Source organism: Myroides sp. C4067, assembly GCF_038039665.1.
GTDB lineage: Bacteria > Bacteroidota > Bacteroidia > Flavobacteriales > Flavobacteriaceae > Flavobacterium > Flavobacterium odoratimimum.
The window spans coordinates 1-57671 of record NZ_JBBPHJ010000022.1; the positions used below are offsets into that span (position 1 = coordinate 1).

The 57671-nt window shown below is 32.4% G+C and carries 51 protein-coding genes, 1 tRNA gene and 1 pseudogene (1 of these 53 running past the window's edge); 25 read left to right on the forward strand and 28 right to left on the reverse strand.

Features of this window, described 5'->3' with window-relative positions:
* Positions 1-3 precede the first annotated feature (3 nt).
* Positions 4-77 (forward strand) — tRNA-His (locus tag AABL87_RS13795).
* Positions 78-120: 43 nt separating this feature from the next.
* Here AABL87_RS13795 and AABL87_RS13800 read toward each other — a convergent pair.
* Entirely contained in the window at positions 121-1296 is a 1176-nt protein-coding gene (locus tag AABL87_RS13800) for an aspartyl protease family protein (RefSeq protein ID WP_286430398.1), read from the reverse strand.
* A 188-nt stretch (positions 1297-1484) separates the two neighbouring features.
* Here AABL87_RS13800 and pncA point away from each other — a divergent pair, with 188 nt between their 5' ends.
* The 3 genes from pncA to AABL87_RS13815 all read left to right on the forward strand — a co-directional run bounded on the left by pncA (position 1485) and on the right by AABL87_RS13815 (position 3313).
* Complete coding sequence (gene pncA, locus AABL87_RS13805) at positions 1485-2096, forward strand: bifunctional nicotinamidase/pyrazinamidase (protein ID WP_286430397.1); 612 nt, start codon at positions 1485-1487, stop codon at positions 2094-2096.
* A 3-nt stretch (positions 2097-2099) separates the two neighbouring features.
* Positions 2100-2642 (forward strand): hypothetical protein, encoded by a 543-nt coding sequence (locus tag AABL87_RS13810; RefSeq protein WP_341277502.1) that lies wholly within the window; start codon positions 2100-2102, stop codon positions 2640-2642.
* 89 nt (positions 2643-2731) lie between these two features.
* Positions 2732-3313 (forward strand): outer membrane beta-barrel protein, encoded by a 582-nt coding sequence (locus AABL87_RS13815; protein WP_006261216.1) that lies wholly within the window; start codon positions 2732-2734, stop codon positions 3311-3313.
* 63 nt (positions 3314-3376) lie between these two features.
* On the opposite strand, the gene AABL87_RS13820 is transcribed toward AABL87_RS13815, so the two are convergent.
* Entirely contained in the window at positions 3377-4135 is a 759-nt protein-coding gene (locus tag AABL87_RS13820) for a lysophospholipid acyltransferase family protein (protein ID WP_341277516.1), read from the reverse strand.
* 826 nt (positions 4136-4961) lie between these two features.
* On the opposite strand from AABL87_RS13820, the gene AABL87_RS13825 reads away from it, so the two are divergent.
* Together AABL87_RS13825 and AABL87_RS13830 are read left to right on the forward strand one after the other, a co-directional pair.
* Positions 4962-5621, forward strand: a complete 660-nt coding sequence (locus tag AABL87_RS13825) for a hypothetical protein (RefSeq protein WP_016649396.1) — start codon at positions 4962-4964, stop codon at positions 5619-5621.
* 115 nt (positions 5622-5736) lie between these two features.
* Entirely contained in the window at positions 5737-7029 is a 1293-nt protein-coding gene (locus AABL87_RS13830; RefSeq protein ID WP_016649395.1) for a hypothetical protein, read from the forward strand.
* A gap of 49 nt (positions 7030-7078) precedes the next feature.
* Here the strand turns inward: AABL87_RS13830 and AABL87_RS13835 are convergent, their stop codons facing one another.
* The 7 genes from AABL87_RS13835 to AABL87_RS13865 form a co-directional block, all read right to left on the reverse strand.
* Complete coding sequence (locus AABL87_RS13835) at positions 7079-8458, reverse strand: di-heme oxidoreductase family protein (RefSeq protein WP_341277503.1); 1380 nt, start codon at positions 8456-8458, stop codon at positions 7079-7081.
* Between the two features lie 75 nt (positions 8459-8533).
* Positions 8534-9616, reverse strand: coding sequence for an imelysin family protein (locus AABL87_RS13840; RefSeq protein ID WP_341277504.1), 1083 nt, complete (start codon positions 9614-9616; stop codon positions 8534-8536).
* Between the two features lie 22 nt (positions 9617-9638).
* Positions 9639-10973 (reverse strand): hypothetical protein, encoded by a 1335-nt coding sequence (locus AABL87_RS13845; RefSeq protein ID WP_006261222.1) that lies wholly within the window; start codon positions 10971-10973, stop codon positions 9639-9641.
* A 314-nt stretch (positions 10974-11287) separates the two neighbouring features.
* Complete coding sequence (locus AABL87_RS13850; protein ID WP_341277505.1) at positions 11288-12307, reverse strand: threonine aldolase family protein; 1020 nt, start codon at positions 12305-12307, stop codon at positions 11288-11290.
* Positions 12308-12389: 82 nt separating this feature from the next.
* Entirely contained in the window at positions 12390-13205 is an 816-nt protein-coding gene (locus AABL87_RS13855) for a helix-turn-helix domain-containing protein (protein ID WP_341277506.1), read from the reverse strand.
* Positions 13206-13297: 92 nt separating this feature from the next.
* Positions 13298-13960 (reverse strand): thiamine diphosphokinase, encoded by a 663-nt coding sequence (locus tag AABL87_RS13860; RefSeq protein ID WP_073144204.1) that lies wholly within the window; start codon positions 13958-13960, stop codon positions 13298-13300.
* Between the two features lie 240 nt (positions 13961-14200).
* Positions 14201-16540 carry an outer membrane beta-barrel family protein gene (locus AABL87_RS13865; RefSeq protein WP_071307384.1) on the reverse strand — a complete coding sequence of 780 codons (2340 nt, stop codon included), beginning with the start codon at positions 16538-16540 and terminating at the stop codon, positions 14201-14203.
* Between the two features lie 420 nt (positions 16541-16960).
* Here AABL87_RS13865 and AABL87_RS13870 point away from each other — a divergent pair, with 420 nt between their 5' ends.
* The 11 genes from AABL87_RS13870 (at position 16961) to ygiD (ending at position 26406) form a co-directional block, all read left to right on the forward strand.
* The gene (locus AABL87_RS13870) at positions 16961-17269 is read left to right on the forward strand and encodes a rhodanese-like domain-containing protein (protein ID WP_006261228.1); all 309 of its coding nucleotides are present in this window, start codon (positions 16961-16963) and stop codon (positions 17267-17269) included.
* Between the two features lie 358 nt (positions 17270-17627).
* A complete protein-coding gene (locus AABL87_RS13875) occupies positions 17628-18506 on the forward strand; it encodes a diacylglycerol/lipid kinase family protein (RefSeq protein WP_006261229.1) in 879 nt (292 codons plus the stop codon).
* Between the two features lie 113 nt (positions 18507-18619).
* Positions 18620-20023 (forward strand): dihydrolipoyl dehydrogenase, encoded by a 1404-nt coding sequence (gene lpdA, locus AABL87_RS13880; RefSeq protein WP_006258839.1) that lies wholly within the window; start codon positions 18620-18622, stop codon positions 20021-20023.
* Positions 20024-20168: 145 nt separating this feature from the next.
* Positions 20169-20744 carry a hypothetical protein gene (locus tag AABL87_RS13885; RefSeq protein ID WP_006258838.1) on the forward strand — a complete coding sequence of 192 codons (576 nt, stop codon included), beginning with the start codon at positions 20169-20171 and terminating at the stop codon, positions 20742-20744.
* Positions 20745-20865: 121 nt separating this feature from the next.
* Complete coding sequence (locus AABL87_RS13890) at positions 20866-21267, forward strand: hypothetical protein (protein ID WP_341277507.1); 402 nt, start codon at positions 20866-20868, stop codon at positions 21265-21267.
* A complete protein-coding gene (locus AABL87_RS13895) occupies positions 21267-21818 on the forward strand; it encodes a DNA-3-methyladenine glycosylase I (RefSeq protein WP_341277508.1) in 552 nt (183 codons plus the stop codon). Before AABL87_RS13890 ends, AABL87_RS13895 begins: the two co-directional genes overlap by 1 nt.
* Positions 21819-21930: 112 nt before the next feature.
* Positions 21931-22725 (forward strand): HipA family kinase, encoded by a 795-nt coding sequence (locus tag AABL87_RS13900; protein ID WP_341277509.1) that lies wholly within the window; start codon positions 21931-21933, stop codon positions 22723-22725.
* Positions 22712-23086, forward strand: a complete 375-nt coding sequence (locus AABL87_RS13905) for a DUF3037 domain-containing protein (RefSeq protein ID WP_006258834.1) — start codon at positions 22712-22714, stop codon at positions 23084-23086. The genes AABL87_RS13900 and AABL87_RS13905 overlap by 14 nt, the downstream gene beginning before the upstream one ends.
* A gap of 1 nt (position 23087) precedes the next feature.
* Complete coding sequence (locus AABL87_RS13910) at positions 23088-24869, forward strand: TrkH family potassium uptake protein (RefSeq protein WP_006261233.1); 1782 nt, start codon at positions 23088-23090, stop codon at positions 24867-24869.
* A gap of 8 nt (positions 24870-24877) precedes the next feature.
* A complete protein-coding gene (locus tag AABL87_RS13915) occupies positions 24878-25561 on the forward strand; it encodes a potassium channel family protein (RefSeq protein WP_006261234.1) in 684 nt (227 codons plus the stop codon).
* A gap of 17 nt (positions 25562-25578) precedes the next feature.
* On the forward strand, positions 25579-26406 hold the full coding sequence (gene ygiD, locus AABL87_RS13920; protein WP_006261235.1) for a 4,5-DOPA-extradiol-dioxygenase: 828 nt from the start codon (positions 25579-25581) through the stop codon (positions 26404-26406).
* A 3-nt stretch (positions 26407-26409) separates the two neighbouring features.
* Here the strand turns inward: ygiD and AABL87_RS13925 are convergent, their stop codons facing one another.
* From AABL87_RS13925 to AABL87_RS13940, 4 genes are all read right to left on the reverse strand, one after another.
* Positions 26410-27168 (reverse strand): GNAT family N-acetyltransferase, encoded by a 759-nt coding sequence (locus tag AABL87_RS13925; protein ID WP_232234283.1) that lies wholly within the window; start codon positions 27166-27168, stop codon positions 26410-26412.
* An 85-nt stretch (positions 27169-27253) separates the two neighbouring features.
* On the reverse strand, positions 27254-28297 hold the full coding sequence (locus AABL87_RS13930) for an NAD(P)H-dependent flavin oxidoreductase (protein WP_006265325.1): 1044 nt from the start codon (positions 28295-28297) through the stop codon (positions 27254-27256).
* Positions 28298-28308: 11 nt separating this feature from the next.
* Positions 28309-29454 (reverse strand): serine hydrolase domain-containing protein, encoded by a 1146-nt coding sequence (locus AABL87_RS13935; RefSeq protein WP_006258828.1) that lies wholly within the window; start codon positions 29452-29454, stop codon positions 28309-28311.
* A 99-nt stretch (positions 29455-29553) separates the two neighbouring features.
* The gene (locus tag AABL87_RS13940; RefSeq protein ID WP_039329583.1) at positions 29554-30669 is read right to left on the reverse strand and encodes a C1 family peptidase; all 1116 of its coding nucleotides are present in this window, start codon (positions 30667-30669) and stop codon (positions 29554-29556) included.
* A gap of 71 nt (positions 30670-30740) precedes the next feature.
* Between AABL87_RS13940 and AABL87_RS13945 the strand changes: the two genes are divergently transcribed.
* The 5 genes from AABL87_RS13945 to AABL87_RS13965 all read left to right on the forward strand — a co-directional run bounded on the left by AABL87_RS13945 (position 30741) and on the right by AABL87_RS13965 (position 35413).
* Positions 30741-31580 (forward strand): 1,4-dihydroxy-2-naphthoyl-CoA synthase, encoded by an 840-nt coding sequence (locus AABL87_RS13945; protein ID WP_006258825.1) that lies wholly within the window; start codon positions 30741-30743, stop codon positions 31578-31580.
* A 749-nt stretch (positions 31581-32329) separates the two neighbouring features.
* Entirely contained in the window at positions 32330-32632 is a 303-nt protein-coding gene (locus AABL87_RS13950; protein ID WP_341277510.1) for a hypothetical protein, read from the forward strand.
* Between the two features lie 125 nt (positions 32633-32757).
* Positions 32758-33669, forward strand: a complete 912-nt coding sequence (menA, locus tag AABL87_RS13955; RefSeq protein WP_016649377.1) for a 1,4-dihydroxy-2-naphthoate octaprenyltransferase — start codon at positions 32758-32760, stop codon at positions 33667-33669.
* Between the two features lie 11 nt (positions 33670-33680).
* Positions 33681-34367: a metal-dependent hydrolase gene (locus AABL87_RS13960; RefSeq protein ID WP_006263612.1), complete on the forward strand. Its 687-nt coding sequence runs from the start codon at positions 33681-33683 to the stop codon at positions 34365-34367.
* Between the two features lie 2 nt (positions 34368-34369).
* Positions 34370-35413, forward strand: coding sequence for an o-succinylbenzoate synthase (locus AABL87_RS13965; protein ID WP_006263613.1), 1044 nt, complete (start codon positions 34370-34372; stop codon positions 35411-35413).
* Positions 35414-35472: 59 nt separating this feature from the next.
* Here the strand turns inward: AABL87_RS13965 and AABL87_RS13970 are convergent, their stop codons facing one another.
* On the reverse strand, positions 35473-36342 hold the full coding sequence (locus AABL87_RS13970) for a helix-turn-helix domain-containing protein (RefSeq protein WP_341277511.1): 870 nt from the start codon (positions 36340-36342) through the stop codon (positions 35473-35475).
* A 238-nt stretch (positions 36343-36580) separates the two neighbouring features.
* Here AABL87_RS13970 and AABL87_RS13975 point away from each other — a divergent pair, with 238 nt between their 5' ends.
* Complete coding sequence (locus AABL87_RS13975) at positions 36581-37447, forward strand: EamA/RhaT family transporter (protein ID WP_326367519.1); 867 nt, start codon at positions 36581-36583, stop codon at positions 37445-37447.
* A 36-nt stretch (positions 37448-37483) separates the two neighbouring features.
* Here AABL87_RS13975 and AABL87_RS13980 read toward each other — a convergent pair whose 3' ends face one another.
* The 9 genes and pseudogenes from AABL87_RS13980 to aroB form a co-directional block, all read right to left on the reverse strand.
* Entirely contained in the window at positions 37484-38392 is a 909-nt protein-coding gene (locus tag AABL87_RS13980; protein ID WP_006265330.1) for a phospholipase A, read from the reverse strand.
* Positions 38393-38403: 11 nt separating this feature from the next.
* Positions 38404-41046 (reverse strand): DNA gyrase/topoisomerase IV subunit A, encoded by a 2643-nt coding sequence (locus tag AABL87_RS13985; RefSeq protein WP_341277512.1) that lies wholly within the window; start codon positions 41044-41046, stop codon positions 38404-38406.
* Positions 41047-41050: 4 nt separating this feature from the next.
* Positions 41051-42901, reverse strand: a complete 1851-nt coding sequence (locus AABL87_RS13990; protein WP_006258812.1) for a DNA topoisomerase IV subunit B — start codon at positions 42899-42901, stop codon at positions 41051-41053.
* Positions 42902-42977: 76 nt separating this feature from the next.
* Positions 42978-43898 (reverse strand): YihY/virulence factor BrkB family protein, encoded by a 921-nt coding sequence (locus tag AABL87_RS13995; RefSeq protein ID WP_006265333.1) that lies wholly within the window; start codon positions 43896-43898, stop codon positions 42978-42980.
* 228 nt (positions 43899-44126) lie between these two features.
* Positions 44127-45221, reverse strand: a complete 1095-nt coding sequence (gene ychF / locus AABL87_RS14000; RefSeq protein ID WP_006265334.1) for a redox-regulated ATPase YchF — start codon at positions 45219-45221, stop codon at positions 44127-44129.
* 280 nt (positions 45222-45501) lie between these two features.
* A pseudogene (locus AABL87_RS14005) lies at positions 45502-45795 on the reverse strand (hypothetical protein); the annotation flags it as partial.
* A 94-nt stretch (positions 45796-45889) separates the two neighbouring features.
* Positions 45890-46864 (reverse strand): deoxyhypusine synthase family protein, encoded by a 975-nt coding sequence (locus AABL87_RS14010; RefSeq protein WP_016649372.1) that lies wholly within the window; start codon positions 46862-46864, stop codon positions 45890-45892.
* Between the two features lie 39 nt (positions 46865-46903).
* Positions 46904-48301 (reverse strand): decarboxylase, encoded by a 1398-nt coding sequence (locus AABL87_RS14015; RefSeq protein ID WP_006258807.1) that lies wholly within the window; start codon positions 48299-48301, stop codon positions 46904-46906.
* A 374-nt stretch (positions 48302-48675) separates the two neighbouring features.
* Positions 48676-49743: a 3-dehydroquinate synthase gene (gene aroB / locus AABL87_RS14020; RefSeq protein WP_016649371.1), complete on the reverse strand. Its 1068-nt coding sequence runs from the start codon at positions 49741-49743 to the stop codon at positions 48676-48678.
* Positions 49744-50107: 364 nt separating this feature from the next.
* Here aroB and AABL87_RS14025 point away from each other — a divergent pair, with 364 nt between their 5' ends.
* Positions 50108-50338: a hypothetical protein gene (locus tag AABL87_RS14025; protein ID WP_006263616.1), complete on the forward strand. Its 231-nt coding sequence runs from the start codon at positions 50108-50110 to the stop codon at positions 50336-50338.
* Positions 50328-50654, forward strand: a complete 327-nt coding sequence (locus tag AABL87_RS14030; protein WP_006258804.1) for a type II toxin-antitoxin system RelE family toxin — start codon at positions 50328-50330, stop codon at positions 50652-50654. The genes AABL87_RS14025 and AABL87_RS14030 overlap by 11 nt, the downstream gene beginning before the upstream one ends.
* Positions 50655-50667: 13 nt before the next feature.
* On the opposite strand, the gene AABL87_RS14035 is transcribed toward AABL87_RS14030, so the two are convergent.
* The 5 genes from AABL87_RS14035 to AABL87_RS14055 form a co-directional block, all read right to left on the reverse strand.
* The gene (locus tag AABL87_RS14035) at positions 50668-51099 is read right to left on the reverse strand and encodes an arginase family protein (RefSeq protein ID WP_341277517.1); all 432 of its coding nucleotides are present in this window, start codon (positions 51097-51099) and stop codon (positions 50668-50670) included.
* Positions 51100-51968: 869 nt separating this feature from the next.
* A complete protein-coding gene (locus AABL87_RS14040; protein WP_341277513.1) occupies positions 51969-53927 on the reverse strand; it encodes an OmpA family protein in 1959 nt (652 codons plus the stop codon).
* Positions 53928-53956: 29 nt separating this feature from the next.
* Positions 53957-54889 carry a PorP/SprF family type IX secretion system membrane protein gene (locus AABL87_RS14045; RefSeq protein ID WP_006258801.1) on the reverse strand — a complete coding sequence of 311 codons (933 nt, stop codon included), beginning with the start codon at positions 54887-54889 and terminating at the stop codon, positions 53957-53959.
* Positions 54890-54897: 8 nt separating this feature from the next.
* Positions 54898-56190, reverse strand: coding sequence for a gliding motility-associated C-terminal domain-containing protein (locus AABL87_RS14050; protein WP_006265338.1), 1293 nt, complete (start codon positions 56188-56190; stop codon positions 54898-54900).
* Between the two features lie 16 nt (positions 56191-56206).
* Positions 56207-57671, reverse strand: the 3' portion of a protein-coding gene (locus AABL87_RS14055; protein ID WP_341277514.1) for a hypothetical protein. It continues 1127 nt past the right edge of the window; 1465 of the gene's 2592 nt are visible here — the last part of the coding sequence; its start codon lies off the right edge, out of view; its stop codon occupies positions 56207-56209.

Below are 57671 nucleotides of genomic sequence, written 5' to 3' on the forward strand. Positions count from 1 at the left end.
ATGGTAGCTATAGCTCAGCTGGTTAGAGCGTCGGATTGTGGTTCCGAAGGTCGTGGGTTCGAAACCCATTAGTTACCCTAAAAAAAAGGCATTCAATTTATTGAATGCCTTTTTTAGTTTTTAAATACTCAAGATTGTTTCTTTATTTAATTCAATAAAATTACCTTTTGTATTCACTTCTATTTTTACTTTATCTGTCTTAAATGCATTGCGTTGTACTTCTTTAAGTTCCTCTTTAGACATAGCGCTTATCTCTCTATCATTTACTGATAATATTTTATCATCTATTTTTAGGTTATTCTTTCTAATAGCTGGACTGTCCCAAACAAAAGAAATAACTAGTTCATTATTCTTTAGTTTAGTTTTAATCCCTATATGCTCATAAGTTAGAGAAAAGCTTTTATTGTAAGGTTTAAAGTAAAAGTGATTCTTATATAAGATGGTGCGATAATACTGAAGCCATTTAGCCCCTAAGTTACTAGTATCATCTACATCTACAGCAGTTAGAAATACAGGAATTTCATAATTACCAACTTTCATCTCTAAAGGAGCAATGTATGTTTTACCTATACTTGGACCAAAAGCACTATAACTAATCACCCCCTCACCAGTAAGTGCTTTAGAAAATACTTTTTTATCATTCAGGGTGTTAAATACATCTTCGCTTAGGTAAAAGAAATCATTATAACCTGTATCAAAGAAAATATTCTTTTCTTTTAGACCATTAAAATAAGTCATTTTTAGGGTAGGTGTACCTGAGTCTTCTTTTTTTACTTTAATTCTATTAAATAAATTTATATCTTTTTTATTTAAAGTATTAGAGAGTGTTATTCTATTGTTTTCAAGATCAAAGTCCCAACAACTTTTACTTATCATATTGCCACCTATCAGACCATCTACACCTAATGATTTAAATGCATCCATATCACTTTGAACTGCAGTAAAGTTTTTATATTCTAATTTTCCGATTTTAATGCTTGGAATACTTACATACTTAACTTTAGATACATTGTTAGAAGCATCATGTAATTCATCTTCATATATAAACTTAAAATCTCCTTTTACATTAAAAGTAATTGATGTCGGGGCACCAGTATCTACAATGAACTTATAGGTTTTGCCTTCAATAATTACATCCACATAGATATGATCATCTTTTAGTGTGTAATTTAAAGTTTCATAATAAGTACTAGGGGTTATAATTCCTTTTTTAAAAATTCCTTTTTGTGCAAATAAGTTAAAAGAGAACAATAAGACTAATACAGTTGTTATGTTTGTTTTGTTGTTAAAAAACATATTTTATTATGTGTTGAGAGTTAATTTTATTTGATTACAAATATAAAGTTATTAAATAAAATAAATATATCTGTTTAGTATACTTTTTACTAATAGAAAAGAATACTAAGTAATATGTATAATCACTATCTCTCATGCTACTCTTTTAGTATTTTTGTTCTAGAACACATATATTTATAAATCTCGATATGAAAGCATTATTAGTAGTAGACTTACAATATGATTTTTTGCCAGGGGGTAGCTTAGCTGTAGAAGATGGTGATAAGATTATCCCTGTTATTAATACAATCCAAAAGCAATTTGATTTAATCATAGCAACTCAAGATTGGCATCCTAATAACCATAAGAGTTTTGCTAGTCAACATCCTGGTCATAATCTATTTGATCTAATAAATCTCAATGGAATCCCACAAGTACTATGGCCAGAGCACTGTATACAAGGAACTAGAGGAGCGGAGTTTACCACTGAATGGGACACAACTAAAGTAGCCGCTATTTTTAGAAAAGGAATGAATGTAGAAGTTGACTCCTATAGTGGTTTTTACGACAATGATCACCAGCATAGCACGGGACTATTAGGTTTTTTAAAAGACAAAGAAGTAAAAGAACTATATGTATGTGGCTTAGCGGCAGAATTCTGTGTTTATTTTAGTGCAAAAGATGCCCAAGAAGCTGGAATCAAGACGTTCTTTTTGGATTTTGCTACTAAACCTATTACAGCAGAAGGTTTAGTGAACGCAAAAAAAGAAATGGAAACCTTAGGTATTACTATCCTAAAAAATCAAGAAGAGTTAGATTAAACAATGAAAAAATACAGTAGATTCAACTTTTTTAAACACACCTATTGCGAATGGCAAGAAATACCTATGTCATTTATCGAAGGGAGAAAACCTGATTACAAAAGCAAGACGGGGAGTATGTATTATTATGATGAGAAAGGGGTGGCGAGGTATGCAAACCACTGGGGTAGAGCAGCTAACTGTAGATGGAAGATCACATCTGATGAGTATAAGAATAGTGTATATACATTAGCCTATGCTACCTGGGATAGCTTCTTTCCTAACAATGAACAAGAACCTTTGTATGCTATAATTCTAGATTTAGAAAAAAAATATGTGACTTTTAAGCATAAAGGTTGTCTTAATGATACAAACCATGTGTTGAGAAGTGCTTCTGAGACTGCAAAGAGGATTACGAAGATCAAAGAGATACTAGAAACAGATGGATGGTATAAGTATCTAGACTTTATTAATATTGAAGAAGCTAGAACATTCTTGATAAATGGTTTAGTGAATTCAAATATTGAATTCCTTAAACTAAAACAAGAATTATTGAAAAAACAGTAATAAATACGTTTAAATTTATTAATTTAGCTTTTATTAAAACAAATACTAATTAGTCTAGTAAAAGGATTACAAATTAAACAGTAAAAATTATGAAAAAGATTACTTTATTGGTAGCATTATTAGTAGCTGGAATTACAACTGCTAATGCTCAAATCAACGTAGAAACTCCAAAATTATCAGAAAAAGTAGGTACTACACCTATTAAAAAAGGAAACTGGATGGTAGGAGCTTCTGTAGGATCAACAGGCTATAGCTTTGAAGACAAAAGTTTTAATCTTAATATTAATCCAAGTGCAGGATATTTTATTTCTGATGGATTTGCAGTTGGTTTAGAAGTTGGAGCTGGTGTAACAACACATAAGAAACCAGTAAAAGATGACTGGAATTATAAAGTTATGCCATTTGCGCGTTACTACTTCCCAGAAGGAGCAAGCGCTACAGGTAGATTCTTTGGACAAGGAGCAATTGGTATATCAGGTACAGAAAATGCAACAAGTAAAACATCTTTTGCTTTTGATATAAAAGGAGGTTATTCTCACTTCGTATCTCGTAATGTCGCTTTAGAGGCTACTGTAGGATACAACTATAGTAAATCTAATGTTGCTGATTCAAAAGCACAAAATGGTATTGGTTTAGCAGTAGGATTCCAAATTTTCTTAGGAAAAAACTAATCATTTAAGGTGATTAAAATGAATAAAGAAAGCCTGAGCATTGCTCTGGCTTTTTTGTATATACTATTTCCATCGTTTATGAGACCACAGCCATAAAGTAGGGTTTTTCTGAATACTTCTCTCTAATTCTTTAGTAAAATGAGTTGAAATAAAACCTTGTTCTGTCTGTGTAGCTTCTTTGCAAATAGTACTTATAGATAATTGCCATTTCTTATTGCCAAAAGGTGTTATTTCTCCATATAATACATAGGCATTGAGCTTTCTAGCTATTTGTTCTGCACCTGTATAGATATTAGTCTGTTGGTTTAGGAATGAGAGTTTTATTCCCTTGTTTTTACCAGGAAACTGATCCGCAATAAATACAGTCATAGTATTAGTATCTTTCTCTTTAAGTAATATGCGTAGAGCATGTTGTGAAGGAATAAGACGGATACCATATTTTTGTCTACGATTTTTGATTCTATTATTCCAAAATTTGTTCTTTAAAGGCTTATATAGCGCTTGTACTTGTATGTTAGTAGAGAGTGGGAGTTGCTTTATTAATTCCCAATTTCCATAATGACCAAGTATTAATATTATATTTTTATTTTCTTTTTTAATCTCTTCTAAATTGTCTTTTGTTCCTTGTGTTAGATATAGTAATTGTCTCTTAAAAAATAGCGTTTCAACTAGTACACGACTAAGGTTTCTATAAAATTGTTTATGATAGTGTGCCACCTCTTGATAAGAAGCATTTGGGAAAGCCCTTGTTATATTTTGAAGGGATACGCTGACTCTGTAATGAAACACCTTGCTTAAGAAAAACCCAATAGAATTATAAATATATTACATAACTGTTTTTTAGAAGAGCAAATATAATTGCTCTCTTTTATGCCATTAAAAGTCTTTGACCATTGGTGATACTGATGTGATTAATGGTTATTTTTCCATCGTACTTCTTTAAGTATAAAAGTAGTAAAGGTTAATTCTGATCGCTATATAAAGAAATTAAAATCCAAAGACCATCATATAAGTATACTATTTTATTGTTGTTGCCTAATGTAATTCACTTCGTAAAGTATCTATTGAAACACTTGGTTTATCAGGAAAAATCAAAGGATTCCAATTAGAACATATTTCTTTTACTGATTACATGGCAAAACTACGATCGAAAAGAACAAGTTTTTAGAATAGCTTCCACTTCTTTCCAAAAACTTCTCTTTATTTCCAAAAAGTTCCACTTTTTTCCTATAATTAATTTTTAATTAACTGATTTTCAACAACAAAAGATATTGGTGCTATGCGTTTCTTCGGAACCTCGTCGGAATAATTCAGTGTTTCTTCGGAAGGAAGGCCAGTTTTCCGAAGAACTCCAAAAGACTCTCTAATCAACGCCCGAAGAAAACCCTGTTTAATGTTTAGTTTTAGTAGTGCTAATCAGTTTCTTTTGTACAAATATTAAAAGATAAAACAAGTCTCTCTGTTTTGACAGCCTTTTAGGTTTAGTATGAAATAAAAAAGTATTATCGGACACTAATGATATTTTTTATACTAACTCTAAATACAATACTACATTTTTTTTAACCAAAATATAATGTTAATTTCGGTATCCTTTATTAAAAGTCCTTACTACACATTATTAGAATATTAATTAAAAATCAGATTAAAAATGAAAAAAATTAGTGTAATCATCATGATGATAGCATTATCTATTTCTTCTTGTAGTAGTGATAATGGAAGTGTAGAAGCAGGTCCTGGAGAAACAGATCCTATAGAAGAAGTCCCTAGTTCTAAAAACTCTTATGGTTCTTTCTCTGTAAATATGAGAATAGATAATAAGAACGTAACTTATAAATATTGGAATTACCTACCTCGTCATAGAGAAGGCAAGAGTTATAATGATACTTTTATAACAATGACTGATACTGACTTTTTTCCATCAAAAGATGATGCTAAGTATGGCGATTTTCCAGGAGGTCTTTTGACGATTAATATTAATAAACCTGAGCCAGGACTATATACAGTAGTAAGGCCTAGAACTTTTGTTTTAGCCAATGGTAAGTTTCCTATTGGTCATGATAGATTAGCTACCGTAGCAATTAGAATAGGAGCTAATAAGAAAAACTATCAAGATGCTAAATATGAGTACATCGGTGATGATTATCTTGTAGACGCTGTAGAAGTAACTCAAGATGAAAAAGGAGTGTTACACTATACAATTAAAAAAGCTATTCCTGTTTCATTTATAGGAGGTGAGCACGGTGAAGGAAATATCGCTGCTCCAAAAGTAGTGACTATCACAGTTGATAATGGGCATTATAAAAAATAAATAGTTTAGTTATACAAAAGGATATTAGATAATATCCTTTTGTATTTTATATAAATATTTCTTAGCAAATCAGATAATTTGATATATTCGTTTCTAAACACCTTTAACTAGAAATATGAAACGAAAACTAATTGCGTTCTCTCTTTTTTTACTTACCCAAAGTATCTTCAGTCAGAATGAACAGCGTATGTTAGAGCAAGCGAATGTTTGTTTTGATGAATTTAAGCATGCAGCAGAACAGCACAAATCTCTATGGAATATTGATTTATATGGACCCATACTATTAATAGATTCTGAGACAAGAACTATTTATGCTAATGAGGAGGATAAAGAAAATAAATTAAAACCTGAAGGAGGAGTATATATTGGTACCTTACCTAAAAATATTAATATAGCTAATACAGCTATTGAATGGGAAGGCAAGCGATGGGCTATGATTATGTTACCCCTATCTGATAATGTACAAAATAGAATTAACCTATTGGGGCATGAGTCTTTTCATCGTGTTCAACCAACATTAGGTTTTAAATTAAATAACACAGATAACAACCATTTAGATCAAAAAGAGGGGAGAGTATATCTCCGCTTAGAATTAGAGGCTTTAAAACAAGCTATTCAAGCTCATTCTCTAAAAGAAAGAAACAAACACCTTACAGCAGCTCTATCTTTTAGAAAATATAGGCAGAGTCTTTACAATGAATCGTCTACAACAGAAAATAATTTAGAATTAAACGAGGGAATTGCAGAGTTTACAGGATTAATAGTTAGTAATCGTACAAAAAAAGAAACAGTAGACTATGTCTCAAAAGGGATAGATGATTTCTTTAAAAATTCTACCTATATAAGGTCATTCGCCTATCACACTATTCCTGTCTATGGCTATCTGCTTTCACAACAGGATAAAGAGTGGAATAAGAAGATTAATACAACTACTAATCTTACTGATTACTTTATCAAGGTTTGGAATATCCAAATTCCCAGCAATCTAGAAGGCATTGTTAATCAATTAAAAAGTAAATATAATGGAGCTTTCATTATAGAACAAGAAGTAGAAAGAGAGAATAAGGTTAAAAAGATAATAGCGGCGTATAAAGCTCAATTCGTAGAAAATCCTCATTTTGAAATCAAATTTGAAAAGATGAATATTTCTTTTAATCCCTCTAATCTTGTAGCATTAGAAGATAAGGGAACAGTGTATCCAACTATGAGAATAAGTGATAAATGGGGTATTCTTACTGTAGAAAAAGGAGCTCTGATGAGTCCTAATTGGGATCGACTATCTATAACTAACCCTACTAAGGTAGAAGAGAATAAAGTATTCGGAGATGGATGGATATTGGAATTAACTGAACACTATAAGGTAGAACAGAATAAAGATGATTTAAATTATAGATTAGTAAAAAAATAATACATAAAAAGCTCCTTTATAGGAGCTTTTAGTAAACCATATTATATAACTAGAGTGAATTTAAAAAGGCTAGTAAGTCCTCTCTATCTTTCTTATTTAACTGTTTAAATTTATCTTTAGAAGATTGAGCTTCACCACCATGCCAAAGTATTGCTTCTGTAAGGTTTTGAGCTCTGCCATCGTGTAGAAATTGGGTGTGGCCATTTACTAAATACTGAAAACCAATTCCCCATAAAGGTCTTGTTTTCCATTCTTGACCATTAGCTAAGAAGTCTGGACGTCCATCTGCTAGGCCTTCTCCCATATCGTGTAAAAGCATATCTGTGTAGGGATAAAAAGTTTGATTAGCTAATGCTTTAACAGGGCTATTACCAGTCTTTTGTTTTGGTTTATGGCATTTTGCACAGTCAATAGTTTCGAAAATTTGAGCTCCTTTTCGAACTTCTGGATTATCGTGAAAGCGAGAGGCAGGAACGGCTAAGGTTTGAGTATAAAAAGTAACTGCATCAGCCACATCATTAGATATCTCTAGACCGCTATTTAGGCCATCACTACCATTGCTTTGCCCGAAACCTGTTTCTTGTGGGAATATATAATTAGTTATTCCCATATCATTATTAAAAGCCGCTGTACATTGTTCTAGCAATGAAGCTGTATTCGCTTTCCATCCAAAGCGCCCAAGTTTTCGTTGTTTAGTTACTGCATCGAATACATAATTAGCTTTTCCAAATATCCCATCTTTATTACTATCATTGATATCTACATCCGCTAAAATATCTTGCTCAGGTATCGCTTCTAATAATCCCAATCCAAAAACAGGAGAACCAATACGAGGTGAGATCAATATATTACTAGGTACAGGAATGTAGGAATCTTTTAAGCTATAATGTGGTTTGCGCAGTATTACTTTGGTTCCATCAGCTAATACTTCAGTAATATCAGAATAAGTAACATTAAACTTAGCTTCTGGTTTTACGCCAAAGACTGCTTGATTTTGCACTTGCAAACCAAAACCAGGGACAGGGACAGGACCTCCATTCTCTGCTATGCCAGGCAAACTTATACGAAAAAAGAAACCACTTCGTTCATTTAAATCAGATGGAAAGGGAGCTCTTCCATCCTTAGGATGACAAGAGATACACGATGAGTTATTAAATATAGGACCTAAGCCTCCATTGATAGGATTAGGAGGAGTGACATATACAAATTCGAAAATCTGATCTCCTTTAAGATGTAGTGCTAGATCTGGAGCAGATAAGTTAGGAGCAGGAGTACCATACGCATTACTTGTATTGATAAAAACGGTAGTTTCTCCACCTGCTAATCTTCTTTCATTTAATAGAGGAAGTTCTTCATAGTCTGAGGAATCATTACTAGAGCAGGAGGTGAATAGTACTATGAGCAAAAGTGGGAGAGAAGAATATTTCATAACTAGATATTTTAATGAGGTAAGAGCCTATTTATATATAAAATAGACTCTTACCTTACGTTTTTTTGATATAATCTATAATGAATTTATAAAGGGTTTAAGTTTAGACTTTAATAACTTAGTAAGTTCATTAACACTGTTCTGAGCTTTGATTACCTGAGGTCTATTTTTATAAATAGCTTGTGTGAAGGTACCAGGTATAGCCTCTATATCTTTAATAGCTGTTGTAATTGCAGCTTTCACTTCATTATCTAAAGCTTTATTTTTTTCTGCTACTAGAGTTGATAATCCTTTTACTTGTTTATTATACTTTCCTAAGTAAACATTTTCAATTCCTTTAATATTATCAATAAAATCTTGTTTAGAATTATTACTGAAGCGAGATTCTTCTTTTTCAGGGAAAGGAGAACTTCCTTCAGGGTTTAAGGGGTCTTCTATTTTACCAGTTGCTACTTCATCTGATATAGTGATTAGTCCTTCTACTATTTCTTCTAATGCTGCTATTCTTGACGGGTATTTTTTAGATCCCATTCCTGCAGTATTAAAGACTGCGGCATAGTTTCCACCATCTGATTTCCATTCATTATATAGAAACTTAGTATTGTTCTGTAAATCTTCAGAGGCAGCTTTAAGATATTCTTTTTGTCTAGCTGTAATTTGTTCAGCTTTTTTAGCACCATCTTCTCCCCATAATAAAAACTCTATTAGGTGAAAACCTCTTGCTTCATTATTAGAACTAATCAAAGATGGAGTTATTTTTTGATTACTTTTTAGAATATTATTCATCGCTTCTACATCTACAGGCCAAGTATCCATAGCAGGATCAATACCATTAGTTTCAACAGGTCCATAAAGAAAACCTTCAGATAATTCCCATGGTATACGAGTGTCTACCCATGCTTTTTTTGCAAGTTCTAAGTTTTGTTGAGTTGATGTTGTGTTAAAGGTACTAATTGCTTTATCTAACGCTATAGCTTTATTATTTAATTCTTTATAAGTCTCGATAATTATATTACCCGTAAGGTCAGTAATGACAGCTGTATGTAGTTTGTCTTTACTATCATCTATAGTGGGACTATCATCATTGTTACTACAGTTAGTCATCATAAAAGACATCGTGATAAGTCCTAATGTTAAAATTTTGTTTTTCATTTTCATTGTGTTATTTGTGTTAATTAAATTAAAAAGTAAATCCTATTCCAGCAGTAAAGGTGTTTTCTCGCTGTTTTTCACCTGTGTTTAATGAAGTAATAGGGTCAAAGTGATCAGAACCTAATCTTCTAGAAGAGTAATGCGCTTTTAGAACTACCTGAGGATGTACAAACCAGTTGATACCTCCAGTTATAACACTTCTTTCCCATCTAGGTTTACGTACTACTGCACCTTCTGTTTTATACATTGTATCGTAGTACTCATAGCGCATAAAAGGATATAATTGTTGCTTTGTTTTGAAGTTTAGGAAGTGTAAAACTTCATATCCAATATCACCAGAGAAACCAATCATTGACTTCCCGACAGGGGTTCTTTTAACACCTAGATTATTAGATAGATTAGCATTTTTTCTACTTACAATATTTGAGTTTTCAATATTTCCATATAAGAATACAGAACTAAACTTTAGGTAGTTTTCATCATAACTTACATGCCCTTCAAAAATGGTCACATAAGCAGAAACATCCATATCTTTTTTAGGTCTATTAGCTGCGGCATCATTGACATAAGCAGCAACTCCAGCAAAGGTATTTTTGTTTTTTCCAAATTTATAGTCTAGACGAGCTGTATAAGCTAAACTATTACCCACAGCCATTTCAAAACGAGTTTGATGTCCTCTTTTTACCCAGTTACGAGAACTAAATCCTGTAGCGTCTAGTCCATTTGTAACTGATACTTCATAACGAAGACGATCCTTGAGAAAAGTACCATAGAACTGAATACCATTTTCATACCAACCTAATGGCAGTATTTCGTTTTCCATTTCTTGGCGATGTGTCGTAAAGTAATTAGTGGGTCTGTCTAGATTCTGAGCTAAGTTGAAGTGAAGTTTCATTCGACCTACACGAACATTAAAATAGGGGCGAACTTTAAAGTCTATAAATATTTGTTCTAACTTAACTTCTCCACCTGACTCAATTTCTTTTTCATATTCTCCAAATTCTTCTTGAGTATCTAGTTCAATAGTAGAACCTGTACCACCATGTTCAAATTCAATTTCTGTCTTTAAGCTAATCCAATCATTAAAATGATAACCTAAATACAGATTTAATCTTTCAGCATCAAATTTGTTTTTAATTTGAGGATCAGTATCATATTTACCGTAGTTATAATAGTTAATAGCACCATAGCCACTAAGTGTAAAATTATCCCAACTAAACAACCTTTTTTTATCTTCTTTTAATTCTTTAATAATCTCTTTTTTTAATTCATCCTTTAAGATTTGCCTCTGGATAGAATCATTTTCTTGAGCGTAGGTAAGGGAGCTAGTAAATAGCAGGCAAGCAAGTAGTTTTGTCTTCATTTTATATCTTATAAAGTGAATATTCGTGTTTATTTTTCTTCAAATATATACTTATTTAGATTTATTAAATATTATATATTAATATTTGTTAACGTAATTTTAAAAGTTTTTAGTAATAATTATCTATTTTATCCTATTAATGGTATTAATCAATTATTAAAGTAATAATGTGTTAAATAATTAACCACACTATTTTGAATTATTCTTTTTACTTCTAAAAAAGAAAGGTACTTATGGAAGAGAATTGAATAAAAAAAGCCTCATAGTGAATAAACACTATGAGGCTTTTTCCTAATTAAGTTATTTAAGAAGGATTACTTTATCTTCTCTATAAATTGATTGACCATCTCTTCATCTGTAGCCCATGAAGTGATTAGTCTAATAGCAGCATATTCTTGATCTATTGCTTTCCATACATAGAAATCATAATCTTTATTCAACTCTTCTATCAGTGCTAAAGGAAGAATAGGGAATAACTGATTCGTAGTAGAATCTCCTAAGAAATGATATCCTTTTGCTTTAAATTCTTCTGTTAGTTTGGTAGCCATTCTATTAGCGTGGCTGGCTAAGTCAAAATATAGATTATCTGTAAATAAAGTTTCAAATTGTAATCCTAATAATCTTCCCTTAGCTAGTAAGGCACCTTTCTGTTTTAAATTATAATCAAAGTAAGTGGCTAATTCAGTATTATTAAACACAATAGCCTCACCTAATAACCCGCCATTTTTAGTTGCTCCTATATAGAATACATCAGTTAGATCAGCGATATCTTTTAAGGTAAGGTCGTTATTATCAGCTGTCAATGCGTGTCCTAATCTAGCTCCATCTATAAAAAGGTATAACCCTAATTGTTTACAAATAGAAGAGATGGCAGTTAGTTCTTCCTTAGTATAGATAGTCCCTAGCTCTGTAGAATTAGAAATATACACCATCTTAGGCTCTACTACATGAGGTCTTAATCCATATTCACCTACTGTAAGTTCTATATCTTGAGCCGTTAGTTTACCATTAGCAGTGGCTACTGGGATTACTTTATGTCCTGTAGCTTCTATGGCTCCTGTCTCATTCGCAAAGATATGCCCTGTCTGAGGTGCAATGACTGCTTGATGTGTACGTAGGATAGAAGAAATAACTAATAAGTTCGCTTGAGTTCCTCCAGATACGAAGTAGATCTGCGCTTGAGGATTCTCTATTTTAGCTTGAATTAATTCTTTTGCTCTTAGAGTATAGTCATCATCACCGTATCCAGCTTGTTGGATTAGATTAGTCTCTATTATTCTATTTAGTATATTAGGGTGCATGCCTTCTGCATAATCATTTTTAAAACTGTACATAATCACTTAGTATTAATTGATACACAAAAATACAGTAGAAATAAATAAAAAAATAGAATGTTCTAAACCTACTAGAATACACTTAACCTCTGTGTCGATTTTTAAACACAGCAGGAGTCACACCATATTTTAATTTAAAGATGCGTATAAAATGACTCTCATCAGAGAAGCCACATTGATAAGCTACTTCAGCTTGACTAATAGGGTGGTATAACAATAAATCGATTGCTTTCTTTAGTTTTTGCTCTCTTAAGTATTCTCCAAAACTCATTTTAAAATAAACAGGAAACTTCCTCGATAAATAAACAGGATGCAATTGTAATTCGGTAGCAAGGTAATTTAAGCTTAATACTTCCCATCGCTCTTCATTGACTAGTTCTATCAATTTATTAACCCATAGCGGTTTATGAATATATAGGTCCTGAGCTTGAAGACGTGTAATCTGACCAAAAGTCTGTAATAATAAGCCATCTATAGCAAGATTAGTAGCCTGATCAGCTAATTGAGATTCTATATGTATTTTATGAAATAGCGTTTGAAGACTAGGATCCTTTAAGAGTAAGTCTCCTTCTATAAGGCTAGGAGACAAATCGTATTTTAAAAACCAAGCTGAAGGTAATTCTACATGTAAGAAATCAAACTCTTTCTGGATATCTTTATTGTAATGAGGTTCTTGACTATGGTGGTATAATAAGGTGTTGGGCTGTAACTCTAAAGTTCCCTTTTTAGTTACCTCATTTAAGTAGCCATTTATATTGTATAAGAAATAAGCATGTTTGTGATAATGCCATGGAATATGATCAGTAGGAGAGGCATTTGCCTTGCTTAGAATAACATCTTTCACAACGAGTTGTTGTTTCTTTTCTCCAAAGTGTTCTCCTTCTTTTAAATAGTCCATATTTATCTACTTAAGATCTTAAACAAAGATAATAATACTTCTTAAACCTAGTTTATATCATAGGCATATAAACGAAAAGTAATTAAGTATCACTAATCATGACATTCCATCATCAAAAGATTCCCATTTAGATAATCGATTGTCACTAGTCCATCTTCAGCTACTGTATTGCTACTTCCTGTGCGCTCACCTAGTACGAGAGATTCGTTTTGAAGAGGGTAGAGGAGATTCGTTGTTGTAATATTACTTACTTCACCTACTGGGATAAGAGAAATAATTGTATCCTTTTCGTACCACTTTTTGAAGTGATTAGGTAGAGGGTATATACGTGAGTAGTCATCATACATCGTTATCTTCAGTCTATCTTTATATTTACAGATATTCGTAATATTTGTGATAGTATGATCAGCTCGTTTACCAGTAGCCCAGATTACATTGGCAGCTGGTATACCACGTTTTATAAGGTAGTCAAATGCCTTTTCTAAGTCAGTTGAGTTCTGATCAGCGATATGTACGATCTCTATAGGATACTGTTTTTCTCTATACGCATCTGCATCAAAGTCTCTATCAAAATCACCAAGTAACACATCCACTTTCACACCTAAATTAATTACTCTCTCGATAGCTGAGTCTAGTACAACAACTAGGGGAGACCATTCAAGTAATTGTCCCATAAGTTCTTGGCTGCAGGCAGCACCATTAGCAATGATTAAAGCAGGCTCTTGGTCATCTCTGACAATGTGATGTGAAGACATATTAGTGAGTTTTAATAAGGCAAATTAAGGTATAATGTAGGATATAGACTCAATTTATTTTAAATTTTTCAAGAAAAGATTGTAGATTTATTTTAACGAATTGTATTCAAAGGCATTCTAATTAAAATAAGTTCATTACTGAATACATAAAAGAGTATCGTTTTATCAAAGTAATAGGATAGGATAAAAATCAAAACTAGATCACAATTCTTTTGATTAACCTAGAGATAATTTTAAAGTTTAAAACCTTCTTTTCTCTTCTTCTATACCTGTATTTCTTATATCATCATCTACTTCTTTTCCCTTTGAGAAATTATAAGAAACGGATACGGAGAATGACCTTGAATTAAATTTATTATAATTGTAATTATATATACCGTTAAAATCATATTCAGTACTAGATCTAAGAGAATTAAATACATCATTAACTCCTGCATGTAAATTGAATGAACGAGATATAGGATAAGATATATTTAGATTTAAAGAATTAATATTCTTATTTTTAGTGTATAGCATTCTGTAAGCCGATGTATAAGAGTAATAAGCGTTTAATTCTATATCTAAAGGTAAATAAAAAGTATTGTTTATACTAAAATCAGCATATAGTGAACTAAACTTTTGAGTTGGTAGCTTGAGCTCTAAGTAAGCACCTGTCAATTTTGTATTGGTTTCCCACCAATCACTGATTTTATAAGGGAAAGAAACAAAGGCATATAGGTCATTTCTATACCCTATATTAGTAGGGCTAGTAATTAAGATTCCATTGGTATTTCGAGGAATTGTCAAAATATTATTTTCTAAATAACGATATCTTAAATCTAATCGTAAATTATTCTTTAAACTATATCCTGTTTGTAAACTGTATATATCTATGGGTTTTAAGTTCTCATTCCCCATATAGGCACTTAAGGGACTACTTTTAATATAAGTGGGATTAAATAGTGAGTAACTCGGTCTTGATACTCGTTGTGAAGCTGAAATATAAAGTTTATTATCCCATACTTTAGTAGAGTAGGAGATATTAGGCAATAGCCTTAAGTTATTATTATTTCCTTCTACAGAGCCATTTGTATAATCATTATAGTTATATTCAGCTCTTAGACCTAAAGATAGTTTAGATTTCTCTTTTATAGGCATAGAGAAAATAGAATAGACAGATAGAATGTACTCCTTTAGAAAAAAATCATTTGAAAAATCTGTATTGGTTATCCATTGTTCATTTTTTAAATCTAAAAAGTGAAAGCCATCCTTATTATCTACTAAAGAAGCTCTGGCTCCTAATGAAAATTCTTTATTATCTTGATACTTCTTTTTCCTTGAAATATTAAAAGCATATATGTCATTATTGGATTTAGAGTTTTGTTGATTTTCTTCTTTTATCAGATTATAATCATTTTGAAAAGAATTCAATTGATAAAAAGGGTTAGTATAATATTTTTTAGCAATATCAATACTTGTATTGAATTTAGAACCTAAACTATCTAAAACATTAGTAAATGATAATGAGAAAGAATGCATCTTATTTATTTGATTAAAATAGGCTTTGGACAGGACTAGAGAGTCAGACTCTATAAGATGTCCAGTAATTTGAGAAGATACTTCACGTTGGTGGTCATGGTCTTGGTCATCTTCAAAGAGATAGAGAAAACTTATACTGCTATTATCGTTGAAGTCATAGTCAGCCCCCAATGTAACATAGTCACTTTTTCTATTTAATTTACTATTTTCTGTATTTGTATAATAAAGTTGACTATTACTTCTTATCTGAGATTCATGTCCTTTTGAACTTGTTTTGTGTCTTGAGTGATAGTAATTTCCAAATACCCTAAGTTGTTCTCTTTTATAGAATAAACTTGCATCAGTAGAATAGCCACCTTTGTCATTATATAGAAGACCTTGTCTTATATTGCCGCTCCAGCCCTCTTTTTGGATAGTCGTAATCTTGATGAGGCTTGTTTTATTGCTTTGAACGCTTCCATCTACTCGATCTATAACTTCGATATTCTCTATTGTTTTAGGATTTATTGTTTCTAAAAAAGTGGAGATTCTACTTTTATCTATTTGAATATCTTTTCCATTTAATTGTATCAGAATATTATCATCTCCCAATACTTTAAGACCATTATTCGTTGATATAGTAGGAGCGTAATTTAAAATTGATATCAAATCAGGCTGATTTTGTAATCGTGTGCCTGACACATTAAGAATAACTCCTGTATCAGTTTGTTTAACAGGTTTTCTTTGACTTGTAATAATAAGTTCATCTAACTCTAGTATTTTTTCAGAAAGGGAAATAATACCTAACGAAATATCACTAGCTACATGGATAGATACTTTATAGTCATTGTAATGAATAGGGACTAGCTCTAGGCTATATAGTCCCTCTTGAATATTTTCAATTGCAAAGTTGCCACTTTCATCAGAAAGTACACTTCTGATTATTGTATCTTGTTTCTTTAGCTTAATAGCACAATTGAAGACAACTTCATTATTATTATCTTTTAATTGCCCTGTAATGCGATATTGTGCCTTACAAGTAAATGCAAAAAACAGAAAAAAGATAAATAAGTTATACTTCATACAAAAATATTTAATGATCAATTGTAATAGGCTAATTGTTATCTATAATACATTATATAATAGCAGATTTTTATATAAAATACTAAGTTTAAATTTAGGTAGTCTATTTTATTAATTTAACAAAAATAACATATATAATATTAAATATCAATAACTTAAACTTCTATAAATCCTCTTTCTAAAAGACAATATTTGATAATGGTAAGAAAAGATAGAAATAGACATTATTTAAATAAAATCTAGCCATGAAATATGTTCTTTCTGTTATTGTCTATATAAGATTAGTTGTATCAAGATTATTATTTATAAATCTTTTATTTCTTTTTACTCTTTGTCTTCTATCCAATGAATTTATTTTAAAAAAATTTCATTTGAAATAGAATAACTTTATATTTGACCCAATTACTAAAAGAACAAACAATGACAAATTTATCACAAGAACAATGGTGGGAAAAAGCGCAAGCTGATTCTAATGCTATTATACTAGACGTACGTACAGAAGAAGAAGTAGAAGAGAAGGCTATCCCAGGTTCTATCAATATAGATATCTATAAAGGACAAGGTTTTTTAGATGAAATAGCTAATCTAGACAAAACTAAAGCTTACTATATCTATTGTAAATCAGGTGGAAGAAGTAGCCAAGCATGTCATGTAATGGAGTCTTTAGGTTTCGAAGAGACACATAACCTTTTAGGAGGTATTACAGAATGGGAAGGTCCTATTAAATAAAGTATATTAAAGCCAATTCTTTAGAGTTGGCTTTTTTTGCATCTATACGGTTATTTTACCTTATCTCTAATCTATTTATAGATGAATATACTTGCACTATGCTAGGGGTATTTTTGCACATTCCTTCGCGAAAGAGGTGCTCTGGGCAAGGAAACTGCAAGAAAACCGCAAGCAATCCCCTAGAATCAGCAAGCGAGACGCTATATCTATGATGTACAGTATGCCTATAAAAAGATACGCTAACCTAAATTTTAAGGATATCATAAGTATTATGCGATATCATTATTAGAATAGCTTTGTATATTTGTATTCACATAGCGTACATACTGTACGAGCTATGATATATTCAAATCTTATTATGAAAAAAATCTTTTTTATCGTTAATCCAATTTCTGGAAAAGGAAAGCACAATATTACTGCAGATTATATTAAAACATTCTTTGATGAAAAAGCATTTGATATACATGTACTATATTCTACTTATAAAAGACATGCTATTGAATTAACACAGCAGGCACTATCAGCAGGTGCAGATGTTATCGTAGCTTGTGGAGGGGATGGAACCATTCATGAAGTAGCTACACAAGTAGTGGGTAAGGATGTTATATTTGGAGTAGTACCTGTAGGCTCAGGTAATGGATTAGCTTCTAATCTATCTATTCCTAAAGATATAGAGCAGGCGATAATACGTGTACGCGATGGAAAAGTAATGAATATGGATGTCGGTAGTATTAATGGAGAATATTTCTTTAGTAATATGGGATTCGGTATAGATGCTACTATTATAGATAACTATGAGAAATCAGGTAAGCGCAAATTAGGTGCTTATATCAAAGCGGCATTAAACTCTGCTCAACAGTATAAAGCGAAGCGAATGCTGGTTACGTATAAAGGGCAAACCAAAGAAGTAAATCCGCTACTATTATTTATCTCTAACTCTAATGAGATGGGATATAATATGTCTCTAACTCCGAAAGCAAGTCTGACAGATGGACTATTAGATTATCTAATGGTGCCAAAAATCAATTTATTAAAACAATTGACTTTTGGACTCTATGTGATCTTAAAGAAAACAGAGAAATTCAGAAAGACAGATTATGTTCAGTCTGATCATATTACAGTAGAGATCATAGGGCAAGAAAGAAATGGTTTTCAGATGGATGGAGAATATTATGAGTACGATACTAATCAGTTTGAGATCCGAGTTATTAAAGGAGGACTAAGAGTATTGTGCTAGTAGTGATTATTATTGATAAAATTAAGAAACTTTAAAGTTCTCTTTTTAGACTAAATTATATAAAAAGTGTAACTTTGTAAGATATATAAAAACAACAAATAAGATAATATATTATGAATTCATTTGACGTAGTTGTAATTGGTTCAGGACCTGGAGGATATGTAGCAGCAATTCGTTGTGCTCAATTAGGATTTAAAACTGCTATAGTAGAGAAATACTCTAACTTAGGAGGAACTTGTCTTAATGTAGGGTGTATTCCTTCTAAGGCATTGTTAGCATCATCTCATCACATGGAAGAGATTGCTCATTTTGCTGATCACGGAATAGAAATCACTGGAGAAGTAAAGTTCGATTTATCAAAAATGATCGAAAGAAAACAAGCAGTAGTTGATCAAACATCTTCAGGTGTTAAATATCTAATGGACAAGAACAAGATTACTGTTTTTGAAGGAGTTGGATCATTTGAGAACGCAACTACTATCAATGTAACTAAAGCAGACGGAAGTGTAGAAACATTCGAAGCTAAACATAGTATTATTGCTACAGGATCTAAACCATCTACTTTACCATTTATTACTTTAGATAAAGAAAGAGTAATTACTTCAACAGAAGCTTTAAAACTTCCTGAAGTACCTAAACACTTAATCGTAATCGGTGGTGGTGTAATCGGTCTTGAGTTAGGTCAAGTATACATGAGATTAGGATCTAAAGTATCTGTAGTAGAGTATGCTGATAGAGTATTACCTACAATGGATAGTGCTGTATCTAAAGAATTAACTAAAGTGCTTAAAAAAGCAGGTATGAAGTTCTATACTTCTCACAAAGTACAAGGAGTAGTGCGTGAAGGAGATGTAGTAACAGTAACTGCAGAAGATAAAAAAGGAGAATTAGTAACTCTAGAAGGAGATTACACTTTAGTAGCTGTAGGTCGTCGTCCATATACTGATGGATTAAACGCTGACAAAGCTGGAGTTAAATTAACAGAAAGAGGACAAGTAGAGGTAAATGATCATTTACAAACTTCTGCTTCTAATATCTACGCTATCGGTGACGTAGTACGTGGTGCTATGTTAGCTCATAAAGCTGAAGAAGAAGGAGTAATGGTAGCTGAGTTCTTAGCAGGCCAAAGACCTCATATAGATTATAACTTAATCCCTGGTGTAGTTTACACTTGGCCAGAAGTTGCAGCTGTTGGAAAAACAGAAGAGCAATTAAAAGCTGAAGGAATTGAGTACAAAGCTGGTAGCTTCCCATTCAAAGCTTTAGGACGTGCAAGAGCAAGTGCTGAAACAGATGGATTAGTTAAAATATTAGCTGATAAAAATACTGACGAAGTATTAGGAATACACATGGTAGGAGCTCGTGCTGCAGACTTAATCGCTGAAGCAGTAGTAGCTATGGAGTACAGAGCATCTGCAGAGGATATCTCTAGAATGTCTCACGCTCACCCAACTTTTGCAGAAGCTATTAAAGAAGCTGCGTTAGCTGCAACTGATAACAGAGCATTACACGTATAAGCTGATTATACTGAAATACATAGAAAAGCCTAGATATATTCTAGGCTTTTTTTATTTATAATTACCAGCTTAAGACCATAGAATAATATTTGTTTCTATTGTTAATTTAATTATGTTTGCATTAACTATACGTTAACAATTAAACATGAAAAAATACTTAATTCTTTGTTTTGCTGCATTAGCTTTATCTTGTAGTAAAAGTGATGATAATACTCCTAAAGGAGATCCTATATTTGATGCCCCTTATAGTGGCTTAAAAAGTCTAGACGAATTGCCTGTAGGTACTTTAAAATATGCAGGTAATAAGATAGGAAGTCAACCAGTAGGATTAATAGGAAAAGATAATAAAACCTGTAAACAATCTGATTATCTGCTTCTAGACATGAAAAGAGAAGTATTGACGTATCACTTATTCGAAAAGAAAGTAGGAAATATTTGCGCTTTATTTTGGGATTTCCCAGAAGAGATTATTCTTAGTGAGTTAAAAGAAACAGGAAAATTACCCGTTCAGATTTATACCAAAATAAAAAGGGCTCCTACTAAAGAAGAATTAGAAATAAATCCAGATAAAACTTATTATATTGAAACAAAACTAAAATATAATGGTGAATTAGAAGTTGGTTTTCAAGCAGGATATTTAAGAATAGAAGATAAGCTATCTAATGTTTCTGAAGGGAGTCTAAATAAAGGAAAAAGCTATTTGTATTTCCATATTAAATAATAGTATAAGGGGGATTAAGTTCGTTTAATACCCCTTTATTATTATCTATAATACTAACATTATATTAGCTTTTAGATTTATTTTTTATTAGTAGATTTGTTACTATAAATACTTGAAATAAATGATCAAATTCAATAAAGAAACTAAAAAGCTTGAAATAACAGATAATCAAAAAGGACGCTTAACATCTTCTAGGATTATGTCTTCTGCTATCCTAATCTTAGGAGCGGCTAGGCTGTATACTGCTAACTGGCAACAACCTAAAGAGATGGACTATGTATTCTGTATTATTGTAGCTACCTTCTTATATATTACAGTAAAGAACTTCTTAATACAAACTGCTGTTGACTCTATAGACAAATATGATATTAAGTATGTGAAGATGCCAAAAGCATTAGGTACTAAAGCGGTGATAAAACTGAATAATAGAAAGACTAGAGACGTGTTTGGACTTAAAACTCCTGATGCTAAGAATGCATTCAGAAAGGTCTTAAACGATGCTAAAATAAAAATGATTAATTAATGGCTGTTGTTAAAAAGCATTACTGTGATTTTTGTAATGAGCTACCTGTAGATTCTGACAATCCGAATAAGTACTATCACGATTATGAATATGGCTTCGAATTAACGGATGACAATGCGCTGTTTGAACGATTTGTTTTAGAAATAAACCAAGCGGGGCTGAGCTGGAATACTATACTTCAAAAAAGAAAAAACTTCCAAAAAGCTTATGTAGGGTTTGATATAGACAAGGTGGCTAATTTTACGCAGGCAGATATTGATCGATTATTACAAGACAGCGGGATTATTCGCAATAAACTAAAGGTTAATGCTGCCATCTATAATGCTAATCAAATCATCGTGTTACAAAAAGAATTCGGAAGCTTTAAGAATTGGTTAGACCTACATAAAGAGCATACACTAGAGGAATGGGTAAAGTTGTTTAAAAAACACTTTAAGTTTGTAGGAGGAGAGATTGTAAATGAGTTTTTAATGAGTACAGCTTATTTGCCAGGGTCACATCGAGTAGACTGTCCTATCCATAAAAATACAAGATTTTACTTAGACAAGTAAAATAGAGATACAATCACTGGAATGCAGTAGTTTAAAATTTAACTCTCAAAGTAAGTTACTTTGGGGGTTTTTTGGTTAATATTGCATGATCATTTCATTATAAAATAGCCAAATGGAGAATCAATTGGGGTTAAGAACAGTTACTGTTACTAGGTATATTATGCCACTGCGAGAAGGAGGTTCACTTCCTGCACTTGCAGATGCTGATGACGACTTTAAATATGTATTAAAATTTAGAGGAGCTGGTCATGGTATCAAAGCATTAATTGCTGAATTATTAGGTGGTTTAATCGCTAAGAAATTAGGGTTGAATGTACCTGAATTAGTCTTTGCTGAGCTAGATGAGGCTTTTGGTAGAACAGAAGCAGATGAAGAAATACAAGATCTACTACAGTTTAGTAAAGGTTTAAATCTAGGTCTTCACTTCTTATCTGGAGCTTTGACTTACGACCCTTCTGCTTTAGAGATAGAAAGTAAATTAGCTTCTCAAATTGTGTGGCTAGATGCTTTTATCACCAATGTAGACCGTACATTTAGAAATACGAATATGCTAATCTGGCATAAAGAGTTGTGGCTAATAGATCATGGCGCTTCTTTTTACTTCCATCATTCCTTTACGAATTGGGAAAAAGGTGCGTTGACTCCTTTCTCATTTATAAAGGATCACGTATTATTACCTGTGGCAAAAGAGCTAGATATAGTGGATAAAGAGTTTAAAGTATTACTTCAAGAAGAAGACCTTAAATGTATTACAGATCAGATACCTACTGATTGGTTAGAATGGGAAGAAAGCGATTTGACCCCTGAAGAGATAAGAAGTGTTTATTTCTCTTTTTTAAAGAACAGATTAGCGAATTCTGATCTATTTGTTAACGAAGCAAAAAAACATCAAGATGCAGGTATATGAGTATGCAATAATAAGGTACACTCCTAAAGTAGAACGAGAAGAGTTTATCAATATTGGGGTATTAGTATTCTGTAAGGCTAAGCGAATGTTGATCTCTTCATTTCATTTAGACAAGAAGAAGATTGAATGCTTCGAAAGCGAGTTAGACTTTGACACTTTAAAAGACCACGTAGATGCTTTTGAGCGCATCGCAAAGGGACAGTGTAAAATATCACCTATAGGAACTTTAGATGCGGCAGAACGCTTTAGATGGCTAACCGCTGTAAAGAGCTCTTGTATACAATCTTCTCGTCCACATCCTGGTATGTCTGAAGATATGGAGGAAGTGTTAACTAGACTTTTTAAAGAATTAGTATTATAAGATGCCACTGTACTACCTTAAAGATAAAATAATAAAGCAAACTACGTTCATCCTTAAAAGATTGCCTTTTTGGGTTAGTTTCATAGCGTTGTTTTTAATGATATACGATTTAGGTTTTAATACACTTAACGATTATCATTACCACTTAAATGTTTTTTACAATATTTGTTTGAGCATCGGGATGCTTGCTATCGTTAGACGTTATTTTAATAAAGATAACCACGAGACTTTAGGAGTGAAGATATTTGACTGTTTTAGTATTGTATTGTTTTTAATCTTGATTATAGCCAGATGGCAGCCTGAGCATACTATAAGGTTCTTTGACAGCAATGCTGTTATTTCGTTTGGTTTATTCCTAATGTTAGTAAGGGAGTTTTCTGTCTTACAGTTAAACTTAAAACAGACTAGAATGAACCCTGCTCAGCTATTTGTTGTCAGTTTTCTATTAATCATTTTTATAGGAGCATTCATGCTTTCTTTCCCTAAAGCGACGAATACACCAGGTAGTATGCGTTATATAGATGCTCTATTTACGGCTACGAGCGCTGTGTGTGTAACGGGGTTATCTACAGTAGATATCGGTGCGCAGTTCACTATATTTGGAAAGACGGTGATGATCTTTTTAATGGAATGTGGAGGACTTGGAATCATGACCTTAGCGAGCTACTTTAGTTTTTTCTTTAGAGGAAAAGCCTCTTATGGAAATCAATTAGTACTTAAGGATATGTCTTATATCGATAAACTAGGAGACGTATTCGCTACGCTAAAACGAATCATTATTATATCTGGTATTATACAGTTTATAGGGATGATCGCGATATTTATCAGTATACGTCATCAGCATTTTGAATCTTTGTTTGACAGAGTGTTTTTCTCTATTTTTCATGCTGTATCAGCCTTCTGTAATGCTGGATTCTCTACTTTACCTGAGAACCTATACACTTTTGAATACCGCTTTAATTATCCATTGCATTTAATTATAGCAGGGTTATTCATTATGGGAGGATTAGGGTTCCCAATTGTATTCAATGTATATAAGTATGTAAAGCACTTGATTATCAATAAGCTTCTTCCTTTTAGCATGAAGGAAGCGAAGATTCATATTCCTCGTGTTATTAATCTAAGTACTCGAATTATCTTAATCACTACAGCTGTATTAATCGTAGGAGGTACTGCAGTAGTCTATATCTCAGAATATAATAATACGCTAGCAGAACACAGTGGCTTTGGAAAGTTAGTCACAGCATTCTTTACAGCTACTTCACCACGTACTGCAGGTTTTGCGACAGTAGATAATAATCTATTTACTACTTCTACATTCTTGGTCGTGATTCTCTTAATGTGGATCGGGGCATCACCAGTATCAACAGGAGGGGGTATTAAAACAAGTACTTTTGCTATCGCTGTCTTAAATATCTGGGCCTTAATGAAAGGTAGATCTAGAATAGAAGTATACAGAAGAGAGGTGGATCAACTGTCTGTACAACGTGCTTTTGCGATTATATTCTTATCTTTATTTGTGATAGGAATAGCTATTTTTGCGCTCTCGTTTTTTGAGCCCAAGACAGATTTATTAAGATTAGCATATGAGGCATTCTCTGCTTATAGTACATCAGGATTAAGTACAGGGATTACAGCTCAGCTGACAGATCCTAGTAAAGTAACTTTGATTATGCTTATGTTTATTGGACGAGTAAGTATGCTTACCATCCTAATAGCGATAAGTAAAAAAGAAAAATTAACGAATTATAGATATCCAACAGAAGAGATTCTGATTAACTAATATAGGACATGAAATATATTATTATTGGTTTAGGAAATTTTGGTGCATCATTAGCACAAAAACTTACAGAACAAGGAAATGAAGTAATAGGTGTAGACAAAAGTATGGCTAGGGTAGATGCTTATAAGGATATGATATCTCATACTATCTGTCTAGACTCTACTGATCAATATATGATGTCTGGACTACCTCTAGCGAATACAGATATCGTTATCGTAGCTATCGGGGAAGACCAAGGAGCTAATATTATGACTACTGCTGTTCTAAAAAACCTAAATGTAAAAAGACTGATCAGTAGAGCTATTAGTCCTGTGCATGAGAATGTCTTACAAGCCATAGGAGTAGATGAAATCGTACACCCTGAAGAAGAAACAGCAGAGAGATGGGCGAAGAAATTATGTATAAAAGGAGTAGTAGATTCTTATGAGATTAACGGACGATACAGTATCGTAGAAATCACTGTGTCTGACCGTTTTGCAGGTAGAACATTAGGAGAGATCGGTTTCAGAACTAATTATAACTTAGTCGTTCTTACAACACTGAAGATAAAAGAAGAAAAGAGCTTTATCGGGATGCATAAGAAAATACACGAAGTACAAGGTATTGCCTCTTATGAAACAGTATTAAATAAAGGAGATATCATGGTTATCTATGGTGATAACAGAGATATTAAAAAAATATTAGCAGAATAATCTAAAACTATAAAGAAATGGGAGAGCAAGTTTTAAACGATCTGTTTTGGTTAAAAGATAGAACAGAGGAGATGCCTGTACTATTTGTGGGGCATGGCTCTCCTATGAATGCTATAGAGGACAATGAGTTCTCTCAATATTGGAAGAACTTAGGGAGACAACTGCCTAAGCCAGAAGCGATCTTAGTAGTCTCTGCCCATTGGTTAACAAAAGGAACTTTAGTTACTGCTAATTCTACATTAGAAACAATTCACGATTTTAGAGGTTTTCCAAAAGCGTTATTTGATGTTGAATACAATGTAAAAGGAAATCCTATTCTGGCAAATGAGATAACTCTTCTAAGCGAACGTCAGGATATACACGAAGATTTAACTTGGGGATTAGATCATGGGGCATGGTCTATACTGTGTCATTTATTTCCTGAGGCAAATATTCCTGTATTGCAATTGAGCATAGATTATTACAAAGGTCCTGAATATCACCTAGAAATAGGAAAACAACTAAAGGCACTTAGAAAAAAAGGAGTATTGATAATAGGAAGTGGTAATATCGTACACAATCTATCTGCTCTAGACTGGCATAATATGAATAAAGACAATTATGCATTTGATTGGGCGATAGAGAGTAATGAATTAGTAAAGCAGGCAATCCTCAATAGATCTTTTACAGACCTATTAGATTATAAAAATAAAGGTGTAAGTATGCAATATGCAGTACCTACACCTGATCATTATTATCCGTTATTATATATTCTAGGTCTGACAAATAGTAGTGATAACATCCACATCTTTAATGATAAATATGTAGGTGGATCCTTAAGTATGACTTCTTACTTGTTTGGGTAAGGTTTAGTATAAGTACATTTCCATTTCTACTTGTTCTAGATAAGGTTCTCCACCTATAGATTTAAAGAAAGAATGAATACCAAAGTTTTGTCCATCTATATTTGTGATATAGAAGTTTCTATCATTACCTATTAATTCTTTAATAAGATAAGAAGCTATTCCTTTACGTCTATATCCTTCTTTTACCCATACCTGAAGCACCTTGTTTATGCGTTGGTCATATATTAAATATCCTACAGTAGTAGTGCCATTAATAGTTGCTTTGCGCATAATTAGGGTAGTCTCGAAGTTGTGTACGCAGAACTCATTATTCTCCCATGTAGGGATAATATCTTTCTCTGCAAAATAGATAAGGTACTCATAATATGGTAAATTATTGATTTGCAAACCTTCTATTTCTTCAAACTTAGAGCTCTTAACATTAGTTATTCCCTTAATAGAATTAACTACTCTCCATTTTTTAAAACCAATCTTGCGATATGACTTACAAGCAGTCTCATTAGAACTGATTACTTCTAAGTTAATTTTACGCATATTAAAACTCTTAAATAAAGGGATAGCATAATCATACATCTTAGTAGTAAGATTATTACCTCTAAAAGAAGGCAATACTCCTGTACCAGCATTATATAGATAGTCATTATTCTTACCGTGAAGAATAAATCCTACTAATTCTTTATTACAAAAAGCCCCTACAGAAATTGTTAAATCGATTCCCTCAGCTTTAATTTTGTCTTTTAATTGTTCCAATGTTAATCTCATAGGGACAGTATAATCTGAAAAAGACTTGTTAAAAACAGATAAAAGCTCCTCTAAGTTTATATTCTTTAAAAAACGATATTGAAAACTATAAGTCATACACTTCCTTAATCAATTTATTTATAATATTTGATGATGAATCTCTTCTGGCATAATGGGAATTAGTTCCGCACCAAAGAGAATTAAAATTATGAAATTTTTTTTGTTTTGCAAAACTTCTTAATTTTTGTGTTAAAATATTTTGAATAGGATACAAAGGTATGTTTTTATTATTAAAATCTATCATTTTCACAAATTTATTAAGAATACCTCTAGCAAATTTACCAGAAAAAGACTTGGTCAAAACAGTTTCAACTGCCTCTCCTTTGTGTAAAAGATCTTTTTGATAATCCATAGCAGTGCTTTCATCCGCTGTAATAAATAAAGAACCGTAACATACCATAGCGGCACCTTTATCTAGATAATCACGGCCTATAGTACCATTGTATAAGCCGCCTGCCACAAACAAAGGTTTCTGTACGATAGGTAATACGCTATTAAACAATTCTTCTAATGGGAGGTTATCTTCTAAAGAATCTTTCAGAAAAGTACCTCTATGACCTCCTGCTTCGATACCTTGAAGAATAATAGCATCGATACCCTTGTTATCTAAATAAATAGCTTCTTCTACTGTAGTGGCTGTACCTATTAAATATATATCTAGGTCGTGTAGTTCTTTTATCTCTTGATCTGTAAAACAGCCAAAAGTAAAAGCAAGATAGGGAAGGCCTAGTTCTTTTACTACTTCTAGATTACCTTGATACGTCTCTTGATCAAAGTCGGTAATTGTAGTATGAGAATATCCTATTTCCTTGCCTATCTCACTTAATGTATGTTGCATATCATCAATCTCTCTTTGATCAATATCAACTATAGGATTAAGAAACATATTAACGATAAAAGGCTTGTCTGTTAAAGACTGCGTTTTTTTGATTAACTCTCTGCTTAAGCCAGGAGGGAAGCCACCTAATGGAAGTGTACCTATACAACCTGAGTTACTTACTGCTGCTACCATCTCTGGCGTAGCTACTCCTAACATAGGAGCTTGGCAAATAGCATAATCTGTACCGAAAATAATGTTCGCTTTTTTCATAATCTATATTTTTAGAGTTCCATATCTCCTACGGGGTAATCTCCAAAATGATGAGATAAATGAATAGTCTTATAGGTCAATGTAGAATATTTATTAGAGAACAAGATGATACATACATTATCTTTAGCTAGTCTTATATATGAAGAAGTATTTCCTCTCCACCAGCCATTGTGATACGTATACATATCGCCATTGTCCATCTCTAATAATCTTATTCCTAACCCATAATTTCTATTTCCTTTTTTCTCAAAGCTATATCCTTTAAACATTTCTTGTTTAAGATCAGCACTTAGGAAATTATCAGAATATAAAGCAGTATCAAACTTCAGAAAATCTCTAGGAGTGGTATAGATGTTTTTGTCTCCATAAGTTCCATCCATATAGTCCCATCTCATTAGTTTTTTCCCTCCAGAGAAAGATTGTGTTACTTCATTTTTTCTCGTTAGATCATCAAATACAAAACTGTGGTTCATCTCTAACGGATCAAAGATTAACTCTCTTACAGCTTCTCTAAATGTCTTCTGAGTGATTCTCTCTACAATAGACGCTAATAATACATAGTTAGTATTACTATACGTAAATCGAGTATTAGGAGTGAAGTCTAGTGATACTCTCTTTTTATTAATTACTTTTATTACATCTTCATTTGTAACAGTGGTTTTATTATCCCAGATATTCTTATAATATCCATAATACCCCAAACCACTTCTGTGACTTAACAAGGTTCTTACCGTTATCTCAGGATAAGGAAATCCTTCTATAATCTCAGATACGCTCTGGTTAAGGTCTAATCTACCACTGTCTACTAATCTTAGAATAGTAACGGCTGTGATAACCTTACCAACAGAAGCAACATGCATAGAGGTCTCGCTTCCTATAGAGTCGTTACCACTTCTATCTGATACTCCAGAATAGTTCTCATAAATAACCTGACCATTCTTAGCCACTAGGAAACTACCTGTATATCCGTTTTTATTAATATTATCGTTATAAAAATTCTCTATAATATGAGCCTTCTCTAAAATATAATCTGTAGTAACTTCTGGAAACTCCACTTTATAAGGGTTATCCACACGTACATTATGTTCTTTTATGATAGGAATATTTGTAGCTAATTCTTTATTCTCTTGGCATGCATATAGAGATAATGCCGCCATTATTGTTATTGCAAAATATCTTTTATTAATCATTCGTTCTTCTAAGTAAAAGACCAGTTAGAGTGATTTTATAACTGGTCTTATTTTAATATCTTATAACTACTGTATTCTCAATTGTTCTTTCGTTTTTTTAAGTAATCCATCTTTGTGTAAAAGCACTGAAATAGACTTTAATTTCATGTATGGAATACTCATGTAAATATAACCATCATTTCCTACACGATCACTATTTGGCCCCCATGAATTTTTTACTTTATAGTAAATATTTCCTTTTTGATCCTTTACTTTACCTACGATGTGCATGAGGTGATCATCTTGGGTATTAAAGTTATAAAACTCTTGTAATCTGTAATCAGCAGTAATGTCTTTCTCTTTAATAATCTCCGTTAAACCTTTTTCTGTATCAGCATTGTCATTGGGAATAAAAGCAATTCCATATTTACCAGAAAAAGTCTTCTCAGATACATCACAATCTAAAGAAAGTGTATAACCATTATCTAAAGCGTAATCAATATTAGCAATATACTCATCTAGTGGAAGATTATACATACTACCATTAGAGAAATTATCTGGAATATTAAGAATAAACGAAGAATAATTCTTTTTATTTTGGAAAGAAGAAATTGTTACATAATCATCAGGATTAAGGGTAGTCATTTTCAAGAAACTCTCAGGAGTATATTTTTTGCCTTGATAAGTAAACTCTTTAATATTACTTCCCATATACATATCTAATACGTGCTCAGTTAGTTCTTTCCAATTACTAGAAATAGGAGCGTCACTCTTAGCAAAAGCATCTATTAGACTCTTTAATACCTTAAACAGTTCTTTATGATCATAGGTTTCTTGTCCTACTAGCCCAGAATACGCTTCTACAGGAACTAATCCATAATCTCTCATACTGTTAATCACATCGTGAGCTAAACCACCTTCACCGAATTGAGTTTTACCTTGTCTTAGAATGTAGTTTTCTATTTTTTTAGGGTATGTATTTCTAACGTTATACATCTCAGAAAGATCAATGTGTTTGTTCGTTTTTCTAATTATTTCAGATTCTAAGAATGAAGAAGTACTAAAGCTCCAGCAAGTTCCTGTTTTTCCTTGACTGATAACAGGTGTACCTTGAATATCTACAATGTTTTGAAAATCATACTTTTGGGCATGTACTCCTAATCCTAAAAATAGGACAGATAGGGATAATAGTGTTTTTTTCATGGATTATAATGTTTTGGAATGGCAATATAATGCAAAAAATAGGTTATTTTTACCCTAAATTAAAAAACATTATGAGTAAGATTCAATGGGAAACAGCTATCGAGTTTGAGGATATTACATACAAAAAGTGTGATGGAGTAGCTCGTATTGCTTTTAATAGACCGGAGGTTCGCAATGCTTTTAGACCAAAAACAACTAGTGAACTATATCGTGCATTCTATGATGCACAAGAAGATACATCTATCGGAGTAGTATTATTATCTGCAGAAGGGCCATCACCTAAAGATGGAGTTTATTCGTTCTGTAGTGGAGGAGATCAAAAGGCTAGAGGGCATCAAGGATATGTAGGAGATGATGGTATGCATCGTCTAAATATCTTAGAAGTACAACGTCTTATCAGATTTATGCCTAAGGTAGTAATCGCTGTAGTTCCAGGATGGGCTGTAGGAGGAGGGCATAGCTTACATGTAGTATGTGATATGACTCTAGCGAGTAAAGAACACGCTATCTTTAAACAAACTGATGCTGATGTAACAAGTTTTGATGGTGGATATGGTTCTGCATATTTAGCTAAAATGGTGGGTCAGAAAAAAGCAAGAGAGATCTTCTTCTTAGGTAGAAACTATTCTGCTCAAGAAGCTTTCGAAATGGGAATGGTAAATGCTGTCATTCCTCATGCAGAATTAGAAGATACTGCTTATGAATGGGCACAAGAGGTATTGGCTAAATCACCTACCTCTATCAAGATGCTTAAGTTCGCGATGAACTTAACAGACGATGGAATGGTAGGTCAACAGGTATTCGCAGGTGAGGCAACTCGTCTAGCTTATATGACTGATGAAGCTATAGAAGGAAGAAATGCATTCTTAGAAAAGAGAAAGCCTAACTTCCCTAAAAAATGGATTCCATAGTAGTTTATATCTAATAAACTCTAGAGATATAGAAGCCATCCAAATATTTGGATGGCTTTTTTATATAAGCTAAGGAGGGAAGTATACTAAAATTTAAACAAGGATGAAGTCTATAGGGTATATTTTGGTATTCTTTTCCTAAAAAGTCCAAAAACTTCCACTTTTTTCCTAAAAAGGGCATTTTAAAAAATATAACTAATTGATTTTTAGCAATATAATGTATTTCAATATCCTCTTTGTTCGGAAGGTATTCGGTAAAGTTCAGTGTTTGTTCGGAACAGAGGCCTTTTTTCCGAAGAACCCCCAAAGAGTGCCCAATGACTCTCCGAAGAAACTTTATTTAGATAGTTATTAGATCAGTATCTATAAGTACCTAACTTACTTATCAAAAACCTATTTCTTTTTTCTAAAGAACCTCATTCTTATTAAAAAAAAGAAGTGTTTATCAGCTAATTCTACTCTCTTATCTTATTCAAATCCTCTATATTAGCAATCCTATAAACTAGATTCAAGGCTTCATATTTACTTAAATTATTACTTTACATAATATGTAATATATGCTGGAAATAAATAAGTTACAAATAATAATAAATGGTTATAACTTATTGTTATGGGGTAGAATAAAGGAATTTAAAAGAAAATAAATAGGGCAGAATACTGTTCTAAAAAGTTTTTAAATAACTTCTGACTTTATACCCTTAATTCTTGAATAACTTTTAACTTTACTACAAACCAGGAGACAGTAGAAAATGGCAAAATTAATATTAAGAAGAAAAAAAGCATTTGTAGAGCGATTTAGAAATTATACTATTTTCTTAGATGGAGAGAAAATAGGGTCTATAGCTAATGGAACAGAAATGACTTTTGATATCTCAGAAGGCAAACATATTCTTAGTACCAAAATAGACTGGAATACATCTAATGCTATTATTTTTGAAATAGCAGAAGATCAAACTTTGACTTTCTCTGTAAAAGGAGCTAATCCACTTTATGCTTTATATTATACCTTTGTCAAACCACATAAGTATTTAAAACTTAAACTGATTGGCTAACTTATCGTATAAATATTAGTAGATAGACTTGTACAAACGTTATCGTATCTCATAAATTCTATTTAATTTTGGCTTTTTAATACCTTGCTAGAAGTAATAACTTTTAGTATTACCTAAATATATCGATGATAAAAATTAAAGCTTGGGTAAGTGCTGCAAGATTGCGTACTTTACCTCTTTCTGTTTCTGGAATAATCGTTGGTAGTGCATGTGCATACCCATATTTTTCTACTAATACTTCTTTTATAAGTATTTTTTCTTTTGCAATACTTACTACATTATTACTACAGATTTTATCAAATTTTGCAAATGATTATGGAGATGGAGTAAAAGGGACAGATAATGAAACTCGTATAGGCCCACAGAGAGCTTTACAGAGCGGTTTAATCACTCCTAAGGAAATGAAAAAAGGAGTAATCATTACTTCGTTATTATCGCTTATTTCTGCTTTGGTTCTAATTTATATTTCCTTTGGTAAGGATAATTTTTTCACTTCTATATTCTTCTTTGTTTTAGGAGTAGCCTGTGTAGCAGCAGCTATTAAATATACAGTAGGATCAGGAGCATACGGATATAAAGGATTAGGAGATTTATTTGTGTTTATCTTCTTTGGTTTAGTGAGTGTGTTGGGATCTTTCTATCTATATGGTCAAGTATTTGATTATTGGGTAATCTTACCTGCTATAGCTGTAGGAAATCTAAGTATAGCTGTATTAAATATTAATAATATGCGAGATTTAGAATCTGACAAATTAGTTGGTAAAAACACATTAGCTGTAAAGTTAGGTAGACAGGGCGCTAAACAGTATCATTATTTTATTGTTCTGTTTGCTTTAATAGCTTTCATCGTTTATGGAATACATGCTAATTTCTCAATAGTAAAATATTTCTTTGTAATCGCTTATATTCCTTTATTAAAACACTTAATTTTTGTAAAGAAAAACAGAGAACCTAGAGAATTAGATTCACAAATGAAAATAGTAGCATTAAGTACTTTTTTACTTTCTGTATTATTTTCAATAGCTTTAATACTTTAAAAATTAGAATTATGGAAATTACGTATTATGGACATGCCTGTTTAGGTATTAAAATAGAAGATATTAATATCATAGTGGATCCTTTTATATCAGGGAACCCACTACCTGCCGCTAAAGGAATAGATGTAGATGCTATAAAAGTAGACTATATTCTTATCACTCATGCTCATGGAGATCACATAGCTGATGTAGAGCGTATAGCTAAGAATAATCCAGAGGCAGTTATAGTATCTAATGCAGAAATAGCAGGACATTATGAAGCAAAAGGTTTTCAGGCTCACCCTATGAACCATGGTGGGTCATGGATGTTTGACTTTGGAAAATTAAAATATACTCCAGCTATCCACTCAAGTTCTTTTCCTGATGGAAGTTATGGAGGACAACCTGGTGGGTTCGTAATAGAAAGTAAAAATAAGAATATCTATATAGCTGGTGATACATCTCTTACTATGGATATGAAGTTAATACCTATGTTTACGAATCTAGACTTGGCTATTTTGCCAATAGGAAGTAACTTCACTATGGATATAGATGAGGCTGTTATCGCTTCAGACTTTGTTAAATGTGATAAAGTCTTAGGATATCACTTTGATACATTTGGTTATATAGAGATAGATCATGAAGAAGCTAAACGTAAGTTCTTTGAGAAAGGAAAAGACCTAATGCTTTTAAATATTGGAGAAAGCTTGACTTTATAGTTATGATTGCTAGATATAAAAGACATAATTTAATATTCAAGAGACCTTCTGGTACCTCTAGAGGAATTCTTACAGAGAAAGAAACTTGGTATATTATATTAGAAGATAATAATAAGATAGGAATAGGAGAGTGCGGTATACTGCGCTCTCTTAGTTTTGATGATAGACCTGATTATGAAGAAAAGCTACAGTGGACAGTAAAAAACATTCACTTAGGTAAGGAGAAACTTTGGGAAGAACTAAGAGACTGGCCGTCTATACAGTTTGGTGTAGAACAAGCTTTTCTTTCTTTAGAAAGTAAGAATCCTTTTATCTTATTTCCTTCTGATTTTACAGAGCATAAAGATGCTATAGCCATTAATGGTTTAGTATGGATGGGAGAGGAGGCCTTCATGAAAGAACAGATAGATGAAAAACTAAAAGAAGGCTTTAATTGTGTTAAGTTAAAGATTGGCGCTATTGATTTTGATAAAGAGCTTGGTTTACTTCAGTATATAAGAAAACATTTCTCTGCAGAACAAATAGAGTTAAGAGTAGATGCTAATGGAGGCTTTCATCCTGAAGAGGCTCTATTTAAACTAGAACAGTTAAGTACATTAAATCTTCACAGTATAGAGCAACCTATAAAACAACATCAAGAATATCAAATGGAAGAGTTATGTAAAATAACTCCGCTTCCTATAGCTTTAGATGAAGAATTAATAGGCGTTACTAGTTATACTGATAAGGCAGCTCTTTTAGATAAAATTATGCCTCAATACATTATCTTAAAGCCAAGTCTAGTAGGAGGGTTTAAAGGTAGTCTCGAATGGATAAAATTAGCTAAAGAAAGAAATATTGGTTGGTGGATAACTTCTGCATTAGAAAGTAATATCGGTCTTAATGCTATAGCTCAATGGACTTATACACTTGAGTCTAATATGCCTCAAGGACTAGGAACAGGATCACTTTATATAAATAATATAAACGCTCCACTAGTAGTTAAAAATGGGGCATTATGGTATGATGATCAAATTCAATGGGATCATTCAATCTTAGATAATTAAAAAACAAAAAAATAGCAACAAATATATTTGTTGCTATTTTTTTGTTCATTTATAAGCTATTATGATTTTCTATATTCATCAGGTGATACTCCTACATATTTTTTGAAAAATCTTGAGAAATAGGAATTGTCTTTAAAACTTAGTTTATATGCTATTTCTCCAGCAGATAGGTTAGTATTAACTAGTAGTCTTTTACTTTCTAATAAAATACGACTTCTTATAATTTCGCCTGCAGACTGCCCTTTAATCTTTTGACATATCGCATTTAGATAGTTAGGAGTAACGTATAATAGCTTAGCATATTCTTTAGGGAACCTGAGTTCATAGAAGTTTTTCTCAACTAAGTGTTCAAATTGTTTGATAAGGTTAGTAGGCTGTAACTGTGTATATGAAAAATTGTATTCTTCATTTACTTGCTTCTTTATTAGAAGCAATAATTCAAGGATGTATATGCGAATTAGATTAAGATCAATACTTTCTTTTATTTGAAATTCAAAAGTTATTTTGTCAAATATGTTAACTATAGTTGAGTATTGTTTTAAGATATTAAGTTTAGTATGCTCAGAGTTATACTCAAAAAAAGGTAATAACTGAATAAAGTCTTTATTTAATAGAAAGGATGAAAAGAAGTCTGCTGTAAAATTAATAATAAACCCTTGAGTTGTTTCATTAAAATCCCATCTGTGAACTTGCCCTGGAGCCAAAAAGAAAATATCACCTTTAGTTACAGAATAAGTTTGATTATCTATATGATGAATTCCTGTACCATTGGTTATAAGTAGTATTTGATAAAAAGCATGTTGGTGTGCAATTGAAACAACATTATTCCTCATTTGAATAATTCGATGCAAGTCAAAAATCACACAATCTTTTAAAACATTATTTTGGTCTAATAGATCACAACTATTATATCTAGGTATCTTTTTCATATTACTTATAAAAGTTATCAAAACTTAAAATATTAAATATACTATAATATTTTGTACAAAATTAATAAATTTTAAACAATATAAGAACAATTAGATATACTTAGCTATTAGTTATATCTATATTAGATACTGTATTTGTATAATACATATTATGTAAAATAGATTATTTTAATGTTAATTCTACTTCCTATTCTAAGTTATTATAAAGTATATTTGTATCAATTATAAATTACATCTAATGCTCTATCTTATACTTAGTATTTTAAGTAGTATTTCTGTTGGAGTTCTGTTTAAGCTTTTAAAAAAAGAAAAAACTAATATATTTCAGATAATTATCTTAAACTATATTACTACAGTACTTCTATCATTCTTCATTTTTAAACCCTCAACTGTATCTATTACTGAATTTCCAATATTTCTTATTGTGGGCTTGGGAATTTTGTTGCCAACTATATTTATAGTACAATATTTTAGTATTAAGAATACTGGGATTATTAAAACGGATATCGCTCAAAGAATGTCTTTGTTTATTCCAATATTAGCATCAGTCTTTATTTTTAAAGAAAATATTTCTAATTTAAAATATCTTGCCTTATTAATAGGGTTTATCTCTATAGGTTTGATCTTAAATAAAAACGATAATAATGAAGTAAAGAGCAAAAACAATTATTTTTATTTACTTTTTGTTTTTATTGGTTTTGGAGTAATAGATGTATGTTTTAAGCAAGTCGCTTTATATAGTTCAATACCCTACACTTCTACTCTATTTTACATATTTTCTTGTTCTCTAATTCTTTCTTTAATTTCTTATAGTGCTTACTTACTTATTAAAAGAATTAATTTTAAAGTAAATACAAGGACTTTACTATTTGGAAGTTTAGTAGGTTTATTAAACTTTATGAATATCTACTTCTACTTAAATGCACATAAAGCTTTTTCAGATAATCCTACAGTAGTTTTTGCAGGAATGAATTATGGAGTTATTCTTTTAGGTACGCTTATAGGTTATTTTGCTTTTAAAGAAAAGTTATCTAAGCTTAATATTATTGGGCTATCATTAGCTGTTGTTTCAATAGCATTACTGATTTATAGTCAGCTCAACTAAAAAAGGAGGAAAACAGTTAAATGTTTTCCTCCTTTTTTATAACCATTCAATAAGGGAAATCCCTAATCCTATATTGGTTTGTTTCCAATTATAATCTATCATTGTTTCTCCATATCCTCTATTAACAACTAAAAATGCTTTTAGATTATTCTTTATTGGATATGCCCAAGTAAACTCAGCAAAGCTCTTATAATGATTATTAAACTTTAAATTATTTCTAAGCATTAAAGTAAAAAGCTGTCCATTCTTTTCTCTATAGCCTATAGTGAACTCAGCTCTTCCTATATAATCAGATATTCTTGGATTATCATCTGACTTTCTTTTTTCTGGTAATCTAATCCATGGTTTAGCAAGAAAAGTCCAGTTCTTGTATTCAGCAGCTACATGCATCGTGATTCTATTCCAACTTCTAGAATAAGGCAAACTCTTACCATTAGACTGATGATTAAAGCCAACACCTACCATTTTAAACTTAAACTCGTTAATAGCGTAATTTAAAGGATAGTTAAATATAATCTCAGGTTCATAATTTAACTCTCTAAATGGTCTTGATTCTTTATCGTTATAAGCTTGCCAATTAGCTGTTTGGGTAAAACCTAACCAGATATCTCCCTTTCCTAAAATTAAACCAGTAGCAACTTTTGTTTTGAAACTTATCTGGAATCTTATCTCTGTTTTGTTATAGTCAATTGGCTCTGTAGCAGAATTATTACTATTAAAGCTAGTAGGCATCTCATTAGGACGACTAGACCATCTAGCAGGTAATAAATACATCTGCTTATAAGGAGTGATAGTAAATGTTTTATTTTTAGTCTCAGGATCTAACTCCCATCTCTCACTAATCCCTTTGACTCTTCTATCTTTTTCAAATAAAAGATCATCTCCTTCTTGAGCAAACCCTATCTGTAAGAAGCATAAACTAGCAATAATAACTTTATGATTCATAAGAAAATTATTTAAAAAAGTAATGTTTGTTGCCCATCATCATCTATTTCAGTATCTGGACCTTCTCCCAAAATAATTTCCTCTTCCTCCTCCTCTTCTTCTTCCTCTTCAATATAAGGTAAAGACTCTAGAATATTAACTTGTTTTATTTTATCTATTGACACTTGATTACCTAAAGCTTTAATTCCTTTAATAGTTATAAATTGCTCTACATCAATTGTTTGGTTTTCTTTTTGTATTCCTTTTATTTTAGAGAATACAACTTCAAACACAGGTCTAAAATCAGTTGATATTATTTCTAATCTTGAATTAGGGTGCTCTGTAATAAATAACTCTTCTCTATTTTCGTTTTCAATAATAAAGCGTTTTAAGTAGTAACGAGCTTTTTCCCCATCAAAATATAAAGCAGAAATAGGTTTGTTTTCTTTCCATTTTTCAAGAACTATCATATCTTCCTCAAAGTGAGTTGTTAGTTCAGGAACAATAGTTTTTACTTTACCACTCTGATTTATAATCAATAAACGGTCTTCAGGCTTAAATTCACCTAGTAACTCTCCTCTACCATCTACATTTAATCTTTTAACAGTTTCATCAAACCATATTTTGCGAGGACGTAACGTAGAAATACCTTTTTCTTTTAATTCTATCTTTTTAATTGCATATTTAGTAACCACGTTACCTTTTGCAGCTCTTCCTTTAATTAATAATTCTGCGAAGTCCAAGTCAAACTTCAGTTTCTTAACATTAGTCAACTGTCTTAATAAGATAGTAACTACTTCTGCTTCTCCATTGGGATTTGCAGAGAAATAAAGTACTTGTGAACCAGGTTTATCTTGTGTCAGAGGATACATCTTGTCACGAGTTACTCCTGTTACATTAAAACGTTTGATATAAGAAGATCCTGACTTACCATCTCTATAAATCAAATTATAGATAGTACGCTTATCGTTTTTATCCCAAACAGCAATGTGTATAATATCCTTTCCGACGAATTTCTTCTCGTCTACGCGAGATACCATCATAGATCCATCTCTTAAGAATACAATAACATCATCTATATCAGAACAGTCACATACATACTCATCTTTTCGAAGACCAGTACCAAAGAAACCTTCCTCTCTATTTACATAAAGTTTAGTATTTCTAAGAACTACCTTAGTTGCCTCAATGGTATCAAAGCTTCTTAATTCTGTAAGACGCTCTTTACCTTTACCATATTTCTCTTTAAGAGTAGTAAAGTATTTTATAGCGAAATCTATTAAGTGTTCTAAATTGTATTTTACAGCTTCTATTTCACCTTCAAGAGCTTCGATATTTTGATTTGCTTTATCAATATCAAAACGAGAAATACGCTTAATACGTATCTCTGTTAATCTAATGATATCTTCTTGAGTGATAGCACGTTTTAGGTTAACAACAAAAGGCTTTAATCCTTCATCAATAGCTGTTAATACTCCTTCCCAAGTTTCTTCTTCCTCAATCGCACGGTAAATACGATTCTCAATAAAGATTCTTTCAAGAGAAAGGAAGTGCCACTTCTCTTCTAATTCATTAAGCTCTATTTCTAATTCTCTTCTTAATAATTCTACTGTCTGGTGAGTAGAATTCTTAAGCATCTCCGAAACTCCTGTAAACAGAGGTTTATTATTCTGGATAACACAACCTAATGGTGCTATAGATGTCTCACATGCTGTAAAAGCATATAATGCATCTATTGTTTTATCTGGAGAAGTTCCTGCAGGTAAGTGAATTAATATTTCAACTTGTGCTGCAGTATTATCTTCTATTTTCTTAATCTTAATTTTACCCTTCTCATTCGCTTTTAAAATACTATCTATTAAGCTGGTAGTAGTAGTAGAAAAAGGAATCTCCGTAATAATTAAAGTATTCTTATCTAAGGGTGCTATTTTAGCACGTACACGAACACGCCCTCCACGAGCCCCATCATTATAATTAGACACATCAGCAATTCCTTCTGTCGGGAAATCTGGGTAAATAGTAAAAGGTTTTCCTTTTAAGATTTTAATAGATGCATCTATTAACTCATTAAAGTTGTGTGGAAGTATCTTGGTAGATAGACCTACTGCAATACCTTCACCTCCTTGAGCCAATAATAAAGGGAATTTTACAGGTAGATTAATAGGTTCATTCTTTCTACCATCATATGATGCCTGCCAGCTTGTTATTTTAGGAGAATATAATACTTCTAAAGCGAACTTGCTCAAACGTGCCTCAATATAACGAGAAGCTGCCGCACCATCCCCTGTTAGGATATTACCCCAGTTACCTTGCATATCAATAAGAAGATCCTTCTGTCCTATCTGAACCAAGGCATCACCAATACTCGCGTCACCGTGAGGGTGATACTGCATAGTATGTCCTACGATATTAGCTACCTTGTTATAACGACCATCATCCAACTCTTTCATAGAGTGCATAATACGTCGCTGAACAGGTTTAAAACCGTCTTCTATAGCAGGTACAGCACGTTCTAAGATAACATAAGAAGCATAGTCAAGGAACCAGTCCTTGTACATACCAGTTACCTTAGTGATAGTCTCCGTTACTTCTTCTTGAACATCAGAAAAATCTTCTATAGGATGTTCATTATTTATATTGTTTAACTCTTGATCTAAATTCTCTTCTTGGCTCATAATATTATTCTACAACATCAAGTTCTACTTTAAGATTATCTATGATAAATTCTTGTCTATCTGGAGTATTTTTACCCATATAGAACTCTAACATTTTATCTATAGACATTGACTTATCTAACATTACAGGATCTAATCGTATATCTTCCCCTATAAAATACTGGAATTCATCAGGAGAAATCTCTCCTAACCCTTTGAATCGAGTAATCTCTGGTTTAGGTTTTAATTTCTCAATAGCGTTTATACGTTCTTCTTCACTATAACAGTAAATAGTTTCTTTCTTATTTCTCACCCTAAATAAAGGTGTCTGCAAGATGTATAAATGCCCTTCTTTAATTAATTCTGGGAAGAACTGTAAAAAGAAAGTAATTAATAACAATCGAATATGCATACCATCCACATCGGCATCAGTAGCTATCACGATATTGTTATATCTTAAGTTCTCAAAGTCATCTTCTATATCTAATGCTGCCTGTAGTAAGTTAAACTCTTCATTCTCATACACGATTTTCTTCGTCATTCCATAAGAGTTCAGAGGCTTACCTCTTAAACTAAATACAGCCTGTGTATTAACATTTCTTGATTTGGTAATAGAACCAGAAGCAGAGTCTCCCTCTGTAATAAACAAAGTACTGTCTAAATACAATGGATTCTTTATATCTGTTAAGTGAACTCTACAGTCTCTTAGTTTTCTATTGTGTAAACTAGCTTTTTTAGCGCGCTCTTTAGCTATCTTTCTAATTCCAGATAACTCTTTGCGCTCTTTTTCTGCTTGTAGTATTTTCTTTAATAGTGCATCTGCTATCTCTGGATTTTTGTGTAAATAGTTGTCTAACTGTGTTTTTACAAAATCATTGACAAAAGTACGTACCGTAGGTAGATCTGGTCCCATATCAGTAGATCCTAGCTTTGTCTTCGTTTGAGATTCAAATACTGGCTCTTCTACTTTTACAGCTACTGCAGCTACGATAGACTTTCTAATATCAGAAGCATCGAAGTTTTTATTATAAAACTCTTTAAGTGTTCTTACTAACGCCTCTCTAAATGCAGCTAAGTGAGTCCCCCCTTGAGTAGTATTCTGCCCGTTTACGAAAGAGTAGTATTCCTCAGAATATTGACTTCTACTATGTGTTAATGCTACCTCGATATCATCACCTGATAAGTGAATAATCGGATATACTTGATCTTCTTCAGTAATATTTTCTAAAAGAAGGTCTTTAAGCCCATTTTCAGAAAAGAATTTTTCGCCATTAAACATTACTGTCAATCCTTTATTAAGATAACAGTAGTTCTTTAGCATACGCTCTATGTACTCTTTACGGTATTTATAGTTCTTAAAGATGGCTTCATCAGCTATGAAAGAAACTTTAGTTCCTTTACGTCTCGTAGTTTCTACTAATTCCTCTTCTGTTACTAAATCTCCAGCAGAGAATTCAGCCCCTTTTAATTGTCCATCACGTACAGACTCTACGCGGAAGTAGTTAGATAAAGCATTTACTGCTTTGGTACCCACCCCGTTTAGACCTACTGATTTCTTGAATGCCTTAGAATCGTATTTACCCCCAGTGTTCATTTTAGATACTACATCTACTACTTTACCTAAGGGAATACCACGTCCGTAATCACGTACAGTGACAAGCTTATCTTTGAGTGTAACCTCAATAGTCTTACCTGTCCCCATCACGAATTCATCTATACTGTTGTCTATAACCTCTTTAATTAGAATGTAGATACCATCGTCAGGAGAAGAACCATCTCCTAATTTTCCGATATACATACCAGGACGCATACGAATATGTTCCTTCCAGTCTAACGAACGAATATTATCTTCGGTATATTGATTTTGATCTTGCATAAAAACGTAGGAATTTGCGCTAATTTACTACTAATTAGCTTAAAATAAAAATTGTGAAATAACAGTTTTTTAGGATTTAATCCTCTGATGACTTTTTGATAACATTCTTCTCTATCTCAATGGAATAAGGCCCTGGTACTATTTTTCTGCCATATAAGATAGCATAATTTTTTGTAAACTCAGCACCGAAATAGAGGATCATCGCCGAATAGTATACCCATATCAACATAACTGTCACAGAACCAGCTGCTCCATAAAGTGATGATGAGGCCGTATTACCTAAATACCAACCTATTCCGAACTTCCCTATCATAAATAATACAGCTGTAAAACCTGCTCCTATAAAGGCATCTTTCCATCTCAACTTACCATTAGGTAAAGTCATGAAGATAAGCACAAATAGAATAGTTATTATTAAAAAGACCACCGCATTATTAAGTAATTTTACTAAACTAAGTGTCTCTTCGCCAAAGAAATTACCTAAATAACTATACAGAAGACTTACAATTGAATTGATCATTAGACTCACTAATAAGACAAATCCAACAGATCCTATCATAGCGAAAGAAAGCAACCTGTTTTTAACCAATCTAGCGATACTTTTGTCAGGTTTGGCTGCTAAGCCCCAGATATAGTTTATAGAGCTCTGTATCTCTGCAAAAACCCCTGAAGCACTAAATAATAAAATACCTACACCAATAATAGTAGTGATATAACCACTTTTTCTATTTAGCTGAACATTACTCATTGCATTCTGTATCTCAGTTGTTGTATTGGGACCTACTAGATCTCTTAATTGATCATAAAAGAAGTTAGCTACCTCTTGTTCCTCAAAAATAAATCCACTAGCAGATATAATCAATAACATTAAGGGAGGTAAAGCAAAAATGGTATAATAAGACAATGCTGCACTAAACTTCATAGCATTATCATCTAAGAAGTCAAATACGGATTGTTTAAACAATAAGATTACTTTTTTAAAACCACTATTCTGCATAGTTAGACTATTATTAATAGATTAAGATACTAATATTTTTTAAACTTAAAGACTATTTAACTTCTAAACCACTGATTTTAAAGTCAAATGTAACAATAAGACTAATTACCTTATTGCTACTACAAAATTCTATAAAATTTTAACAATTCCTAATTTACTTTTACTAAAAATAGTAGCAAAAAAAAGAGAAGCTAATTAGCTTCTCTTTTTTCTTTCCTATTTGATAGATTACACGTTAAAACGGAAGTGCATTACATCACCATCTTTTACGATATATTCTTTTCCTTCTACTCTTAGTTTTCCAGCTTCTTTTACTTTAGCCTCAGAACCATAAGTTACATAATCATCGTATCCTATTACTTCTGCACGGATAAATCCTTTTTCGAAGTCACTGTGGATTACTCCAGCTGCTTTAGGAGCAGTATCTCCAACTTTAATAGTCCAAGCTCTTACTTCTTTTACTCCAGCTGTGAAGTATGTTTGTAAGTTTAATAATTTATAAGCTGAACGAATTAATTTAGATACACCTGGCTCGTCTAATCCCAAGTCTTCTAAGAACATTTGTCTTTCTTCGAAAGTCTCTAGTTCCATAATGTCAGCCTCAGTTCCTACAGCTAATACGATTACTTCTGCGTTTTCGTCTTTTACTAGCTCTTTTACTTTTACTACATAATCATTTCCTGATACAGCAGCTCCCTCATCTACGTTACATACGTATAATACAGGTTTTGTAGTGATTAATTGGAAGTCTTCTAATAACTCTTCCTCATCTACATTTTTAGGCTCTACTACACGAGCAGATTTACCTTCTAATAGCGTTACTCTAATTCTTTCTAATAAATCAGCTTCTACTTGAGCTTCTTTATTTCCAGTCTTAGCTGCTTTTTTTACTTTCTCTAATCTCTTCTCTACAGTTTCAAGATCTTTTAACTGTAACTCGATATCGATAGTTTCTTTATCTCTGATAGGATTTACATTCCCATCTACGTGAATGATATTATCATTGTCAAAACAACGTAAAACGTGAATAATAGCATTACACTCTCTAATATTTCCTAAGAATTGGTTTCCTAAACCTTCTCCTTTACTTGCTCCTTTTACTAACCCAGCAATATCTACAATCTCAACAGTAGCAGGTAATACACGCTCTGGTACTACTAACTCTTCTAATTTAGACAATCTTGGATCTGGTACATTCACAACCCCAATATTCGGTTCTATTGTACAAAATGGGAAGTTAGCACTCTGCGCCTTTGCATTAGATAAACAATTGAATAATGTTGATTTACCTACATTTGGCAATCCTACTATACCTGCTTTCATATTTTAAAATATATTGTGAATTTTTAATCGTTTGCAAATATATTGAAAATTATAGAAGTTCATAGTCTTTAAGGAAGTTTACATAAAATTAAAAACCAAATACAGCATATCTAGAATAATAAAAGTTATAAGAATAGAAAGCTTTAGATAATCATAAACAAAAAACATCTTTTAGATCATAGATTATTGATGTTTATTAAGCTAGGTTGAAAAGTGGATATAGTACAATAAAAAAGCCACTCGCTAGGAGTGGCTTTTCTATATTTAGATTATTTTGTTAATCTTCATCGTCAGCAATTTCTAAGTCTTTTAGTGCATCTAATGAATCTTCTGGAGCTTCTACGAAATCCTCTTCATCCTCATCGAAGTTTTCAATTCTATCTGCTAACTTAGTACTTACTTTTACCAGGTATATAGTATCCTCAGTTCTAACTTCCACTGCTTCTACAGTTTCGTTCTTTACGTTTTTAAAACGTATAATGTCTGCATCATCATACCCGTCAGGAAATTTTTCAACCAATAATGTCAAAATTTCGTTCGTTAACTTTGCGTAATCAACAATTACTCTTTTCATTCTTTGTTCTTGCTTTATTTCAGTTTCAAATGTAATAGCTAAATTGTAAACTACAAATAAAATATCACATTTATTTACTGCGAAAAATTAAAAATTAATTACCAAGAATATATGCAAAAATTAATGGCGCAACAATCGTAGCATCTGACTCAACAATGAACTTAGGTGTGTCGATATCTAATTTACCCCATGTAATTTTTTCGTTAGGAACTGCTCCTGAATATGATCCATAAGATGTAGTAGAATCAGAGATTTGGCAGAAGTATGACCAGAAAGGTACATCTTCCCACTCTAAGTCTTGGTACATCATTGGAACTACACAGATAGGGAAATCTCCAGAGATACCTCCTCCGATTTGGAAGAATCCTACTCCGTGTCCTCCTGAGTTAGCTCTATACCACTCTGTTAAGTAGATCATGTACTCGATACCTGTTTTTACAGTGTGTACATTTAATTTTCCTTTGATTACGTTTGAAGTAAAGATATTACCACATGTAGAATCTTCCCATCCTGGACATACAATTGGAATATTTTTCTCAGCCGCAGCGATAATCCAAGAATGTTTAGGATCGATCTCGTAGTATTGCTCTAATACACCTGAGTTAACTAATTGGTATAAGAATTCGTGTGGGAAATAACGTTTTCCTTCAGCTTCAGCTGCATGCCATACGTCTTCTAAGTGTTTTTGTAAACGACGGAATGCTTCCTCTTCTGGAATACAAGTGTCAGTTACACGGTTATAGTGGTTATCTAATAACTCTCTCTCTTGCTCTGGAGTCAAATCTCTATAATTTGGTACTCTTTTGTAGTGAGAGTGAGCAACCAAGTTCATCACGTCCTCTTCTAAGTTAGCTCCTGTACAAGAAATGATTTGTACTTTATCTTGACGAATCATCTCTGCTAAAGAAATTCCTAACTCAGCAGTACTCATCGCACCACCCATAGAGATTAACATTTTTCCTCCAGCGTCTAAGTGTGCTTCATATCCTTTTGCAGCATCCACTAACGCAGCAGCGTTAAAGTGTCTATAGTTATGCTCAATAAACTGACTAATTGGTCCTTTACTCATTTTATTTTTACTTTTTATATTAATAATTTCTTTTAATTCTTATTTGTTATATCCTAAGATATCTAATACTTGCTCTGCAGTCTGTTGTTCAGAGAATAACTCTGTAGCAATAATTCCATTCTCATCCTTATCTATTAAGATATGTTTTGGTTGTGGAATTAAGCAGTGGTGAATACCTCCAAATCCTCCGATCTGATCTTGATAAGCACCTGTATTAAAGAACCCAATATACAAAGGTTTTTCTTTATTAAACTTAGGCAAATAGATTGCGTTTAAGTTTTGCTCTGAGTTATAGTAATCATCACTATCACAAGTCAATCCCCCTAACAATATACGCTCATAAGTATCATTCCATCTATTGATAGGCAACATGATAAAACGTTTATTGATAGCCCAAGAATCTGGTAGAGTAGTAATGAATGATGAATCGATCATATTCCATTTCTCTCTATCATTTTGTTGCTTTTGGTATAAGATTTCATAGATAGCTCCTCCACTCTCACCTACAGTATATGAACCGAATTCTGTAAAGATATTAGGTACATCCACTTCAGCTTCCTCACATACTATCTTGATTTGATTGATGATTTCGTCTACCATATATTGGTAATCAAATTCAAAAGCTAATGAATCTTTAATAGGGAATCCTCCTCCGATATTTAAACTATCTAATGTAGGACATTCTTTCTTTAAAGTGATATAAACTTTCAAACATTTTACTAATTCATTCCAGTAATACGCAGTATCTCTAATACCTGTATTGATGAAGAAGTGAAGCATCTTAAGTTCTACCTTAGGATTTTCAGCAATTTGTTTTCTGTAGAATGGTAAGATACTCTTATACCCTATTCCTAAACGTGAAGTATAGAATTCAAACTTTGGAGATTCCTCAGAAGCAATACGAATACCGATTTTAAACTTCTTGTTGATTTGTTCTTGTAATAGATCAAGCTCCTCATAGTTATCAATAATAGGAATAGTATTCTCGTGTTTATTATTGATTAGATTTGCGATATTATCAATGTATTGCGCACGTTTAAATCCGTTACATAATACAAATGTATCTTTGTTGATCTTACCAGTCTCTAATAAATTCTCTACAATGTTTACATCAAAAGCAGAAGATGTCTCCACATGGATATCATTCTTGAATGCTTCATTAAGTACATAAGAGAAGTGAGAACTTTTAGTACAGTAGCAGTAGTAATAGTTTGCTTTGTACTTATTCTTTTCCATCGCTTTTCTAAAGATAGTCTTTACATTGCTAATGTTCTCAGAGATTTTAGGTAAGTAAGTGAATTTTAATGGTGTTCCGTATTTTTCAACTAACCCCATTAAATCAATATTGTGAAATTGAAGATTATCTTTGTTTAATTTGAATTCTTCTTGAGGAAAATAAAAAGTTTGGTTGATTAAGTCAACATATTTTGTGTTCATGTCTTTTTCTTTTAATAATGGTTAAAAAAATTCTTTCTCAATTAACTTGATTGTCTTGCATCTAAATTAGTCAATTATTATCGGACTAGATAGTTATGCCTTCATAAAAACAATCAAAATTAAACTACATTGATTTTCAAACTCGAATATTGGCAAATACTATTGGCAACTTATCTCTGAATCTAAACGAATTAAGAGCCTCCTTAGAATACTTGATAATGCCATATACATAATTGGCCTTTTGTCTGATGACAAAACGCCTTACTTTGTGCCTTGCAGACACACAGAATCTAATATATAAAACATCTATTTTCACGACCGCAAATGTAACAAAATATTGGAATGAAAAAGGAAAAACTAATTGTTTTTGAACCTTAATTCAAATAAGCCTCTAACCCCTTTACTACTAACTCTTTGCTTACTTCTATATCATAGATAGCAGAGCCTATTTTATCTAATAATACACAACGTATATTACCACCGTAGTTCTTTTTATCAAACTTCAACCACTCTAACGAGTTTTCGATGTCTTCACTTGATAGTTCTACAACGCCATATATTGTATGTATTGTTTCTTTTATATCTAAATATTCTACCTCTGTTAAATATCCCAATTCTTTAGAAATATAAGCCTCCGCTACCATACCTAGTGCAACAGCTTCTCCATGAAGTAACGTCTCTTTTTCTTCATTCATTAAGTAATAACTCTCTACAGCATGACCTACCGTATGTCCAAAGTTTAAAATCTTGCGAAGACCATGTTCTTTAGGATCCTGTGTCACCACAGTATTCTTAATGGTTACTGAATGATGAATAAGCGTTTCTAAATCATTAAAATCAACATTCGCAATATCCTTAAGATACGCATAATATTTGGCATCAAATATCAAGCCGTGCTTTAACATTTCAGCATATCCAGCCTTAATTTGTCTAGCCTCTAAAGTTTCTAAGTAATTTACATCGATGATCAGCATCTTAGGCATAGCGAATGCACCTATACAGTTCTTGATACCATTTAAGTCCACTCCAGTCTTTCCTCCCACAGAAGCATCTACCATGGCTAATAATGAAGTAGGAATGTTGATAAAGTCTATTCCACGCATAAATATAGAAGCGATAAAACCTCCCATATCTGTAATCACCCCACCTCCTACAGTGATAATGATACTCTTGCGATCTCCTCCTAGTTCTAACATAGTCTGGATCACACCAGCACAAGTATCTAATACTTTATTCTCCTCACCTGCTTCTACCTCTATTATTTCGAAGGGCACATCTGTAGGCAAGTTACTTAAGAAATAAGGCAAACAGTGTTCATAACAATTAGAATCCGTCAAGATAAAAAGCTTACTATAACCATTGTTATTTAAATATGAACCTAAATGCTCGTATGCTTCTTGTCCGAATAAAATATCGTAATGCTCTGTTGTTATGTTTTCCATTTTATATTATTTATGCTATACAAAATAAAGTATAAATATTTGAAATATGCGTGCTAATATGTTTTTTTAACGATTTAATAGTAGAGCAAGAAAATGCTTGTGTTTTAAAGTTATTCTAAATACTATTTTTTTTAAATCACTTAAAATGTATAGTATTTATTTCTAGATATTAATAAGGATAGAGGCAAATCATAAATTAGTTTTTTTACAGCCAAATTTGTAATTTTGTCTGTATATTTAATATTATAAATTTGATTTTTTACTATAAAAATAGTTGAGTCAAAATTAAAGATCCGTTAGTGACTTTTCTTCTTAAAAGAATTCACATAAATAACTAATAGTATAATTTTTAAAACATTAAGCCATGATAACTAATGATGTATATATCGTAGAGCCTTCTACACCTGAAGAAGCTAAAGCTCTTAAGGCTTTTGCTAAGGCTTTAAAAATAAAAATTACAAGACAAAATACTGAGGACACAGATTCAAAAGAAGATATTAAAACAAATTTAAAACAAGCTGTAACAGAACTTAATTTAATAAAAGAGGGAAAACTTAAAGGGATTTCTGCAAAAGATTTATTGGATGAGTTATAATATTATAGCAACTCCTAAGTTTCTAAAAGAAGCTAAAAAGCTTGGAAAGAAATACCATTCATTGAAAGAAGACCTTTCTCTTTTAATTGAAGAATTACAACAAAATCCCATGCTCGGAACTGCAATAGCTAATAATTGTTATAAAGTACGCATAGCTATAAAGTCTAAAGGTAAAGGTAAAAGTGGCGGAGCTAGAGTTATTACACATCTTGTAATCGAAAATGATAATATCTATTTGCTTTCTATTTATGACAAAAGTGAATACGACTCAATAAGTGATAGTGAGATTAAAGAGTTACTTAAACTAATAAAATAACAGCCCCCCTTTCTTAAAGAAACGTTTCTATAATATCTCTTACATTCTCAATAAACTCATTAGTATAAACACCTAAAGGATCTAAGTCTGGATCAAGTATCGCGATCTCCAATCCCACACATCTTTTATCCTGAACCAAAGGTTTAAGTATTTCTTTTAACTCCCTATATATCAACCCGTCTTCTTGTATACAGTCTACCACAGGCATTATCTTATCGTTTAGGACATCCACATCTAAATGAATAAAGTACCCATCTAAATCATACTCTTCAGCGCGCATCAAAAAATCTGACACAACTCTCTTTATACCATAATTTCTTAATTTAGACAAAGGATAATAAACAACCTTAGACTCTTTTATAGGCTTTTCATATTCTTCGTCATACTCTCTATTCCCAACACAAAACACGTATTTTTCTTCAATATAAGGCTTGTTGTTTTGAATATTAGTAAGACGTTCATGACCAGTATAATACCAATTCTACCTCCTACACCCTCTTTTGTCCTATCTGTTTTTTTACTACCTTTGCCTACAGTAAAGGCTTTGACTCAATGGCTATTATTGAGAATATTCTTCTATTCAAAGTCTGGTACATCTCACCAAAAAGAAAGCACAAATCACAGCTTTCAAAATCTCAACTTTAAAATTTTAACAAGTTTTTTAACATCGTAAATTCACTGCGAATCGAGTATTCATGCGGTCTCCGTTGTGGTTTGTTCGGAAGGTGTTCGGAAAACACACCCTTTTTCCGAACACTTTGCAAAGAACTTCCGAACAACGTCCAAACAACCTTTCCGAAAGCCTTGCTGTCACTAGCTTTACCACGTGCTTAGATACGCTAAAAAAAGCCTAAATGTTAATATTTTTAACAACTGTGATTTGTCCTGTTTTTAGAATTTATAGTGGTTGCAATATTCTCACAATGAGATAATTATGGCCTATTAATTTTACTAGGCATACCTAATTAAAACTAATATGTAGGCTTCCTTGGATCTTTATTGATAAATATGTTTGATTTTTTAGAGATTCTCTTCACAGATATACTAACAAAAACATGTTCTATTTCATGTCCTAAAGTTTATTTCCTAATTCTTTAGATGTATATTATTTTTCCTTAATCATTATAACCATAATATACACTTGATGTATTTTAATTTTTTGATAATAGTTTATTAAATAAAAAAGCTCCCTTCACAGGGAGCTTCTTAGGCTAATACTGTTGTTTTAGATCCAACAGTGGGGATCGGTCGAAAAAAAAAATTGATTTGTTGTTTTATTAAACTACGTATTCAAAAATTGATATTTTAAAAAGTCTAGAGTTCGATAATTATAAACTCGCTACGTCTATTTAACTGATGTTCCTCTACAGAACATGGCACTCCATTGCTACACTTATTCTGTAGCTGTGTCTCTCCATATCCTTCTCCTGTAATTCTACTTCTCTCAATGCCTTGATTCACCATCCACTCTACTGTAGACTTAGCTCTGCGATCTGATAACTTAAGGTTGTAGTCATCATTTCCTCTACTGTCAGTATGTGAGCGAACATCTATCTTCATCGTTGGGTATTCTTTTAATACCTCTACTACTTTGATTAGCTCTGCCGCTGCATCTGGGCGAATATTAGATTTGTCAAAGTCGAAGTAAATAGGATTTAGCTTAAGCTTCTTAAATAAATCATCGTTCACTGTCACTGGTTCTAAAGTCTTCTCTAGTCCGATATCTACTCGTTTTACTCCTTGTTGACGTTCTACGATAAATACAACTTCAACTGTATTATACTCCTCTTTCTCAGCTTTAATACGGTATTTCCCTCCACAATCTAATAAATTAGACAGATAATATCCTTTTGCATCTGTGATTATCGTATCTGTCTGCTGATAAAGAGCATCTGATAAAATCACTCTAGCATTAACTAATGGCTCTTTAGTCACCTTGTCATACACTATTCCTTCAAGGGCTTGCTTACAAGGTTTTTCTTTAAAGAAATAGATATCATCTCCTCCACTAGCCCCTGGTCTATTAGAACTTACAAATCCCTTGTGAGATTTGCTGTCTATATACAAACCGAAATCGTCAGATGGACTGTTAATTGGCGTTCCCATATTAGCAACTTGACCAATGCTTCCATCTACATTAATCTTAGCTACAAACATATCCAATCCTCCTAATCCAGGATGACCATCTGATGCAAAAAACAAGAAGTAGTCCTCTGATATAAATGGAAAGGTTTCTCTACCTGCTGTATTTACTTTAGCACCGATATTCTCTACATTGCCATACTCCCCTGTAGGATAAATAGCTACTCTAAAGATATCTGATTGCCCCAATGTTCCTTTTCTGTCTGAAGAAAAATAAAGCCACTTACCATCCGGTGTCAAACTAGGATGGGCTGTATTGAAATAATCCGAGTTAAACGGAAGTTCCAATACTTGTCCCCACAAGCCATCCGCGCCTTTAGTGGCTTTATATATTTTTAATAAAGATGATTTGTCCTTATTGTTTCTTCTCTTTCCCTTTTCACTAGAGTTATTTCTAGTAAAGTACATCGTATTACCATCCTTTGTAAAGACAGCTGTTGCATCATTTACTCTAGAACTTATCTCTTTAGCGAATTGCTTAGGCTCTGAGAAAGTCCCATCAACGTTAATCGTACTACTGTACAAGGCTGTAAAACTCTCATTAGTCCACTCATGAATAGCCTTATCTACTTCTTGATTACGAGCTGATGTAAAAATTATTTCATTGCCTAATATAGCAGCTCCATAATCCGAAAACTCTGTATTAATACTCAAAGCCTTTATATTATACAAATCTTGTTTGTCTTCTATCTTTTGCAAGTAATCCTTATTCTCTTGAAAAAGTTGTGCTCTAGAATCGTTTGCCTCTAATTTAGAGAATTCCTCCATTTTTTGCTTAGACTTGTCATAACTCTCAACAGATTTAAGCGTCTGTGCATAACGATAGTAATATTCTGATGGAATTGGCTCTTTTCCTTTATCGCCATACTCTCCATCGAATAGTGTTTCATACCACTTATTAGCCTCAGGTAACTTTCCATTAAAATAATAAGCATCGGCTAACTTCTTTAGCATATCTGCATTAGTATATCCCTTGTTTGCGATGCGCTCATAAATCTTGATTGCATCTACATAAGCCTGAGTTTGATATTCCTTATTCGCTTTCTTCTCTGCTACTTTCTGTCCATAAGTACTAATACCTACGAAAAGCAACATTGTCAATAAGCTTATTTTTAATAGCTGTTTTTTCATAGTTTCTCTTTCTTTATAGCTAATTTTCCTTAGAAGAATCGCGGTGCATTAATTGTACTACGACGATTAAATAGTTCAAATCTTAAGAAGATTTCGTGTGATCCTGAGTTATAACGTTGAAGAGCAGTAGTCTCAAAGTCATAAGAATATCCTACAAATAGATTTTCATTGACTTGGAATCCTGCCAAGGCGCTCACTGAAGCATCCCAACGATAAGCTCCTCCTAAAGTAAATTTATCATAGAATAAAAAGTTAGCTGTTAAATCTACTTGTAATGGTGCTCCACTTACTGCCTTAACTAAAGCTGCTGGCTTAATTAACAAGTTCTCACTTACATCAAATACATATCCTCCCATTAAGTAGAAGTGCATCTTCTGACGCATCGTCGTGATGTCGTTATCATCATAGCGATCCGTAGTTAAGAAGTTCGGAACTGATAACCCTACATAAGCTTTATCAGAGTATAAATAAACCCCTGCTCCAATATTAGGATTAAACTTATTATTAATATTCTCTTGACTTACAGGATCTGTAGGGTTGTGGATGTTAAGCTTTGTATAATCAACACTTAATAGATTAGCAGTCGCTTTTAACCCGAATGCTAATTTATAATCAGCGTTTAAGTCAATAGCATAAGCTAAATCTACAGAGATATTATTCTCATCCATCGCTCCTAGACGATCATTGGTAAAGTTCACTCCTAGTCCTAATCCACTTTCTCCAAGAGGTGTAGACACAGACACATTTGCTGTCTTAGGTGCTCCATCTAGCCCTACCCACTGTGTTCTATACATCCCAAACACGTTTAATGTCCCACGACTTCCTGCATAAGCTGGGTTGATCATATTAGTATTATACATATATTGGGTATACTGTGGATCTTGCTGAGCTTGCATAGTTTGGAAGCAGCCTATTAGCAATAGACTGATTCCAAATTTCTTTATATTTTGTTGAATACTCATAACTCTTTTTACTTATTACTTTCTAAATGTAGATAACCCGATTTCTTAATCATACGAGAGCCACTAGCGTCTTTATACTCATAACTTACGATGTAGAAATAAGTACCTGTAGGTAATTTCTCCCCTTTATTTATAGTAACACGTCCATCAGAGTATCCTCTAAACACATTACCTGCACTGTCATAACTCTTCGTATCATATACCTTAACTCCCCAACGGTTATAAATCTCTACTGTATTATTAGGGAATCTGTTGATATTATCTATAATAAAGTAATCATTCTTACCATCTCCATCAGGAGAAACAAGGTTATAAATAACGATATCTCCGTCTAAGATTAGATCTGTGTTCACAGTAGCTAATGTAAAGAATCCGTACCCTTTAACACTCGTAGGTGTAGTGATCTCTTTTTTCTCTAGATCCACTACTCCTCCTTCGTCTACCCAAAGCTGTTGCTTAGCATCCCATCGTACGATGTGTAATTCTTTCTCTGGGTTCACTAATAACTCTTTTGGTGTAGTACGCTCATCCCAACTTAACGTCAGCATGATATCTCCTTTGCTGTTATCACTTCCTTTATCTACTGTCCAGTACTCGCGCTCATCTAATAAATTAATCACTCCTGACTTTGCACTACGCGCTCTAAAGAAGTTCTTATCGTCTAAATTATACTTCCCTTCATACGCATCCTTTACATGCTCAGGAGCAGTGATTCTAGCATAACGGTATAGTCCTTTATCTCCTTTAGGGTATTGGAATTCCTCATTACCTATCTTCTCTACATAGCCTTCTGCATGGCTTTTATCTGTTGGATGAAGTGCTTTCGCTCCTTGGTGGAAGGTTAGCATCCCTGCTAGTGAATCTACCTTAATAATACCATCTTTAAAGTCTACACTACCTCTTACGTTAGCCTCGTTCTTTAGGTCAAAGGCCATGTCTTTAGTTGAATTGTCTAGTACTACATTAAAGAAATTAGAAGGTTGGCTTCCTGTGATATGTTGAGCTCCTTTTGCTTCTTCAAAAGGAGTGAACACAGCTTTAGAACCTTTGGCGTTAGTGCTGTGATCATATATATTGTCATTATTAAAGTTGCTGTAGTAATAAACCGTTCCATCATTCTTTACATACCCTTCTTTTGTATTGTCAAAATCATAGATAGTAGACATGACTCCTCCTTCGGCTATCGAAATCTTTCCTTGGTTTACCATTACTTGGTCTTTCTTAGCTTGCTGGGCTACTACTGTAGCTGGCAATGCTAAACCTAATAAAGCAACTGATTTATATAATTTTCTTGATTTCATAGTTTTTATTTTATAATTAATTAGCTACTGCTTGATTTAACAACATCGGATTAGTAACAGCAGAACAATCATTTACTTTGATCTCAAACTCATTTGATGTGTCTGAACATTGATTGCTAGTTACATTTAATCGAATGCGTAAACCATTTAATTCTTTACTAGCATGACTAACTTTAATTGTTTTTCCCTCAAGAATAATTCTATTTGAAAAAGTAGTATTATCTAATTCTTTCCAATTTGTTGTTCCAGTTGTAGTGTATTCCCATTTATAATTTGAAACATTTGTAGTTATAGATACTTTAGCAGAGTCAAAGTTTTCACAAATCACAATATTGTCAATATCCTTACTTACCTCTGGCAAGGCATTAATCACAATAGTAAATTCTTTTTTAGGACCTATACATCCATCTTTTCCCTCTGCTACAAAATATTTATAAGTACCTACAGCAGTTGGACTAGGAACATCTGATAATTCAACTTGATTACTATCAAAATAAACCAATTCATAACCTTTATCTTTTCCTGTAGCAGATAACTCATTTTCTAATACTAAAGGCTCTCCAAAACATAACTCTGTATTCTTAGCAATAGGTGAAGTAGTTACTTTTTCAATACTGATTTCTAACCTAGCATAACAACCATCCTCCATATCTGGTACCATCACATAATACATTTTTCTACTGCCATCACTGTTAACTGAAAAATCTCCAGTTACTAAACCATCATTAGATGTATAACTTGTCGGTACTTTACTATAAAACTTAGCTCCAGGAGGATATATATTTATAATTTCACTTCTATCAAATCCTGTTGTTGGTACAGAACAAAAAGCCTTAAATTGCATAATTCCATCTTCTACAGGAGGGTTACAGTTTTGCAAGAAGTCTGTTGTAACACTTATCTTAGAAATAAAATCATCATAAACAGGACCTGCACAAACTCCGTTTCCATAATCTCTCACTAAGTCTGAGTTTACCTTTGATTTTGATGTAGCTCCTTCTCCTGATATTTTACCATTGATCTTTACATCTAATCCACACACATTGGTAGATAACAATACACAATTATCAGATACTCTAAATCTATATTTTAATTGCGCTAACAGCTTTTCTTTTGTTGTATCTAAAGGTAAATTTCCAATATCCCAAACAATTTTACCTCCAGCTGTAACACTTGGATCATTTGTACCTCCAGTAGGTGGTGCCCAAGTAACACTTCCTGATGCATCTAGACCTGGCACGATCTCCGCATCTAAGAAATGTAGATTAAAAGGTACAGGTATTTCAATTTTAGAATTATTAACTGCTTCTGTTCCTTTGTTATAAACATCTAGCTCAAATTCAAACTCTTGCCCAGGAGTGATTGTTCCATTATTTAATGGTTTTACACCTCCATAATTAGTTGCTTTATTCTCTCCTACTACATCAGGAACATAAGCATCTACAGCAAACACTATATTATAAATTACATAAGTATCTTGA

Bases quoted from the DNA above. Each gene is read 5' to 3' on its own strand.
- AABL87_RS13950 (WP_341277510.1), top strand. From the start codon at position 32,330: ATGGCAAAATTAATATTAAGAAGAAAAAAAGCATTTGTAGAGCGATTT.
- AABL87_RS13855 (WP_341277506.1), bottom strand. From the start codon at position 13,205: ATGGACTATTTAAAAGAAGGAGAACACTTTGGAGAAAAGAAACAACAA.
- AABL87_RS14025 (WP_006263616.1), top strand. From the start codon at position 50,108: ATGATAACTAATGATGTATATATCGTAGAGCCTTCTACACCTGAAGAA.
- AABL87_RS13810 (WP_341277502.1), top strand. From the start codon at position 2,100: ATGAAAAAATACAGTAGATTCAACTTTTTTAAACACACCTATTGCGAA.
- AABL87_RS13965 (WP_006263613.1), top strand. From the start codon at position 34,370: ATGATTGCTAGATATAAAAGACATAATTTAATATTCAAGAGACCTTCT.
- AABL87_RS13995 (WP_006265333.1), bottom strand. From the start codon at position 43,898: ATGCAGAATAGTGGTTTTAAAAAAGTAATCTTATTGTTTAAACAATCC.
- AABL87_RS13925 (WP_232234283.1), bottom strand. From the start codon at position 27,168: ATGAGATTAACATTGGAACAATTAAAAGACAAAATTAAAGCTGAGGGA.
- AABL87_RS13825 (WP_016649396.1), top strand. From the start codon at position 4,962: ATGAAAAAAATTAGTGTAATCATCATGATGATAGCATTATCTATTTCT.
- AABL87_RS14030 (WP_006258804.1), top strand. From the start codon at position 50,328: ATGAGTTATAATATTATAGCAACTCCTAAGTTTCTAAAAGAAGCTAAA.
- ychF (WP_006265334.1), bottom strand. From the start codon at position 45,221: ATGAAAGCAGGTATAGTAGGATTGCCAAATGTAGGTAAATCAACATTA.
- AABL87_RS13890 (WP_341277507.1), top strand. From the start codon at position 20,866: ATGATCAAATTCAATAAAGAAACTAAAAAGCTTGAAATAACAGATAAT.
- menA (WP_016649377.1), top strand. From the start codon at position 32,758: ATGATAAAAATTAAAGCTTGGGTAAGTGCTGCAAGATTGCGTACTTTA.
- AABL87_RS13980 (WP_006265330.1), bottom strand. From the start codon at position 38,392: ATGAATCATAAAGTTATTATTGCTAGTTTATGCTTCTTACAGATAGGG.
- AABL87_RS13840 (WP_341277504.1), bottom strand. From the start codon at position 9,616: ATGAAAATGAAAAACAAAATTTTAACATTAGGACTTATCACGATGTCT.
- AABL87_RS13900 (WP_341277509.1), top strand. From the start codon at position 21,931: ATGGAGAATCAATTGGGGTTAAGAACAGTTACTGTTACTAGGTATATT.
- AABL87_RS13985 (WP_341277512.1), bottom strand. From the start codon at position 41,046: ATGAGCCAAGAAGAGAATTTAGATCAAGAGTTAAACAATATAAATAAT.
- AABL87_RS13875 (WP_006261229.1), top strand. From the start codon at position 17,628: ATGAAAAAAATCTTTTTTATCGTTAATCCAATTTCTGGAAAAGGAAAG.
- AABL87_RS13945 (WP_006258825.1), top strand. From the start codon at position 30,741: ATGAGTAAGATTCAATGGGAAACAGCTATCGAGTTTGAGGATATTACA.
- AABL87_RS13940 (WP_039329583.1), bottom strand. From the start codon at position 30,669: ATGAAAAAAACACTATTATCCCTATCTGTCCTATTTTTAGGATTAGGA.
- AABL87_RS13935 (WP_006258828.1), bottom strand. From the start codon at position 29,454: ATGGCGGCATTATCTCTATATGCATGCCAAGAGAATAAAGAATTAGCT.
- ygiD (WP_006261235.1), top strand. From the start codon at position 25,579: ATGGGAGAGCAAGTTTTAAACGATCTGTTTTGGTTAAAAGATAGAACA.
- AABL87_RS13915 (WP_006261234.1), top strand. From the start codon at position 24,878: ATGAAATATATTATTATTGGTTTAGGAAATTTTGGTGCATCATTAGCA.
- AABL87_RS13870 (WP_006261228.1), top strand. From the start codon at position 16,961: ATGACAAATTTATCACAAGAACAATGGTGGGAAAAAGCGCAAGCTGAT.
- AABL87_RS13800 (WP_286430398.1), bottom strand. From the start codon at position 1,296: ATGTTTTTTAACAACAAAACAAACATAACAACTGTATTAGTCTTATTG.
- AABL87_RS13910 (WP_006261233.1), top strand. From the start codon at position 23,088: ATGCCACTGTACTACCTTAAAGATAAAATAATAAAGCAAACTACGTTC.
- pncA (WP_286430397.1), top strand. From the start codon at position 1,485: ATGAAAGCATTATTAGTAGTAGACTTACAATATGATTTTTTGCCAGGG.
- AABL87_RS13905 (WP_006258834.1), top strand. From the start codon at position 22,712: ATGCAGGTATATGAGTATGCAATAATAAGGTACACTCCTAAAGTAGAA.
- AABL87_RS13865 (WP_071307384.1), bottom strand. From the start codon at position 16,540: ATGAAGTATAACTTATTTATCTTTTTTCTGTTTTTTGCATTTACTTGT.
- AABL87_RS14045 (WP_006258801.1), bottom strand. From the start codon at position 54,889: ATGAGTATTCAACAAAATATAAAGAAATTTGGAATCAGTCTATTGCTA.
- lpdA (WP_006258839.1), top strand. From the start codon at position 18,620: ATGAATTCATTTGACGTAGTTGTAATTGGTTCAGGACCTGGAGGATAT.
- AABL87_RS13895 (WP_341277508.1), top strand. From the start codon at position 21,267: ATGGCTGTTGTTAAAAAGCATTACTGTGATTTTTGTAATGAGCTACCT.
- AABL87_RS14015 (WP_006258807.1), bottom strand. From the start codon at position 48,301: ATGAACACAAAATATGTTGACTTAATCAACCAAACTTTTTATTTTCCT.
- AABL87_RS13845 (WP_006261222.1), bottom strand. From the start codon at position 10,973: ATGAAGACAAAACTACTTGCTTGCCTGCTATTTACTAGCTCCCTTACC.
- AABL87_RS13885 (WP_006258838.1), top strand. From the start codon at position 20,169: ATGAAAAAATACTTAATTCTTTGTTTTGCTGCATTAGCTTTATCTTGT.
- AABL87_RS13815 (WP_006261216.1), top strand. From the start codon at position 2,732: ATGAAAAAGATTACTTTATTGGTAGCATTATTAGTAGCTGGAATTACA.
- AABL87_RS13850 (WP_341277505.1), bottom strand. From the start codon at position 12,307: ATGTACAGTTTTAAAAATGATTATGCAGAAGGCATGCACCCTAATATA.
- aroB (WP_016649371.1), bottom strand. From the start codon at position 49,743: ATGGAAAACATAACAACAGAGCATTACGATATTTTATTCGGACAAGAA.
- AABL87_RS13975 (WP_326367519.1), top strand. From the start codon at position 36,581: ATGCTCTATCTTATACTTAGTATTTTAAGTAGTATTTCTGTTGGAGTT.
- AABL87_RS13835 (WP_341277503.1), bottom strand. From the start codon at position 8,458: ATGAAATATTCTTCTCTCCCACTTTTGCTCATAGTACTATTCACCTCC.
- AABL87_RS14010 (WP_016649372.1), bottom strand. From the start codon at position 46,864: ATGAGTAAAGGACCAATTAGTCAGTTTATTGAGCATAACTATAGACAC.
- AABL87_RS14050 (WP_006265338.1), bottom strand. From the start codon at position 56,190: ATGAAATCAAGAAAATTATATAAATCAGTTGCTTTATTAGGTTTAGCA.
- AABL87_RS13930 (WP_006265325.1), bottom strand. From the start codon at position 28,297: ATGAAAAAAGCGAACATTATTTTCGGTACAGATTATGCTATTTGCCAA.
- AABL87_RS13830 (WP_016649395.1), top strand. From the start codon at position 5,737: ATGAAACGAAAACTAATTGCGTTCTCTCTTTTTTTACTTACCCAAAGT.
- AABL87_RS13860 (WP_073144204.1), bottom strand. From the start codon at position 13,960: ATGTCTTCACATCACATTGTCAGAGATGACCAAGAGCCTGCTTTAATC.
- AABL87_RS14040 (WP_341277513.1), bottom strand. From the start codon at position 53,927: ATGAAAAAACAGCTATTAAAAATAAGCTTATTGACAATGTTGCTTTTC.
- AABL87_RS13960 (WP_006263612.1), top strand. From the start codon at position 33,681: ATGGAAATTACGTATTATGGACATGCCTGTTTAGGTATTAAAATAGAA.
- AABL87_RS13990 (WP_006258812.1), bottom strand. From the start codon at position 42,901: ATGCAAGATCAAAATCAATATACCGAAGATAATATTCGTTCGTTAGAC.
- AABL87_RS13970 (WP_341277511.1), bottom strand. From the start codon at position 36,342: ATGAAAAAGATACCTAGATATAATAGTTGTGATCTATTAGACCAAAAT.